Genomic DNA, 57,117 nt, shown 5'->3' with positions numbered 1-57,117 from the left:
AGGCTCGGGCCCAGCTCAACAGCACCAACAACGAACTGTTCCGCCAGGCACGCGAGCTGATCCGCGTGATCATCGAGTCGAATAACCGCCAGATCAAGGAAGGCGCCGTGGCCGCCGACGAACTGCGCAGCAGCGCCATGGCCTGGATGATCGGCGGCATCGTGATGGCCTTCCTGATCGCGATCATCATTGGCGTGCTGATCACCCGCCTGATCACCCGCCCTATCGCACAAGCGGTGCAGAGTGCGCAGCGCATTGCTCGTGGCGACCTGACCCACGCCATCCTCACTGAACGCACCGACGAAGCCGGGCAACTGCTGATGGCGCTGTCGGACATGCAAGGTGGCCTGAAAAGCACCCTGCTGGAAATCGCCAATGCCTCCGACCAGTTGGCCTCCGCCGCCGAAGAACTGAGCGCGGTCACCGAAGAAAGCAGCCGTGGGCTGACCCGCCAGAATGACGAAATCCAGCAAGCCGCCACCGCCGTGAACCAGATGACCGCCGCCGTGGACGAAGTGGCGAGCAACGCCGTGTCCACCTCGCAAGCCTCGCGCAAGGCCACCGACGAAGCTGAAGACGGCCGCCAGCAGGTGGCGCAGGCGGTGTCCGGCATGAGCGCGATGGTGGTCGAGATCAACGATTCGACGCAGTCGGTCGCAGACCTCGCCGGCCAGGTGCGGGAAATCGGCAAGGTGATCGACGTGATCCGCGGCATCGCCGACCAGACCAACCTGCTGGCGCTCAATGCGGCCATCGAAGCGGCCCGCGCAGGCGAGCAAGGCCGTGGTTTTGCGGTGGTGGCCGATGAAGTGCGTGCGTTGGCTCATCGCACCCAAACCTCCACGGTCGACATCGAAAAAATGATTGGGGAAGTGCAGGTGGGCGCCGACGACGCGGTGGCCGCGATGAACAAAAGCCTGACCTGGGCCAACAACACCCAGACCCTGGCGCAAAATGCCGGCGAAGCGCTGCAGCGCATCACCGACAGCGTGGCGCTGATCAATGAGCGCAACCTGGTGATCGCCTCCGCCTCCGAGGAGCAAGCCCAGGTCGCCCGTGAGGTCGACCGCAACCTGCTCAACATCCAGGACCTGTCCACCCAGACCGCCGCTGGCGCCCATCAGACCAACGCCTCCAGCCAGGACCTGTCGCGCCTGGCCACATCGTTCAACGTACTGGTCAGCAAGTTCCAGCTGTAAGTAGCCTGCGTCGGGGCAGCGCTGTATCGTGCAAGGCACACCGGGACTCACCGGGACCTTGCACCCTTTCAGCCTGAACCGACCGATGACCACGCCAACCCTCTGCCCCGCCTGCGGCGCCAGCAACGACTGCGCCCTGGCCGACCCTCGCACCGTCGACCAGGCCTGCTGGTGCTACAGCGTCACCATCGACCCGGCGGTGCTCGAAGCGCTGCCCGATGATCTGCGCAACAAAGCCTGCCTGTGCCCGCGATGTGCCCAGGTGGATGCGCAGCTACGCGGACTTGAGCAGCCGTAATGCGCGTCGATCGTTTCCTCAGCAACCTGCCACGTTTCAATCGCAAGCAAGTGCGTCTGCTGCTGGTTGAACGGCGCGTGACCGTCGACGGCGTTGCAGTCAGCGATCCGCACCATGAAGTGCGCGAATTCAGTCGTGTATGTGTTGATGATGAGGTTCTGCAGGCGGGCAAACCGGCGCGGTATTTCATGCTGCACAAGCCGCAGGGGTGCGTGAGCGCTACAACAGACCCGCAACACCCGACCGTGCTCGACTGGCTCGATGAACCGGACAAGGACGAGCTGCATATCGCCGGGCGCCTGGACTTCAACACCACCGGCCTGATGCTGATCACCAACGACGGCCAGTGGTCACGGCGCCTGACACAACCGCAGACCAAGCTGCCCAAGGTCTACCTTGTCGACACCGAACAGGACATCGGCCCGCAATACGCGCCGACGTTTGCCGCAGGCCTGTACTTTGCGTTCGAAGACCTCACCACCCAACCGGCCGCACTTGAGTTGCTGGGGCCGAGAACGGCGCGGCTGAGCATCGTTGAAGGGCGCTATCACCAGGTGAAGCGTATGTTCGGGCATTTCGATAACAAGGTCATCGGCCTGCATCGCGAGCGGATGGGCCCCTTGGTGCTGGATGCCGCCCTGGCGCCGGGCGAGTACCGGGCGCTGACCGACGACGAAATCCGACAGGTCTGACGACCGTTCGGCCGGTGATGGCAAAAAACCGTTTTATAACCTTGCGAGGTGGCAGGTCTGCTGCTTGAATCCAAATCACCAGCCAAATTATGACTGGCGAGTCGCCTATAACTTCCAAGAAACACCTTGCCCCCGCCCGCGCTTGATCTACGGGCCTTCCAGGCAAAACTGCCCGCCATAACAACACCCGTCGGCCAGCCGTCAGCGGATCGACATGGGCGCTCATTTTCCAGGCGTATGCCTACCTGTCACAAAGCTCGTGCAGAGTTACCTGCGCGCCCTACCCGCTTGCCAGGAGTCTTACGACATGAGGCCAGAAATCGCTGTGTTGGATATACAGGGTCAGTATCGGGTTTACACGGAGTTCTATCGCGCGGACGCTGCTGCAAAGACCATCATCATGGTCAATGGCTCCATGGCCACCACGGCATCCTTCGCTCAAACCGTCAAAAGCCTGCACCCGCAATTCAATGTGGTTTTGTACGATCAGCCCTACGCTGGCCGTTCCAAAATCCATAACCGTCATGAGCAAATGCTGACAAAGGACGTCGAAGGCCAGATCCTCCTGGAACTCATCGACCACTTCGCCGCCGAACACGTGCTGTCATTCTCCTGGGGCGGCGCCGCCACCCTGGTCGCCCTCGCCCACCGCCCGCGCCGTGTGGAGAAGGCAGTGATCAGCTCGTTCTCACCCGTGATCAACGCGCCCATGCGCGACTACCTTGAACGCGGCGTTGACTACCTCGGCAACCTCGACCGCGACCGCGTCGGCCACCTCGTCAACAACACCATCGGCAAACACCTGCCATCGTTGTTCAAGCGCTTCAACTACAAGCACGTGAGCAGCCTGGCCGAGCATGAATACGGGCAGATGCACTTTCACATCAGCCAGGTGCTCAACAGCGACCGGCTGTGCTACCTCAAGGCGGCCAAGCAGATCGACATTCCAGTGCTGTTCCTGAACGGCGAATGGGACGAATACACCAGCGCCCACGACGCCAAGCTGTTCGGCCAACACGTGGCCAACAGCAGCTTCAGCACCATCCAGGCCACCGGGCACTTCCTGGATATGGAGCACAAGGCAGCGTGCCGGGACAGCCGGGACGCGGTCGTCGGGTTCTTGAAATCAGAGCGGCCAGCCAGCCGATTGCGGTACAACCAAGGCCAGACACAGCATGCATTTGCAATCTGAAATGCGACCCTGTGCAGGAGAACGTCAGTGATTGAACGCAGACTTGCTCCTGCACAGGCTCCGTCCATCGGTTTATCCGACGCACGCAACCTGCACATTTTCCAAAGAAAAACTTCAAATCCCGATGAACATCTGGTACAAAGTCAGCCGCTCTGAGCGGGTATAGTTTAATGGTAGAACAGTAGCTTCCCAAGCTTCCGACGAGGGTTCGATTCCCTCTACCCGCTCCACTTAATTGTTGGTCCAACGTCAGGATGGTTTTGACGGGGGATGCATGAAAAAACCGGCCCTGGTGGCCGGTTTTTTTGTGCCTGAAATAAGGTGATTCGATAAGGGTGGCAGCTGCGCGCGGATAAATGCACCGGGTAGCTTTCGGGATACCGGCGCACTCGAGTGATACCGCGCACAGCTGCCGTCGAACGCCGAGGCTGACGATGCCGCCGTTGGAAAACCATAAATAGCTCACACAGCGAGTACAACCCGCGCCGTTCCGATGGGGGTGTAGGCAACGTCGCAAGATGAACAATCACATCACCGCTCGTCTACCATCCCCCTCTCCACCCACCACGCCAACGGCAACGTCAGCAACAAGACTGCCGCCAACACCATCGCCGCCACCGGCACGCCCAGCGCATCCCCAACGCTGCCAAACACCACGGGCGCCAGCGCCCCGCCGCCGATCGTGCCAGTGTAGAACAGCGCAAACGCCTGCTCCCGCCTGCCCGCACCGGCCAGGTCCGGCACGGCGCCGTACAACACCGAAGATGTGCCGTTGAGCACCAGGCCAAGCAGCGGCAACGTCAGCATCAAACCATTCAGCGGCAGGTACACCGCCGCCATGATCAGCAGCGCGGTGGTGGTTTCCGTCAGCCACACGGTCTTCATCATGCCAATGCGTGCTCCGAGATAACCGCAGAGCAATTTGCCGAACGCGCCACCGACAAATAGCAGGCTCAGGGCTAGGCCGACACCCGCCGTACCTGCGCCTTTGGCTTGCAGCAGGAACGGCAGGAACGTGAGAAAGCCCATGCGTACGGCGCTATCGAGGGTGCCGGTGCAGATCAGTGCGCGCAAGCCGCTGGCGGAGCCGATTCCACTGGAGGGTCTGGCCGTTTTCATGGTGGCAGGTGCTCGCGACGGCGTAGGAATCAGCCACCACAACAGTCCCGCCGCCACCAAACCCAATAGCCCCAACAAGGTGGCACTGGCGCGCCAGCTGATGACGGTGAGCAGCAGGCCAACCAAGCCGGGGATCAGGGTTTTGCCGATGTCCCCGGAGAAATTGTACTGAGACAGCGCCTGCTTGATCCCACCCCCCTCCTCATAGGCATCGCTGATCATCGACGACGCCAGCGGGTGCTGCGTACTCGCGCCCAGGCCGCCCAATAGCAAGGCCAGCAGCAACAGCACCAGCCCGGTGGCTTGCCCAACCATCAAGTAAGCGATACCCGCCAGCGCAGTCCCCCCCACCAGCAACGGTGTGCGCCCCCAGCGTTTGGCGGCACGACTCGCCAGCAGTTGGAACACAGCCATCATCCCGGAATAGGCGCCGCGCAGAAGCCCGATCTGCGCGTAGGACATGGCGAACTGCGCCTGCCAGATGGGTAGCAGCACATAGATAACGTCGGTCAAGCCATCGTGTACGGCATGGGCGCTGCACCCGGCGATCAACGAACGACGGCGGGCAGAGCATTGGGAAGCGGGTATAACGACGGTGTCGGTCATGGCGTAGGAATCTGCTCAGGCTCAAGGCGCTTGCAGCCGGTCAAGACAGGCGCGACGTCATGAAACCTCTCGTTTTATGTTGTGAGGTCTTTATAGAATGCCCGGCAGGTCTTGAACCAATACCGAATTCACACCGATCAATACCCGAGGGCCAGGATGCTCGACCTACGCAAGCTGCGATACTTTCTGACGGTCGCCCAAGAATTGCACTTCGGTCGAGCAGCCATTCGCCTGCACCTGGCCCAGCCACCGCTGACCCGGCAGATTTCGGCGCTGGAGGCCGAGTTGGGCTTCAAACTGTTCGATCGCACCAGCCGCACCGTGACACTTACCGCTCAAGGCCGGTCGTTCTTGCCCTATGCGCGGGGTGTGCTGGAACAGGTGGAGCTGGCACAGGTGATCGCCGGCAAACTGGCCGCAGGCACCGCTGGGCAACTGGCATTGGGGTATGTCAGTTCGATTGCCTTGTCGGACCTGTTCAGCCAGGTGATCCATGCCTTTGCCCAACGCTTTCCCGACGTGCAGCTGACCCTGGTGGAATGCGCCTCCGGCAGCCTCGGCGCGCAGGTGGCAGACGGGCGCCTGGACATTGGCTTGAGCCGCCGGTTGCCGCAAAGCAGCGAAGTGCAGGCACTGTCGCTGGGCCAGGAACCCTTGGTGGCCGCGTTGGCCAGCGACAGCCCGTTGGCGCGCCAGGCGCAGGTGAGCTTGGCGCAGCTCAGTGCTTATCCGCTGATCCTGTTTCCGGCGGATCATGGATCGGGACTGAACCAGTCCATCGAACAGCTGTACCGCGAGCATGGGCAGCCCCTGCGCGCGGGGCCGACCGGCCGACAGATCACCTCGATCATTGCCCTGGTGGCGGCAGGGCAAGGCGTGGCGTTGGTGCCGCAATGCGCGCAAAGCTTGATGCACAAGGGCGTGACGTACAGGCCTTTGGTGGAAGTGGATGCGTGTGCACAGTTGTTGGTGCTGACTCGTGATGTAGAAAAAAACCTATCAGTCCAAGCCTTTATGAGGGTGATAGGTGAAGTGGCAGACGCTCGATAGCAAGCAGAATGTTTACGAAGGATGCTTAGAGATCATTGCCGAAGAAGCCGCGGCGGCGGCGCTGACGTTTCTGCAACTAGACCGCCAGCGCCACTTCAGCAAAGTCCGACTGTGGTGACGAGTTGATCTCTAAATGATGTCAGCTCCTCCCCCCTGACACCGAGATCACGCCCATGCTTGAACCCCAGCAACACACGCCAAAGGCCATACGACGCCAGGTGGTTGGCTGGGTACTGGTCTTGCCGCTGCTACTGTCGTTTATGAGGCTGCCGTTTTTCATCGGACCGGTCATCGCGGCAGGATCGATCGTCGCGTCGGCTTATGGCATACGGTTGGCCAGGCAACATGCCAACCGACGCTTGACCGTGTTCGCCTCCATCATCACCGCGTTCAATGTCATTTCACTGTTACTGACGGGAACAGCCTCATTTCTTAAGGCTTTGTATTCCATTTCCTGGATTTACTGGTATCCGCTCTACGCCAACTGGGTGTACTGGAACTTCTAGGCCCAGGAAAATTCAATCGCAAGAAACGTAGTTTCCAACCGGGCGGATACAATTACAGTGGCGCCATGACGTTCGCCCACAGGAGCCCACCCATGCCCTACGAATACAAACTCATGCCCTCCCCGGTCGGCCAGCTCACCCTGGTGGCGCGCGACGGCAAGCTCAGCGCGATCCTGTGGGAAAAAGAGCGCGCCAACCGTGTACGCCTGGGGCAATTGCAGGAGGCCAACAGCAGCCCGGTGCTGTTGGAAACCGAGCGCCAGTTGCAGGAATATTTCGCCGGCACCCGTAGTCAATTCACCCTGGAGCTGGACTTCAGCGGCACCGACTTTCAGAAACAGGTCTGGCAGGCACTCCTGACCATCCCCTTCGGTGAAACCCGCAGCTACAGCCAGATCGCCCGGCAGATCGGCAACCCCAAGGCCGTGCGCGCCGTGGGCGCGGCCAACGGGCGCAACCCGATCTCGATCATCGCACCGTGCCATCGGGTGATTGGCGCCTCGGGTGAACTGACCGGGTTCGCCGGTGGCCTGCAAGCCAAGCAATACCTGCTTGCGCTGGAAGGCACCGGCCAGGCGGAAATGGCGTTCTAGAGCGAATAAAAAAAGGCGGTTGGAAAGGCTCCAACCGCCGTTTTTCAGTTCCGGCCAGACACTCAACCGTCGCCTTGATGGCCTTTACCGTAGGTCGACGCCAGGGCACGGGCCTTTTGCAGACGCTCCTCCAACTTGGGCAACGTCTCATCCACCAGCGCCTTGATTTCCGGCACATCCGACGCCGCACCTTCCTGTTTGAACAGGGCAATGGCGTCTTCGTTTTCCTTGACCTGTTGCGCGGTGTAGGCGGCGTCGAAGGAGTCGCCGTCCTTGAGCTCGGGCATCAAGGTTTCGGCTTTGTCGACGATCTTTTCCCGCGGCGCCACCGGCAGCTCCAGCTTCTTGGCGATGGCCGCCAGATGCTGGTTGGCCAGGGTGCGTTCGTTGATCACCTCGATGGTGTAATCCTTGATTTCCTGGGACGAGGTCTTGGCGTGGGCCATGCGACTGGTTTCGATATCGGCCATCCCTTTGGCCGAGGCCTGCTCGATGAATTCAGCAGGCGACTGGGCGAAAGCATTGCTGGCGCCGAGGCCCAGCAGCATCGCGAAACTGGCGGTGCGTAACCGGATAGCCATGCGGCTCATGATGGGTTCCTCCAGGGCAAAATTAGGCGAGGGGGAATACACCCCGCCCTGAATTCGAATTTTCAGGGCGGCAAAGGTTTAGAAAAAACTTGCCAGTGCGACGAACGGTCGTGATTGCGTCACGCCGGTTTACTGGCAAACAGACCCGGCAGCGCATGGGCCAACGCATTGATGGCAAAGCCGATAAACATCACCCCACAAAGCCTGGTGATGAGGATTTCATGCCGCTGATACACCGTGCGCACCCGCTGGGCGCCGACCACGCCAATCAGGATCGCGTAGGCCAGCACGCCACCGACGAAGCTGAGGAAGATCAGCGCAGGCAACATCGACCACGTCAGCAACTCGGCACGACTGGACAACAACGCCGTAAAGGTTGCAACCGCCACCGGGTACGCCTTGGGATTGGTCAGGCCGAACAGGATGCCGTGCCAGAACGGATGCCGCGCAGCGCCTTGCGGTGCATCGCTGCTGCGGCGCTGGGTGCGGATCGCACGCCAGCCGAGCCAGAACAGATACAGGCCGCTGAGCACGCCCAGCACATCAAATGCACCGCTGCCCACCTCCCGCGCACCAACGATGGCGATCAGCGCCGTGCTGCACCACACCACATCGCCCAACAAGTGCCCGCACAGAAAACCCGCCCCGGCGCGACGGCCACGGGCGGCGCCGATGCCGAATACGGCGAGGACGCCTGGGCCCGGGGTGATACCGTAGATAAAACCTGAAGCGAGGACGGCGAGCAGCAAGGAGGGGGTCATGGGCGCGACTCTGACGGACGGTTAAGGGTGGAAAGATTCTGCATGTTCTACCTCGCAGCGCAATGCTGAACACACTTCTATATCAGTCAATACACCCCGCATCCGCCCCAGCAACCACTGCAACCCCGAATCCCCACCCCGCCGCACATGCCACGCCAGCTCAAACGCGAACGACGGAATATGAAACGGCGGCGCCACGGCCACCAAATGCCGGTGATCGATGTTCAGCAAGCCCCGCGACGACACCGTCAAAATCAGATCCGTGCCCTGGATCAACTGCGGCGCCACGCCCCAGTGCGGCAGGCTGATCGCCACATGCCGGCGCTCACGGATTGCCGTCAATGCGCGCTCGATTTCCGGCGTGCCGCTGCCTCGCATTTCCAGCAACACATGGGGGCGCGAGAGGTAGGTGGGCAGGTCCAGTGTGCCACCCTCCGGCAAGCTGTTGCGGTCCACCAGGCAGGTGTAGTGCTCTTCAAACAGCGGTGTAGTCCGCAGTTCCGCCGGCATGTCAGGAAAGACCCCGGCAGCCAGGTCGAGATCGCCATTAAGCACCCCATCCACCATGCCCTCGCGGCTGGCCTGGATGATTTGCAGGTCAATACCCGGCGCTTCACGGCGCAGCATGCGCACCAAATCAGGTAGGAAAATCGCCGCACTGTAGTCCGACATCGCCAGGCGAAACCGCCGCTTGGCCGACGCCGGATCAAATTGATTGGGCGCCAGCAACGCCTGTACCTGGGCCAAGGCTTCGGCCAGTGGCGCCGCCAACTCCAAGGCGCGCGCGGTGGGTACCAAGCCGCCACCCTGGCGTACCAGCAACGGATCGCCGAGCACATCGCGCAAGCGCGCCAGCGCATGACTGACCGCCGGCTGGCTCAGGTGCAAACGCTCGGCGGCGCGGGTGACGTGTTGCTCGCTGAGCAAGGCGTCGAGGATCACCAGCAGGTTGAGATCGATGCGGCGCAGATCATTCATCAGCTGCATGCTCGGCATAAGAACTTGGAATTTAAATTTGCGCGACGAATACCTTAGAGTCCAGCAAAACCTTTGGGAGATTCATGATGACCACGTTGCATTGGCTGGGTTTATTGGCGCTGGCAGTGATCGCCGGGGCAGTGGTGCCGTTTCAGAGTGCGATCAACGCCAACCTCGGGCGCGGGCTCGGGCACCCGTTGTGGGCCACCCTGGCGTCGCTGCTGGTAAGCATTGTCGTGTTGCTGCCGGTGATTGTGGCGCTGCGCTTGCCCCTGCCGAGCCTGGGTTTTATCAGCAAGGCGCCGTTGTGGATGTGGGCCGGTGGCGCATTTGGCGTGTGTTTTATTTCCCTGGCGTTGATGCTGTTGCCCAAGCTCGGTGCGTCAGGATTTATTGCACTGGCCATGGCCGGGCAGATGCTCGCCTCGTTGCTGCTCGATCACTTTGGCCTGTTTGGGCTGGCGGAGCGCCAACTGACAACGCCCCGGGTGCTGGGGGCGTTGTTGTTGATTGGCGGGGTGGCGTTGATTCAGTTCAGCGCCACGCCAGCCAAGGCCTTGGCCGCAGCGTGATAATTCGTCAACGCTTGTCGGACGTACGCAGCTTTTGTGGCAGCCCCCACAACAACAGCGCAGCGGCGATCAACGCACACACACCAATCACGTAGAGCGCCGGGGTGGTGCTGCCGCTGATGTCCTTGATCCGCCCAACCATCACCGGGCTGACAATACCGCCCAGTTGTCCCAGGGTGTTGATCAAGGCAATCCCGCCCGCCGCACCGGCACCCGCGCCGGCCAGCAGTTTGGGCGGCAAGGTCCAGAAGGTCGGGATGGCAGCGATGATCCCCGCACCCAACAGGCCCAGCGCCACGATCAGGAACGTGGTGTGGTCGTCAAAGATACCGGCACAGAAAAACCCTACCGCGCCCAATGCCACCAACCCACTGACAAACTTGCGGCGTTCACCGGTGGCATCCGACCAGCGTCCTACCAGCACCATGGTGATCGCACCACAGATATAGGGGATGGCGGTCAGCAAGCCGATCACCACCGAGCTTTCGATACCGGTGCTGCGGATCAATTGCGGCGCCCAGAAGTTAAGGCCGTAGGACGCTACCTGGATCAGGAAGTAGATCAGCCCCAGCATCAGGAAACCGGGAATTCGCAGGGCCTGGAGCAGCGAGCCCTTCTTGTGGACCTCATGCACGGCGATGCGGCTGGAGAGCAAGGTTTTTTCTTCGGCGCTGAGCCACGGCGCATCTTCAATACGGTCCTTGAACTGCGTCAGCACCATCCACGCCAAGACCACGCACGGCATACCACCGAGCAGGAACAGCCAGTGCCAGCCGCGCATCTGCAGCACACCGTCCATGTGCTCCAGCACCAGCCCGGAGAACGGCGCCCCCACCAGCCCGGCAAACGCCGAAGCTAGGAACAGCATCGAGGTAATACGCCCACGGAAGTCCTGGGGAAACCACAGCGTCAGGTAATACAGCACGCCCGGCGCAAAGCCTGCCTCCATGGCGCCAATCAGAAAGCGCAGCACGTAGAACTGCCACTCAGCCGTGACAAACACCATAGCCGCCGTCGCCAGCCCCCAGGACACCATGATCCGCGCGATCCACCGACGAGCCCCGACCTTGTAGAGCATCATGTTGCTCGGCACTTCGAAAATCACATAGCCAACCACAAACAGCCCAGCCCCCAAGCCGTATGCGGTGTTGCTCAGGCCAAGGTCGGCCTGCAGCTGGAACTTGGCGAAGCTGATGTTGATACGGTCAAAAAAGGCGAACAGGTAGCAGACCATGATCAATGGCATCAGACGCCAGGCGACCTTGTTGACCACGGCTTTGATCGGATCGACTTCACCTGCCGGGCGCGCGCCGGCCTCTAACGGATTAGTGCTCATGTTTTCTCTCCAGCGGGCTGCTCACGGGCGCCCGATTGTTTTTGTTGTCTGGTGCGGGGTTACAGCGTGGCGATGTACGCCGGTGGTGGATGCAGGTCGCAATTGCGCCCGGCCTTGGCCACCTGGCCGGGCAGTTCGTGCCCCAGCAAGGCCGGCAATTGGCGGGACAGGTGCAGCAGGTGCGGCAAGTCGATCCCGGTGTGAATGCCCACTTCTTCGCACAGGTTGACCAGGTCTTCGGTGCAGATATTGCCCGACGCCCCCGGCGCAAACGGGCAGCCGCCAAGGCCGCCGAGGGCCGCGTCAAACCGCCGGGCCCCAGCCTCGTAGGCCGCCAGCACGTTGCACAACCCCAGGCCGCGGGTGTTGTGGAAATGCAGGGTCAGGTCATTGGCGGGCACACGCTCCAGCACACGCTTGACCAGGCGCTCGACCTGACGCGGGTTGGCCATTCCGGTGGTATCGGCAAGGCTGATGCCCTGAATGCCCAGCTCGCGATAAGCATCGACAATCTGCAGCACGCGATCCTCATCGATCGCTCCTTCGAACGGGCAACCAAAGGTGGTGGCGATACTGGCGTTGAGGCGCACGGGATGGTCGGCGGCAAAGCTGACAATATCGCCGAACGCCGCCAACGACGCCTCGCATCGCATGCGCATATTGGCCAGGTTATGGGTCTGGCTGGCAGACATCACCAGATTCAACTCATCGGCGCGGGACTCGATGGCGCGTTGGGCGCCCTTGAGGTTGGGGATCAACGCCACGTAGATCACACCGGCCTTGCGCTGGATGCCCTGGAACACCTGCTCGCCATCGCGCAATGCGGGAATGGCCTTCGGTGACACGAACGAACCGGCTTCGATCCGCGAAAAACCGGCCAGTGAAAGCTGGTCGATCAGGGCGATCTTGTCGGCGGTCTCGACCCAGGTCGGCTCGATTTGCAGGCCGTCCCGCGGGGAGACTTCCTGCACGATCAGCGGGTCTGAATAGTCGTGAATCATTGCACCACTCCGGACGTTTTCAGGCGTTGAATATCGGCGCCGGTAAGACCCAGGCTGCCAAGAATGTCATCCGTATGTTGGCCCAGGGCCGGACCCGACCAGTTCACCCCGCCAGGCGTTTGCGAGAGCTTGGGCACGATGCCGGGCATCTTCACCGACACGCCGCCGGGCAGCTCGGCGCTGAGCAACATGTCCCGCGCCTGATAGTGCGGATCGCTGACGATGTCCGCCACGGAATAGATGCGTCCGGCCGGCACTTCGGCGGCTTCCAGCGCGCTGAGTACCTGGTCGATGGGCAGGCTGCTGGTCCAGTGGGTGATCGCCGCATCGAGCAGCCCGCTCTTGGCGGCGCGGCCATCGTTATGGGCGAACTCCGGCGCTTCGCCCAGGTCGGCGCGACCGATGGCGCTCATCAGGCGCTTGTAGATCGGGTCGCTGTTGCCGGCAATCACCACGTAGGCGCCATCGGCGGTCAGGTAGGTGTTGGACGGCGCGATGCCGGGCAAGGCGCCGCCGCTGCGTTCACGCACATGGCCGAGCATGTCGTATTCGGGCACCAGGCTTTCCATCAGATTGAACACGCTTTCGGCCAGCGACACATCGACGATCTGCCCATCGCCCTGCCCGGTCTTGACCCGCAACAGCGACATCAGCGCACCGATCACACCGTGCAGGGACGCGAGGGAGTCCCCCAGGCTCACCCCGACCCGCGCCGGAGGCGAGTCCGGGTTGCCGGTGGTGTAGCGGATGCCGCCCATGGCCTCGCCAATGGCACCGAAGCCAGGACGGTCGCGATACGGGCCGGTCTGGCCATAGCCGGAGATGCGCACCAGGGTCAGCTTGGGGTTGAGGGCGTGCAACACGTCCCAGCCCAGGCCGAGTTTTTCCAGGCCACCGGGACGCAGGTTTTCGATCAGCACGTCGGCATCGCCGAGCAGTTGCTTGATCAGGTCCAGGCCTTCGCCGGACTTGAGGTCCAACGCCAGGGACTTCTTGTTGCGCGATTGCAGGTACCACCACAGCGACGTACCTTCATGCAGCTTTCGCCATTTGCGAAGTGGATCGCCCTGGCCAATGGCTTCGATCTTGATCACCTCGGCGCCAAACTCGGCCATCAGCCGGGCGGCGAACGGCGCGGCAATCAGCGTGCCGATCTCGATCACCTTGATACCGCTCAGGGGACCCGTCATGGTGTGGACCTCTTATTCTTGGAATATGGCGCCAAGACTAGAGGGCCAATACAGGAGAAATCCAACCGTCAGTTGGCAAGTAGCGTTCGCGAAAGGCGAACGATCGAAGAATTATCTGTAGGACTCAGACGTATTGCTCAGGTAATCAAAGAGCAAACGACTCACTGGCGACAGTTGCGCCTCATCACGCACCACCAGGATCAGGCTGCGATCCGACCAGGCATCCGTCAGCGGCACAGCATGCAAACCCAGGGCGCGGCCGAACAATTCGTACGCCTTGCGCGGCAGAATGCCGATGCCCATGTTCGCCTGGACCATCCGGCACATCGCATCAAACCCTGGCACATGAATACGCAGGCGCAGCATCTTGCCCGCCTCCCGTGCGGCGGCGTGGGTACGCATATTGATCGAGCTGGCGGCGTGCAGGCCGACATAGTCGCTGTCCAGGGTTTCGGCGAAGGCCAGGCTATCGCGGGCTGCCAAGGCGTGATCCGCGGGCATCAGCACCACCAGTTTGTCGAGGCGATAAATCACGCTGGGCAGGCCTTTGATGTCGGTGTCGCTGGAGCAGATGCCCAGGTCCGCCACGCCATCCAGCACACCCTGGACCACGCCGTTGCTGGGGCGCTCCTCCAGGTCGGTTTTGACCTGAGGGTGCAGTGCGGAAAAATCCCGCAGGTCTTCGGGAAGGAACTCAATGATCGCCGAGAGATTGGCCAGCATCCGCACATAGCCGCGCACACCATGGCTGTGTTCGCCGAGTTCCAGGCCCATTTTCTCGACGTTGAACAGCATCTGCCGTGCATGGTGCAACAGGGTTTCACCGGCGGCCGTCAGGTCCATGCCCTTGGCCCGCCGCACAAACAGGCTGACGCCCAGCACCTGCTCCAACTCCATCAGCCGCTTGCTGGCAGCCGACACCGCAATGGCTTCGCGCGAAGCGGCACGGGTCAGCGTGCCCTCTTCAAACACCGCGACAAACAGTTGCAAGGTGATCAAATCCAGGCGGCGCACCAGGCTCTTGTGCAACATCAGCGGCGCTCGCCGGCCAGTCGATTGATCTCGGCCTGCTCCACCACCGGTTGTGGCGCGCCCTGGCTCGCCGCCTGCAACATCGCCCGGCCAACAGTCTCGGTGCTGACAACCCAACTTGGCTTGACCTGGCGTACAAGCGACAGCAACGGCCCGAGCACGGCATAAAACCCTTGGTACAACGGCGTCTTCGACCGCACCCCGTGCAGCGGCTGGATCACCCCTGGCCGGAACAGATACACCGCCTTGAACGGCAAGCGCAGCAAGGCATTCTCGGTCTTGCCCTTGACCCGCGCCCACATCGACTTACCCGCCTCGGAACTGTCCGTACCGGCGCCGGACACATAGATAAACGTCATCTGCGGATTGAGCCGCGCCAACGTGCTGGCCGCGACCAACGTCAGGTCGTAGGTGAGGTGGGTGTACCGGGGTTCACTCATGCCCGCCGACGAAACGCCGAGGCAGAAGAAGCACGCATCAAAACCTTGCAGCAGGTTTTCCAGGGGTTGGAAATCCAGCATGTCGCTGTGCAACACCTGATGCAGCTTGCCATGTTCCTGGGTCAGGGGCGTGCGGCCAACCGCGACCACTTCCTGCACGTCAGCGGCCAGCAGGCATTCACGCAGAACACCTTGGCCGACCATGCCGGTGGCGCCGAATAACAGAACTCTCATAGGGGGACCTCAGCGGCAAGCCGCAAGCTCAAGCTTCAAGTTGAATGCGATTTCACTTGTAGCTTAACGCTTGCGGCTCGTCACTGCCCCGCTAGAAAGCGCTGCGAAAGATCTCTTCTATCTGCCTTTGATCCGCGCGCCGTGGGTTGGTCAGCCCGCACGCATCCTTCAAGGCGTTGGTGGCGAGCAGCGGGATGTCCTGCAACTTGGCGCCCAGTTCACGCAGGCCAGCGGGGATGTCGACGTCCTGGGACAAACTGCGAATCGCCGCGATGGCCGCCTGGGCGCCCTCTTCCACGGTGATGCCCTTGACGTCGGCGCCCAGGGCGCGGCCCACGTCGCACAAGCGTTTGGCGCTGACGCTGGCGTTGAAGCTCTGCACATGGGGCAGTAGGACAGCGTTGCACACGCCGTGGGGCAAATCGTACAAGCCGCCCAGTTGGTGGGCCATGGCGTGTACAAAGCCCAGCGACGCGTTGTTGAACGCCATGCCGGCGAGGAACTGCGCATACGCCATGTTTTCCCGCGCGGCCTTGTCGCTGCCGTCGCGCACGGCCAGGCGCAGGTTGGCACTGATCAGTTCGATGGCTTTGATCGCGCAAGCGTCAGTGATCGGCGTGGCGGCAGTGGACACGTAGGCTTCGATGGCGTGGGTCAAGGCGTCCATGCCGGTGGCGGCGGTGAGGCCCTTGGGCATGCCGACCATCAATGCCGGGTCGTTGACCGACAGCAGCGGCGTGACGTTGCGGTCGACGATGGCCATTTTCACGTGGCGGGTTTCGTCGGTAATGATGCAGAAACGGGTCATCTCGCTGGCGGTGCCGGCGGTGGTGTTGATGGCCACCAGCGGCAGTTGCGGCTTGCTCGATTGGTCGACCCCCTCGTAGTCGCCGATATGCCCGCCATTGGTGGCGCACAGGGCGATGCCCTTGGCGCAGTCGTGCGGCGAACCGCCGCCCAGGGACACCACAAAATCGCAGGCGCTCGCCTGCAAGAGCGCCAGGCCGTTCTCGACGTTTTCCACGTTGGGGTTGGGTTTGGCGCCGTCGTAGATCACCGAGTCGATGTCCTGCATCGCCAGTTTCTCGGCGATCATGTGGGCCACGCCCGCCTTGGCCAAGCCGGCGTCGGTGACGATCAGCGCCTTGCGAAAGCCGTAGTTGCGAATGGCAGTCATGGCTTCGTCGAGGCAATCAGTGCCCATGATGTTGACGGCGGGAATAAAGAAGGTGCTGCTCATGGCGAATCCTCAGAGGCTTTATGCCTACAGAATCAACCCGTGGCGCGCAGCGCATCTTGATCAGGATCAACGCCCGCTCGTGATAAAGTCACCGCCCAGCCGATTTCGAGTAGACCCGCCGCAATGAAGGATTTCCAGGATATTGACGCCCACCTTGAAGACTGGAGCGCCCTGCGCAGCGCGATCGACTTCAGCGGGATTCTGATCGGCAACGGCGCCAGCCGTACGATTTGGGAAGACTTTGCCTACGACTCGCTGTTCGAAAACGCCCGCACCGTCGAAGAAAAGCCCCTGAGCCAATCCGAGCTCAGCGTGTTCGATGCCCTGCAAACCCGCAGTTTCGAGCAAGCCCTGGGTGCCCTGAAAACCACCAGCCGGGTCAACAAGGCGCTGGCAGTCAGCTCGGCGGCGCCGCGCAATCGCTACTACGCGATCAAGGAAGCGCTGATCAATACCATCCACGCCGTGCATATCCCGTGGCGTCTGGTGCAACCGTCGACATTGGCGACGATCAACCGCGAACTGGCAAGCTACTCCACGGTATTCACGAGCAACTACGACTTGCTCAACTACTGGGCGATCCTGCATGCGCCGGGCATTGACGACCTGTTCGGCAGCGCCGACGCCAGCTTCGACCTGCGCAACACCCGCACCGACGCCACGCGCATCCTCTACCTGCACGGCGGTCTGCACCTGGTGCGCAACCTCGACGGCACCGCACGCAAGCTGCCGACCACCGACAGCACCTTGCTCAGCAGTTTTGCGATCAACAACACGATCAAGACCCTCGACGATGTGCCACTGTTTGTCAGCGAGGGCAAGGTTGAAGAGAAGCTCAAGACCATCCGCAGTTCGGATTACCTGTCGTTCTGCTATGAGCAATTGCTGACCCATGAAGGGGCGTTGTGCATCTTCGGCCACGAATTGGGGGCACAGGACAAACACTTGGTGGATGCGATTCGCCAGGCGGGATTGACCACCTTGGCGATTTCGGTGTCGGGACGCAGTGATGGGTTTATTCGTCAGCAGAAGCGGCGGTATTCGCAGCTGTTCGAGGGAACCGATGTGGAACTGAGGTTCTTTGCCGCGCGTACCCATGCGTTGGGCAATCCTGCGCTGTCCGTGCCCGTCGAACGCTGAGAAAAATGTGGGAGGGGCGTGGCCCCGATGCCGGAGTGTCAGCCACTGCATGCGTTGGCTGAACCAGGGTCATCGAGGGCAAGGCCTCTCCCACTTTTTTAGAGACAAATAGCAATGGTTCTCGATACCATTCGCGACTTTCCTACGTCGCGCTTCGTCAAGAAGGATATTCATGTCTCGCCCCAAGCCCGACCCGCTGTCGGCCGATGCCTTTCGCGGGTTCTATACAGATATTCTGTATTTCCTGCGCAAACGCACGGACAACGCCAGCGACGCTGCGGACATGACCCAGGACGTCTTCACCCAATGGCTGGACTACCGCGACCGCGCCAAGGTCGAGCAGCCGCGGGCGTTTCTGTTCCAGATGGCACGCAACCTGCTGCGTGATCACTGGCGCAAACAGAAGGTGCGCCATACCGTCCACAGCGATCAGGCCGAACGGGATGCCGAGCCGGTCACCGACGAGCACAACGAGCCCATGGCCGCCGTGCAGCGCTTGCAACGCCTGGAACAGTTGAAAGAAGTCCTCGCCGAGCTCTCGCCCCGCCGCCGAGAAGCCCTTATGCTGCACCGCTTCGAAGGCCTGAGCCAGGCGCAGATCGCCGAACGCATGGGGATTTCCACCAGCATGGTGGAAAAACACATCGCCTTCGCCCTGCTGCATTGCAAGCGACGCCTTCAACACGAACCCGGCACGGAGCAGCCAGAATGAACCGCCTGAGCGACACAGACGCAATGGACATCGAAGAGATCGACTCTATCGACGCCCAAGCCGCCAGTTGGTTTACCCGCAACCGCAACGACCCCGACCGTACCGAGCGCAAGGCCTTTGCCGCCTGGCAGGCCGAGCCTGCGCATGCCCGCGCCTATGCCGAGTTCGAGCAACTGTGGGCCGACCTGGCCCAATTGCAGCAACTGAACAAACCCGTGGCGCTGCCCAAGCGCAAAGCGCCGATGTGGCGCCCGGCTCTGGCGGTGGCCGCCGCGTTGGTCTGCGCCGTGCTGGCCAACAGGATCGACACGCCACGCGAGCTTTTTCACACCCAGGTTGCCGCCCACGCCAAGGGCATGCGCACCTTGAACCTGCCCGATGGCAGCACCTTGTATGTAAACGCCAACACCCGCGTGCGCGTGGATTTCAGCGCCTACCAGCGCATTCTTCACCTGGACAAGGGCCAGTTGTACATAGAGGTCGCGCCTGACAAGGAACGCCCACTGTTCGTACAAGCCGGCGCAGCGAATGTACGGGTGGTTGGCACCGGTTTTGACGTGCGCCGCAGCCAGCAGCAACTGGTGGTCAGCGTCGCCCATGGCCAGGTCGCCTTCGCACCCGATGCCAAAAGCCCCGTCGCACTGCTCGGAGCCCAACAACGCGCCACCTTCAACTACGCCAAGGGCACCCTGCAGCAGCAAAGCCTCACCGGCGAAGAAGTCGCCGACTGGCGCAGCGGGCACCTGGCATTTCGCAATCGCGAGCTGGCCAGCCTGATCGACGAACTGGGCCTTTACCGCCCGCAAGCCCCGATGCAAGTCAGCCATGCCGTGGCGCAACTGAAGGTCTCGGGCAACCTCGACGTAAACGATCCGGACGCCCTGCTCAGCGCCCTCCCGGCCCTGCTGCCGGTAAAAACCGTGACCTCGGCCGATGGCATCATCAGGATCGAAGCAAACAAATAATATCTATTTGAGAATATTTTGCATTCGCAGGTGTGGATTTATTTACCTGCCCCGTCTTCCTCCGGTCTGCACTTGATACGCACACCTTTTGGCTAGTTAGCCGCACCGGGGGATTTCATGTTTCGCGCGCCTTGCCACGCTTCGCACCTGTTTCTTCGACCGACCCTCATCGCCAGTTGCCTGGCGTTCAGCCTCAGCGCCCAGGCGGATTCGCTCAAGCTGCAACTGCCCGCCCAGGCGCTGGCCACGTCTCTGAGCCAAGTGGCGCAGCAGGCTAAAATCCAGCTGTTGTTCGATGAAACGCTGCTCAAGAACGTGCAGGCGCCAGCGCTCGACGGCGACTTCACCCCGGAAGTGGCCATTCGTACCCTGCTCAAGAACGGTGAATTTACCCTGATCAGGGTCGGCAGCACCTACGTGGTCAAGCCCGAAGACCCCAAGACCACCAACAGCGGCGCGGTGCAACTGGATGCCCTGAGCGTGATCGGCACCGGCAACAAGGTCGACTCCACCACCGTCGGCCGCTCAACCCTGCGCCAGGCCGACATCGACCGCTACCAGCCCAACAACATCCCATCGCTGTTGCAGACCCTGCCAGGCGTGTTCATGGGCGGCTCGTCCAAGCCGGGCGGGCAGACCATCAACATCCGTGGCTTCGGCGAGGCCGAAGACGTACCGATGTCGGTGGATGGCGCGACCAAGAGCGGTTTTGAGCGCTACCAGCAAGGCACGGTGTTTATCGAGCCCGAGCTGATCAAGAGCGTCGAAGTGGAGAAAGGCCCCTACTCGGCCTTCACCGGCAACGGCGGCTTTGGCGGCTCGATCATCATGGAAACCAAAGACGCCCCCGACCTGCTGGAAGACGGCCGCAACGCCGGCGCCATGCTCAAGTACGGCTACGCCAGCAACGACCACGAGCAGGTCTATAGCTCAGCCGTCTACGGCCGCACCGACGACGGCCGCTTCGATGCGCTCGCCTACCTGACCCAGCGCGACGGCGGCGACATGAAACTGGCCGGCACCCCGCCCGATCCCGACAACAAGTTCCCGATCAACCCCAAGCGCCTGCCCAACAGCGCCCAGGATGTGGACGGCAAGCTGTTCAAGGTCAACGCGCACTTCACCGATGAACACAGCATGGGGTTGTCGTACTCGCGCGCGAGCAGCGAGCGCTGGACGCCGTTCTCGGCCAAAAGCTATCCCACACCGCCGCTGCAATCGGCCATCGACCGCTATGGCTACGAGGGCGCACTAAAGCGCTTCCTGGCCAACCGCACCACCGTCGACACCACCTACTCCGGCAAGTACGTCTACCAGCCGCTGGACAACCCGCTGATCGACTTGAAGCTCAGCTACTCGGTGTCCCGCACCGACCAGACCGACGAGCGCAACGAGGACGCCTCGTTCAGCCTGGCCACCGGCGGGCGCAAGATGGACACGGCCTATGGCGACAAGATCCTGGAGTTGCGCAACACCAGCCTGTTCAACACCGGGCCGCTGGAACACGCGCTGACCACCGGGGTGCAGATCCGCAAGCACAAGCGTGAAACCGAAAGCTGGATGCCGGGCGCCACCTACAACACCGCCAAGTACAACTACGGGCATTTCCAGCCGTACTTCATGCCCCACGGCAAAGTCGACACCCATTCGTTCTACGTGCAGGACGCGGTGACGATCGGCGACGTGACCATCACCCCGTCCCTGCGCTATGACCATGTGCGCAACCGCGGCGAAGCCAACGACGCGCCTTACTACAGCAACCCCGATCCCAGCATCGGCCACGACTACAGCGACAAAACCTACACCGGTTGGTCGCCGCGCCTGGCCGCCTACTGGGCCATCACCCCGGATGTGGCGATGTTCGCCAGCTGGAACAAAACCTGGCGCGCCCCGGTGATCGACGAACAATACGAAGTGCAAGGCCTCGGCAGCCGCACGTCCACCAGCCTCAACCTCAAGCCGGAGCGCATCACGGCGATCACGGCGGGTAACGTCACCAACTTCTCCAACCTCATCGGCCATGGCGACAACCTGCAACTGCGCACCACGCTGTTCCATAACCGCATCGAAGACGAAATCTTCAAGGCCACGGGCATCGGTTGCGCCCGGCAAAACAGCGTGTCCGGCACCATCGACAGCGTCTGCACCAGCGCCGACATGGCGGCCAAGACCAACTACCGCAACGTCGGTGGCATGACCATCAAGGGCTTCGAGCTGGAAGCCTATTACGACTCGACTTACGTGTTCGGCTCGGTGACCTACTCCTGGGCCACCGGCAAACGCGACAACCCCTACACCAACCCGTGGGCCACCAGCACCCACGTGTACGCGCGAGATATTCCACCGGCCAAATGGGTGCTGATGATGGGCAACAAGATCCCGGCGTGGGACGCGCAGGTCGGCTGGACCGCGCAGTTCGTGCGCAAGACCGACCGCCTGCCCAGCGACAAATACTCCAGCGGCTTCAACAGCAGCGTGGGCGACACGTTCTACGACCAATACGCCAACGACGACTACGCCAGCATGGGCCTGTTCGCCAACTGGAAGCCGCAGCAAGCCGGCCTGAAAGGCACCGAGGTCAACTTCACCGTCGATAACCTGCTCAACAACAACTACCGCCCGGCACTCAGCGGCGACCGCGCCTACAGCGAAGGGCGCAACGCGAAGATCAGCGTTACGCGGTTCTTCTAACCGAGCGAGCCGGTCGAGTGGGAGCTGGCTTGCCTGCGATAGCATCACCTCGGTGCAACAGGCATACCGAGGTGCCTGCATCGCGGGCAAGCCCAGCTCCCTACACAAACCCGGTTCCTCCAGCATGCAACTGTACGGATAAATCCGCACCCAGCTGTAGGCCCTTGATCGGCGGGGGTTGTGGCTAGATGGGCTTCCCTTGAAGCCCTATCGATTTCGGTCCCACTCCATGAGCTCGCGCGAAAACACCGGTATGGCCCTTGGCCTGCTGGGCGTCATCATCTTCAGCCTGACCCTGCCCTTCACCCGCATCGTGGTGCAGGAAATCCACCCGTTGCTCAACGGCCTCGGCCGTGCGTTGTTCGCGGCGATCCCGGCGGCAGCCTTGTTGCTGTGGCGCCGTGAACAGTGGCCGAGCTGGCGCCAGGTGCGCGGGCTGTGCCTGGTGATTGCCGGGGTGATCCTGGGCTTTCCGGTGCTGTCGGCGTGGGCCATGCAAACCCTGCCGGCGTCCCACGGCGCGCTGGTCAACGGCCTGCAACCGCTGTGTGTGGCGCTGTATGCGGCGTGGCTGTCCCACGAGCGGCCGTCAAAAGCCTTCTGGGCCTGCGCGGCGCTGGGCAGTGGGCTGGTGTTGAGTTATGCCTTGATCACCGGCGCGGGCAGTATCCAGGCGGGCGACTTGCTGATGCTCGGCGCCATCGCCGTGGGCGGCCTCGGGTATGCCGAAGGTGGCCGCCTGGCCAAGGAGATGGGCGGCTGGCAGGTGATCTGCTGGGCGCTGGTGCTGTCGACGCCGCTGTTGATCGGCCCGGTGTGGTACTTGGCGGCGCAGCATCAAGGCGCGGTGTCGATGCGTACGTGGTGGGCGTTTGGGTATGTGTCGCTGTTCTCGCAGTTCCTGGGGTTCTTCGCCTGGTACGCCGGGTTGGCCATGGGCGGCATTGCGCGGGTCAGCCAGATCCAGCTGTTGCAGATCTTCTTCACCATCGCGTTTTCGGCATTGTTCTTTGGCGAACACATTGAGCCGATTACCTGGGTGTTTGCCTGTGGGGTGATTGTGACGGTGATGCTGGGGCGCAAGACTTCGGTGCAGCCTGCGCCTGCTCTCAAGCCAGACACGGTCTAAATGTGGGAGCGGGCTTGCTCGCGAATGCGGTGTGTCAGTCACACATTTTTCAACTGATCCACCGCGTTCGCGAGCAAGCCCGCTCCCACACAAGCCCACTCCCACAGGGGATAGCTGTTCAGTTCAGGTAGCCATCCGCACGCAGCAGGGTTTCCAGGCAGTGTTCGGTGATGTGGTAGAACGCCTTCAGCTCCTGGATTTTTTCCAGCAACTGCGCGTTATCCAGCGGCTGCTCACGCTTGACCGCCAGAATCATCTTGTTTTTGTTGGTGTGATCCAACGAGATGAATTCAAACACCTTGGTTTCATATCCGCACGCTTCGAGGAACAACGCACGCAAGCTGTCGGTCACCATCTCGGCCTGCTGTCCCAGGTGCAAGCCGTATTGCAGCATCGGCTTCAACAGCGCCGGGCTCTGGATCTGCAGGCGGATCTGCTTGTGGCAGCACGGCGAGCACATGATGATCGACGCGCCGGAACGGATACCGGTGTGGATCGCATAGTCGGTGGCGATGTCGCAGGCGTGCAGGGCGATCATCACGTCCAGTTCGCTCGGCGCCACGCTGCGCACATCGCCACATTTGAACACCAGCCCCGGATGTTCCAGGCGCGCGGCGGCGCTGTTGCACAACGTCACCATGTCTTCGCGCAACTCGACGCCCGTCACCTCGCCCTCGGCCTTGAGGGTGTTGCGCAGGTAATCGTGGATGGCGAAGGTCAGGTAACCCTTGCCCGAGCCGAAATCGGCGACGCGCACCGGGCGGTCCAGTTTGAGCGGTGAGCTGGTCAGCGCATGGCTGAACACTTCGATGAACTTGTTGATCTGCTTCCACTTGCGCGACATCGACGGGATCAGCGCCTGCTTGGCGTCGGTCACGCCCAGGTCAGCGAGGAATGGCCGGCTGAGGTCGAGGAAGCGATTCTTCTCACGGTTGTGCTCGGCGCTCGGCGCCTCGCGCAGTTGCTGCGGTTTGCTTTTGAACAGCGAGCTTTTGTTCTTCTTGCTGTATTCCAGCTGGGCTTCGTCGGTCAACGACAATAAGTGCGCGTTCTTGAACTGCGCCGGCAGCAGCGCGGCAATCGTCGCCACGCCCTCGGCCACGGGGAAGTTCTTGGTGATGTCGCGGGTTTTATAGCGATAGACGAAGGACAGGCACGCCTGCTCCTTGACCGTCACCGCCTTGATGATCAGGCGCTGCAACTCGGCTTCGTCACCGACGTACTTGGCCAGCACCAGCTTGATAAAGGCGTTCTGCGCGAGGCTTGTGCCGAGCAGTTCGATGAACTGGGCGTGGTGGTCGCTGACAGGTTGAGCGGTGACAGACATGAACAAAAACGCCTCGGGCTGGGAATGCCGGGCATTTTAGGGGGGACGGGGCTTCAGGGCACGGGGTTATTTGACTAACGGTAATTGTATTGCCGACACAACACCCAATGTGGGAGCGGGCTTGCTCGCGAATGCGGTGGATCAGACAATGAATCTGTTGACTGACACACCGCATTCGCGAGCAAGCCCGCTCCCACATTTTTAGTTGAGTACGATCAGGCGATTGGGCAATTCATTGCGGGTTTGCGTCACCGGCACATGCACCTTCAACAACTCGCCACACGCTTCGATGCAGTCGATAAACCCCGCCAGCGTCTGCCCCTGCTTCACCTGTTGGGTAAACGCCTGCACGATGGCATCCCAACTGCTGTCATCCAGGCGCTTGGAAATCCCGTCATCTACCAGGATCTCCACATACCGCTCCGCCTCGCTGACAAAAATCAGCACGCCGGTGCTACCCAGGGTGTGGTGCAGGTTCTGCTCCAGGAACTGTCGGCGGGCCAGGTTGGATGCGCGCCAATGGCGCACCGAACGCGGGATCAAGCGCGTGGTGACCTTGGGCAAGCGGAACACCAGGCACAACACGATGAATGTCGCCCACTGCGCCAGCAGCAAGGTGTACATGGTCATGTAGCCCGACAGGTAATGCACCACGCCGGGCACCACCAGCGCGATCAGACTGGCCCACAACAGCGGGATATAGGCGTAATCGTCGGCGCGGGCCGCCAGTACCGTCACCAGCTCCGCGTCGGTGGTTTTCTCCACGCGGGCGATGGCTTCGGCGACTTGGCGCTGCTCGTGTTCAGTCAGTAATGCCATGGTTATCGTTGCTCTCTCATTATTATCATCACCAGCCGCCCGAAGCCCCACCGCCGCCGAAACCACCACCGCCGCCACGGAAACCGCCGCCGCCACCGCCGCCACCACCACGGCCGCTGCTGCTGAGAATCGCCAGCAGGATCGCGCCCACCGGCAGACCCAGGCGATTGCACAACCACAACACGCCGATCAGCAGGATAAACAAGCCAATGGAAAACCCGGGATTATCCTTGGCAAAGTTGGCATCCGCCACATGCGCCGGCACGGCCAGCGGTTCGCCGCCCACCACCTGCAGCATCGCCGCCACGCCGTCGCTGATGCCCTGGCTGAAGTTACCAGCCTTGAACTTCGGTGCGATCACCTGGTTGATGATCACCCACGCTTGCGCATCGGTGAGCACACCTTCCAGGCCGTAGCCGACTTCGATGCGCAATTTGCGCTCATCGCGGGCGACGATCAGCAGTGCGCCGTTGTCCTTGCCCTTCTGGCCGATGCCCCAGTGGCGGCCCAATTGGTAACCGAAGTCTTCAATGGGCACGCCTTGCAGGTCGGGCACGGTGACCACCACGATCTGGTCGCCCGAGGTCTGCTCCAGCGCCTGCAATTGCTGGGTCAGCCGCTCGCGCGTGGGCGCGTCGAGCATCTGGGCGTTATCGACCACCCGCCCGGTCAGCGCCGGGAATGTCAGCGCCGCCTGGGCCACGCCCACGCAAGCCAACAGCCACAGCGCCAGGCCTATCCTTAGTAAACGCATCGACACCTCAGTGCAGCTTTACTTGAACTTCACTTGCGGCGCTTTATCGGCGTCGGCGCTGGTGGCTTCAAACGAGGCGCGGATCGGCAAGTCGCTGTACATCACGCTGTGCCACAGCCGGCCCGGGAAAGTGCGGATCTCGGTGTTGTAGGCCTGCACCGCCTGGATAAAGTCGCGGCGCGCCACGGCGATGCGGTTTTCGGTGCCTTCAAGCTGGGATTGCAAGGCCAGGAAGTTCTGGTTGGCCTTGAGGTCCGGATAGCGCTCGGACACCACCATCAGACGGCTGAGGGCGCCGCTCAAACCGTCCTGGGCTTGCTGGAACTGCTTGAGTTTTTCCGGGTTGTCGAGGGTGCTGGCATCCACCTGGATCGAGGTGGCCTTGGCCCGTGCTTCGATCACCGCGGTAAGGGTGTCCTGCTCATGGGCGGCGTAGCCCTTGACCACTTCCACCAGGTTGGGGATCAGGTCGGCACGCCGTTGGTACTGGTTCTGCACCTGGCCCCAGGCGGCTTTGGCCTGTTCGTCCAGTGTCGGAATATTGTTGATGCCGCAACCGCTGAGCACGCTGCTGATCAATAACAATGCCGCGGCTTTCAAGCCCCAGCGGTAACCCTGTGCTGCTTGCATGGTGTTTCTCCTGGCGAACTTTGATGGAATTTGGCAACCGTGAGGCATAATCCGCTACCACGACTGGATTGCATCGAATCAATCAGCTAAAAAGATGCCCACCGCAAACAAGAGTTCCGAAGTGTGCGGCATTTGTCGGTATAACACTCGAACAACAACGTACGCTCCCCACATTTTGGCAGAACAGCGCATTTTCGCTGTGCAGTGAGCCGAAAAAGGATATTCATGAAAAAGCTGTGTTTGCTCGGCCTTGTTGCCACTCTGGCCAGTCACCCCGTATGGGCAGAAACAAAGCCTGCTGCGCTTAAGGACAAGGACGCCTTCGTCAGCGACCTGCTCAAGCAGATGACCCTCGATGAGAAGATCGGCCAATTGCGCCTGATCAGCATCGGCCCCGAAATGCCCCGCGAGCTGATCCGCAAGGAAATCGCCGCCGGTCGCATCGGTGGCACCTTCAACTCGATCACCCGCCCGGAAAACCGTCCGATGCAGGACGCGGCGATGCGCAGCCGCCTGAAGATCCCGATGTTCTTCGCCTATGACGTGATCCACGGCCACCGCACTATCTTCCCGATCAGCCTGGCACTGGCCTCCAGCTGGGACATGGACGCGATCCACCGCTCCGGGCGCATCGCCGCCCAGGAAGCCGCCGCCGACAGCCTCGACATTACCTTCGCGCCGATGGTCGACATCTCCCGCGACCCACGCTGGGGCCGTACCTCCGAAGGTTTCGGCGAAGACACCTACCTGGTTTCGCGGATTGCCGAAGTGATGGTCAAGGCGTTCCAGGGCACCAGCCCCGCGAATGCCGACAGCCTCATGGCCAGCGTCAAGCACTTCGCCCTGTACGGCGCGGTGGAAGGCGGGCGCGACTACAACGTGGTCGACATGAGCCCGGTCAAGATGTACCAGGACTACCTGCCGCCGTACCACGCGGCGATCAAGGCCGGTTCCGGCGGCGTGATGGTGGCGCTGAACTCGATCAACGGCGTGCCCGCCACCGCCAACACCTGGCTGATGAACGACCTGCTGCGCAAGGACTGGGGCTTCAAGGGCCTGGCCGTGAGCGACCACGGCGCGATCTTCGAACTGATCAAGCACGGCGTGGCCAAGGACGGGCGTGAAGCCGCCAAGCTGGCAATCAAGGCCGGTATCGACATGAGCATGAACGACTCGCTGTACGGCAAGGAATTGCCAGGGCTGCTCAAGTCCGGCGAGATCGAACAGAGCGACATCGACAACGCCGTGCGCGAAGTACTCGGCGCCAAGTACGACATGGGCCTGTTCAAGGACCCGTACCTGCGCATCGGCAAGGCCGAGGATGACCCGGCCGACACCTATGCCGACAGCCGCCTGCACCGCGCCGAGGCGCGTGATATTGCCCGGCGCAGCCTGGTCTTGCTGAAAAACCAGAACAACACCCTGCCACTGAAAAAATCCGCGACCATCGCCCTGGTCGGCCCGCTGGCCAAGGCCCCGATCGACATGATGGGCAGTTGGGCCGCCGCCGGGCGCCCGGCGCAATCGGTGACCCTGCTGGACGGTCTGAACGCGGTGATCGGCGAAAAAGGCAAAGTGATCTATGCCCGCGGCGCCAACATCACCAACGACAAGGCCGTGGTCGACTACCTCAACTTCCTCAACTTCGATGCCCCGGAAGTGGTGGACGACAAACGCGCACCGCAAGTGTTGATCGACGAAGCGGTGAAAGCCGCCAAGAGTGCCGATGTGATCGTGGCAGCGGTGGGTGAGTCCCGTGGCATGTCCCACGAATCCTCCAGCCGCACCGACCTGAACATCCCGCAGAGCCAGCGCGACCTGATCAAGGCGCTGAAAGCCACCGGCAAGCCGCTGGTACTGGTGCTGATGAACGGCCGTCCGTTGTCGATTCTCGAAGAGAACCAGCAGGCCGACGCGATCCTGGAAACCTGGTTCGCCGGCACCGAGGGTGGCAACGCCATCGCCGACGTGCTGTTTGGTGACTACAACCCATCGGGCAAGCTGCCGATTACGTTCCCACGTTCGGTGGGGCAGATTCCGACCTACTACAACCACCTGACCATCGGCCGGCCGTTCACGCCGGGCAAGCCGGGCAACTACACCTCGCAATACTTCGATGACACCACCGGGCCCTTGTTCCCGTTTGGGTATGGCCTGAGCTACACCACGTTCAGCCTGTCGGACATGGCGTTGTCGTCCACCACCCTGAACAAGACCGGCAAGCTCGACGCCAGCGTCACCGTGAAGAACACCGGCAAGGTCGACGGCGAAACCGTGGTGCAGCTGTATATCCAGGACGTGGCCGGTTCGATGATCCGCCCGATCAAGGAGCTGAAGAACTTCCAGAAGGTGCTGCTCAAGGCTGGCGAAGAACGCACGCTGCACTTCAGCATTACCGAGGACGACTTGAAGTTCTACAACACCCAGCTCAAGTTCGCGGCGGAACCGGGTGAGTTCAATGTGCAGATCGGGTTGGACTCCCAGGATGTGCAGCAGCAGACGTTCGAACTGCTCTAAAACCGTACGCGGTCAAAAAAAAATGTGGGAGCGGCGGTGCGACGATTCGACTTGCTCGCGAAGGCGTCGTGTCAGCCACTGAAGAGTTGGCTGATCCACTGCATTCGCGAGCACCGCCGCTCCCACATTTTTCTCTCAGCGGTCTGGTTAACCGCGTCGGTTGAGCACGTTGACCACCAACCGATCAATCCACCCCCACACCCGCTGCTTCACTCGCCGCCACAACGGCCGCGACTTCCATGCCTCCAGGCTGACCGCCAGGCTCTGGGCAAAATCCCGCTCGAAACTGCCCGCCACCGCTTGCGTCAACTCTGGGTCCAACGCTTCCAGGTTGGCATCGAGGTTGAAGCGCAGGTTCCAGTGATCGAAGTTGCACGAGCCGACACTGACCCAATCGTCCACCAGCACCATCTTCAAGTGCAAAAAGCATGGCTGGTATTCAAAGATCTGCACCCCCGAGCGCAGCAGGCGCGGGTAATACCGGTGCCCGGCATAGCGCACGGACGGATGGTCGGTGCGCGGGCCGGTCAGCAGCAAGCGCACATCCACCCCGCGCCCTGCCGCCCGGCGCAATGCGCGGCGCACGCCCCAGGTCGGCAGGAAGTACGGGGTCGCCAGCCAGATACGTTGCTGGCCGCCGTTCAAGGCGCGGATCAGCGATTGCAGAATATCCCGATGCTGGCGGGCGTCGGCGTATGCAACACGTCCCAGCCCCGGCCCGGTGGCGGGCATTCTGGGCAAGCGCGGCAAGCCGAAACGGGTCGCGGGTTTCCATTCGCGGCGGGCGGCGTTGGCGTGCCATTGGCGGTCGAACAGCGCCTGCCAGTCCTGCACCAGCGGGCCGCTGATCTGCACCATCACTTCGTGCCAGTCGGCCGTGTCGTGGCCCGGGTTCCAGAATTCATCGGTAACACCGGTGCCGCCGACGAAGGCGCAGCCCTGGTCGACCAGCAACAGTTTGCGGTGGTCGCGGTACAGGTTGCGCATCCAGCGCCGCCAGTTCAGGCGATTGTAGAAACGCAGTTCCACACCGGCATCGGTCAGGCGTTTGCGCAGCCCGAGGGTAAACGCCAGGCTGCCGTAGTCATCAAACAGGCAGCGCACCCGCACACCCCGTTCAGCGGCAAGCACCAACGCCTGCACCATGGCCTCGGCACAGGCGCCGGCTTCCACCAGGTACAACTCCAGTTCAACCTGCCGCTCGGCACGGGCAATCTCCACCAGCATCTGCGGGAAGAAATTCGGCCCGTCGATCAACAACTCGAAGCGGTTGGCGCTGCGCCACGGGAACACTGCGCCGCCCACGGTCAGCGCGCCGTAAAGATCAGCACCGCACCCACCGGCACCGACAAGCTGATCGACGCCAAACCGGCCGCCTTGCGCAACGCTGCCACGCCGGGCATCAAATCGAAGTCCTCGGCATGCATCACCACCGGCTCCAGGGTCACGACCTGGAAGCGCCGGTCATCCAGGCGCGTGGCGAGCAGTTCGGCGTTGTAGGTCTGGGTCTTGCCGTGCAAGGTGACGCGCAGCGGCAAGCGCAGTTCCAATTGCGCGCCGGGGGCCAGGTCATTGATGGGTTGCAGGTTGATCTGCGCGTTGATCAGCGCGTCGGGAAAGGTCTTGATTTCGAACAGGTCATTGCGCATACGCTCATCGCGCAACGGAATGCCGCTGTTGATCGACTCCAGTTCCACTTCGACCTGCGCCGCGCCGTTGCCGTCGACTTTGCCATGCAACACCAGAAAGCGCTGCACTTCGGCGATGTCAGTGTTTTTGCTGGTGACGAAGGACAGGCGTGAGGATTCGTTATCCAGATACCAGTCGGCATGGGCAGGCACGGCAGCGGCGGCCAACAGAGCGAAGGCCAGGGGTTTGATCAGCATTAAAGACTCGTAGGGAGAAAAACCTGCACGAACCTTAAGCGCAATGTCCCAAGCGGCGCAAATCCAATCTGGGCACGGGTTTGAGTGGAGTGGCGCTTGTGTGGGAGCGGGCTTGCTCGCGAAAGCGGTGGGTCAGTCAACTATTCAGTGGCTGACATGACGCTTTCGCGAGCAAGCCCGCTCCCACAAGGGATATGAGGCGTATCAGGGATTGAGGCGGCAGCCCTGGCGGTCGCCAAGCCAGCGCGCCGTGTGGGTACGCCCCATCCCGCTGGCGGTAACTTCGCTGCGCTCGGGGTTATCGCTCAACGCACTGGTGGGCACGTATTGCTTCACGTAACCACGGCAATACTCGGCGGGGTTGTTCGCCACATAACGGCACGAACAATATTCCTTGGCGGTATAAGCCGCGATGATGTCGGGAAAGGCTTGCAGGTTGACGCGCTCGTGCCAGGCCCAGCCCAAAAGGGCGAGCAACAGCACGATCAGCAGGCTTGTAAACGGCCGACCACGGATCATGGCTGCACCGCCGCGAGCACGCGCTTGAGCAGTTCGTTGTGGCGGTAACTGCCGTCGCGATCATCGCCGTAGCGCACGATCACCAAGTGTTCGTCGGGCATCACATACAGCGCCTGTCCCCAATGGCCCAGGGCGGCGAAGGTATCGGCGGGCGCATCCGGCCACGGCCTTTGGGCGCCTTGATTGAGCCACCAGTGCCCGCCCGGCACGGCTTCATCCTGGCCGGCCTGGTAGTGGGCAAACGCCTGGCGATTGAAGGCAATCCATTCCTTGGGCAGCAACTGCTGCTCGCCCCAGCGACCGCCCCGCGCCATCAACAGGCCGACGCGCGCGAGGTCGCGGGCAGTGAGGTAGGCGTAGGACGAGGCGACAAAGGTTTCATCGGCATCGGTTTCCCACGTCGCGTTGTGAATGCCCAACGGCTTGAACAGCGCATCCCACGGGTAACTCATGTAAGCCTTGTGGCCAAGCATGCCCTTGAGGGCGGCGGACAGGATGTTGCTGTCGCCGCTGGAATAACGGAACACCTGGCCCGGCGCGTGGGCGGCGTCGGTGTCGGCGGCGAACTCGGCCATATCGCGATGTCCACGGGTGTAGAGCATCGCCACCACCGAGGATTTCAGCGGGGCGTATTCGTAGTCCTCCTGCCAGTCCAGACCCGAGGCCCAGTGCAACAGGTCGGCCATCGTCACCGTGGGGTGCTGCTTCATCGGCGGATAAAACCGCGCAGCCGGGTCAGTCAGTTTGAAGCGGTTTTCACCGTAGGCCACGCCCAACACCGTCGCCATCAGGCTTTTACTGACAGACCAAGTGAGGTGCGCAGTGCTGGCCGTGGTCGGCGCGGCGTAGCGTTCGTAGATGACCACGCCATCACGGACCACCAGCAGCGCATCGGTGCGAATGCCTTGGCGGGTGGCATCGTCGCGCGGGGGAAATGCGTAGGCGTTCAGGGCATCGAGCGCGGGGCCTTCGATTTGCGAGCCCCTGGCCCACTCCTTGGCAGGCCAGGTTTCGGCGTGGGCGGTAACGGTGACTGACAGCAGGGCAACACACAACAGGCCTCTGACCATGGACGCGGACTCAAGGGGGGCATTCAAGCCCGCGAGGCTAGCGCAGGGCAATGACAGATTTGCGACAGGGCAGCCTGTCATCCAAGCGTCACCATAACTTCATGGAGATGACACCGGGCCTCCATAGCCTGAGTTTGGACAACAAAGTCGACCGGCCGAAATCGTGGCCGGCACTCGGAGACTCGCCATGACTCAGATCGCCCGCATCAGCGACACCGGCAATGAACGCCGTCTGCAAGCCGAACGCCTGGTTGGCGCGCAGGCATTGCAGGAAGCCCAGGCCTTGCGGTTCAACGTGTTCAGCGGCGAATTCAACGCCAAGCTGAAAGGCGCGGAACTGGGTCTGGACATGGATGACTATGATGTTCACTGCAGCCACATCGGCGTGCGGGACTTGAACAGCGGTCGTTTGGTGGCCACCACCCGCTTGCTCGACCACGCGGCCGCCAGCACCCTGGGTCGGTTCTACAGCGAAGAAGAATTCAGCTTGCATGGCTTGCTCCACCTGCAAGGCCCGATCCTGGAAATCGGCCGCACCTGCGTCGACCCGGCTTACCGCAACGGCGGCACCATCGCCGTATTGTGGGGCGAGTTGGCCGAAGTGCTGAACCAGGGCGGCTACAGCTACCTGATGGGCTGCGCGAGCATCCCGATGCACGACGGCGGCATCCAGGCCCACGCGATCATGCAGCGCCTGCGCGAACGCTACCTGTGCAACGAACACCTGCGTGCCGAACCGAAAAAACCGCTGCCGGCGCTGGACCTACCGTCCAACGTCATCGCGGAGATGCCGCCGCTGCTCAAGGCTTACATGCGCCTGGGTGCGAAGATCTGTGGCGAGCCGTGCTGGGACGAGGATTTCCAGGTGGCCGACGTGTTCATCCTGCTCAAGCGCGATAACTTGTGCCCGCGCTACGCCCGCCACTTCAAGGCGGCCATGTGATGAGCCGCCTGCGGGTGTACGGGCGCATTGCCCGCGTGCTGGTGGTGGTGGCGCTGGGCTTGAGCATGGCCAGTGTGTTTGGCCTGTTCGAGCGTTTGGGTATCGCCAATTCGATGCCGCGGCGCCAGCGTTGGTCGCGGTTTTTCATGGCGCGGCTGACCAACGCCCTGCCCTTTCGCGTAACGGTACACGGTGAGCTGCCGACCCAGCCGATGCTGTGGGTGAGCAATCACGTGTCGTGGACCGACATTCCATTGCTGGGCGCCGTGGCGCCGATGTCGTTCCTGTCCAAGGCCGAAGTGCGCACCTGGCCGGTGGCCGGTTGGTTGGCGGCGAAGGCCGGCAGCTTGTTCATTCGCCGTGGTTCGGGCGACAGCCAGTTGATCCGCAAGCAGATGACCCGCCATCTGGAGCAACAGCACCCGCTGCTGATGTTCCCCGAAGGCACCACCACCGACGGGCGCAGCCTGCGCACCTTTCACGGGCGCTTGCTGGCCAGTGCGATTGATGCGGATGTGGCGCTACAACCTGTCGCGATCCGCTATCTGCGCGAGGGTCAGGTGGACGCATTGGCGCCGTTTATTGGCGATGATGATTTGCTCTCGCACCTGATGCGCTTGTTTGCCAATGATCAGGGCGATGTAGAAATTCATCTGCTCAAGCCGATTGCGTGCGCCGGGCAGGAGCGTGCGGCGCTGGCGTATCAGGCGCAGCAGGCGGTGCAGAAGGCGTTGTTCGGGCCGGTGCCGGAGGCGGAACAAGTGGATGCTCGGCCTGCATTCGCCGCTTAAAGCGGGCGCGGTCAAAAAAATGTGGGAGCGGGCTTGCTCGCGAAAGCGGTGGATCAGTCAGCACATCGGTAACTGACAGACCGCTTTCGCGAGCAAGCCCGCTCCCACATTTAGACCTCATTAATCAGGTGGTTTTGTGCAAAGGCTTGCAGTTCGGGATAGAACAGACGGAAATCCTGGCTCAACGGCTCATACAACTCACCCAACTCCTGCATCGCAAATCCCAGCTCCTGCGGCTGCGTCAACCGCCGCGAAATCCCCCGCAGCACCTGCTCCATCACTGCAAACTCACGATACGAACCCAACCAGTCATCGGCCGCCATATACGGCGCAATCTGCGCCAGCCGCCCCGGCAGTTGTGGCTCGGCCGCCAGCACGCGGTATACCTGCGAGGTGAAGCGCTCCAGCGGCTGGTCGGCATACAGCGCCCAATCCCGCGCCAAGCAGTGGTCGAAAAACACATCGAGGACGATCCCGGCATAACGCCGGCGGGTCAGGCTGAAGCGCGACAACGCCTGCCCCACCAACGGATGACTGTCGGTAAAGCGGTCGATGGAACGATGCAGCTGGATCGCCGCCTCGATTGACGGGCTGAACTGGCCTTGCAGGCGGCCTTTGACGAAATCGCCATAGAGGCTGCCCAGCAGTTGCGCAGGAAGTTGGCCGCCCAGGTGCAGATGTGCGAGATAATTCATGGCGCGCAGTTTAGCACTGCCGCCAACGTATCGTTATAACCCGATATACCGATTTAGCCTGTCCTCAGAGCAAAATCATATTGGTATATCGGGATATAACGATTTAAGGTTCGCCTCATCGCGATATAACGCTTCAAGACACCGAGCACCTGCCATGTCCATCGACCTCGACGAAATAATAAAAGCCCTGGCGCACCCAGTACGGCGAGACATCCTCAACTGGCTGAAAGACCCGAAAGTGCAATTCCCCGAGCAACTGCACAACCACGAATACGGCATTTGCGCCGGGCAGATCGACCAACGCTGCGGCTTGTCCCAGTCGACCGTGTCGGCCCACCTGGCGACCTTGCAACGCGCGGGTTTGATCAGCAGCCAGAAGGCCGGGCAGTGGCACTTTTTCAAACGCAACGAGGACACCATCCAGGCGTTCCTCGATGCGCTCACTACAGAACTCAGCGCACCGCTGTAAAGGAACCCCAATGCCCCTCTCGCTACTCATACTGGCCCTGAGCGCCTTCGCCATCGGCACCACCGAGTTCGTCATCATGGGCCTGTTGCCCGATGTGGCGGCGGACCTCGGTGTGTCGATCCCCGGCGCCGGTTGGCTGGTCACCGGCTACGCCCTGGGCGTGGCCATTGGCGCGCCGTTCATGGCACTGGCCACCGCCAAGCTGCCGCGCAAGGCCGCCCTGGTAGCGTTGATGGGCATCTTTATTGTCGGCAACCTGCTCTGCGCCCTGGCAAGCGACTACAACGTGCTGATGTTTGCCCGTGTGGTCACCGCGCTGTGCCACGGCGCGTTCTTCGGGATCGGTTCGGTGGTGGCCGCCAACCTGGTGCCGGCCAACAAGCGCGCATCGGCCGTGGCATTGATGTTCACCGGCTTGACCCTGGCCAACGTGCTGGGCGTACCGTTGGGTACGGCGTTGGGCCAGGCCGCCGGCTGGCGTTCGACGTTCTGGGCGGTGACCGTGATTGGTGTGGTCGCGCTGATCGGCCTGATCCGCTTCCTGCCGGCCAAGCGTGACGAAGAAAAACTCGACATGCGTGCCGAACTGGCGGCCCTTAAAGGTGCTGGTATCTGGTTGTCGCTGACCATGACTGCGCTGTTCTCCGCGTCGATGTTCACCCTCTTCACCTACGTCGCGCCGCTGTTGGGCGACGTCACCGGCATCTCGCCCCAAGGCGTGACCTGGACCCTGCTGTTGATCGGCCTGGGCCTGACCCTGGGCAACATCGTCGGCGGCAAGCTGGCGGACAAGCGCCTGGCCGCGACCCTGATCGGCGTGTTCATCAGCATGGCGGTGGTGTCCACCGCGCTGAGCTGGACCAGCATCGCCGTGATCCCGACGGAAATCACCTTGTTCCTGTGGGCCACCGCCGCGTTCGCCGCCGTGCCTGCGTTGCAGATCAACGTCGTGACCTTCGGCAAAGCCGCGCCGAACCTGGTGTCCACCTTGAACATCGGTGCCTTCAACATCGGCAACGCCCTTGGCGCTTGGGTCGGCGGCAGCGTGATTGCCCACGGTTTCGGCCTCACCAGCGTGCCATTGGCCGCCGGTGCCCTGGCGATCCTGGCGCTGCTGGTGACCCTGATTACTTTCCGTCAGAACGGCGATGCCGACCTGGCCCCTGTGACCAACTGATCAACTTCAAAGAGAAGGTGTTTTCCCATGACGACTATTTTCGATCCGATCAAACTGGGCGACCTGGAACTGTCCAACCGCATCATCATGGCGCCGCTGACCCGCTGCCGTGCCGATGAAGGTCGCGTGCCCAACGCGCTGATGGCCGAGTACTACGTGCAACGTGCTTCCGCCGGGCTGATCCTCAGCGAAGCCACCTCCGTGACGCCGCTGGGCGTGGGTTACCCGGACACCCCGGGCATCTGGTCCAACGACCAGGTACGTGGCTGGGCCAACGTCACCAAGGCCGTGCACGCCGCGGGCGGCAAGATCTTCCTGCAACTGTGGCATGTGGGGCGCATCTCCCACCCGTCGTACCTGAACGGCGAAACCCCGGTGGCCCCGAGCGCAATCCAGCCTAAAGGCCACGTCAGCCTGGTGCGCCCACTGGCCGACTACCCGACCCCACGTGCCCTGGAAACCGCGGAAATCGCCGACATCGTCGACGCCTACCGTACCGGCGCCGAGAACGCCAAGGCCGCCGGCTTCGACGGCGTGGAAATCCATGGTGCCAACGGCTACCTGCTCGACCAGTTCCTGCAAAGCAGCACCAACCAGCGCACCGACAACTACGGCGGCTCCCTGGAAAACCGTGCACGCCTGCTGCTGGAAGTGACCGACGCCGCCATTGAGGTCTGGGGCGCAGGACGTGTGGGTGTGCATTTGGCACCACGTGCCGATTCCCACGACATGGGTGACGACAATCTGGCAGAGACCTTCACCTACGTCGCCAGCGAACTGGGCAAGCGTGGCATTGCGTTCATCTGCTCCCGTGAAAAAGAAGGCGCGGACAGCCTCGGCCCACAACTGAAGAAAGCGTTCGGCGGCACCTATATCGCCAACGAACGCTTCACCAAGGACAGCGCCAACGCCTGGCTGGCCTCGGGCAAGGCGGATGCGGTGGCCTTTGGTGTGCCGTTCATTGCCAACCCGGACCTGCCGGCGCGCTTGAAGGCTGATGCGCCGCTGAACGAAGCGAATCCGCAAACCTTCTATGGCAAAGGCCCGGTCGGCTACATCGACTACCCGACCCTCGCGCTGTGATGTAACAAGCTGAAACGAAAAAGCCCCGGCTCGCAGGAACCGGGGCTTTTTCATGGGGGCCAGGAAACATTCCTTCACACCCCTGCAACAAAATCCCTACAAAATACTTAGCCGGCTACCTATCAACCCCCGGCCAGCGCGTATATAAAGTCACCCCACAAATACGGCACAAGGACGATTGACCATCCTTAGGCTTTACTGTTGACACAACCGGATGCAATTACGCATTTTGTCTCAATTGCGCAGGTTGGGGCTCAAGCGCAGCATGTCGAGCCCTATATCAACCCAGCGCTCAGCGTCCTGATGCAGTTGGAAGCTGTCGGGGACCAGCAACCATTGGCCGATCAACCCGTTGATATAGGCATGAATGCACACTGCACCACGGGTGGTGTCGAGGTTTTCCGGCAGTTGACCACGATGCACTGCATTGCGCAGGGTCAAGCCGATACGCAGATTGCACTCCAGGCTGTGAGTCTGGCGTTGACGGCGCATGTCACACATTTCATCGGTGAATTCGCACTTATGGAACAAGATCTCATTGATGCGCCGGGTTTTCGGGTCAAGGGCCACCTGATGGTACAAGTGAATCAACAGCTTGCGCATGCAGCCCAGCGGGTCGAGTTCATCCTCGCTTTCACTGGCCCGGGCCAGTTCGTCCAGGGGTTCGTGCAGGGTGTCGAGCAACGCCTGGAGCAAATCGGATTTGTTACTGAAATGCCAATAGATGGCACCCCGCGTCACGCCGGCCAGCGCAGCGATATCCGCCAGGGTGGTGCGTGCCACACCGCGCTCATAAAAGGCCTGCTCGGCGGCTTGGAGAATCTGGCTGCGCGTTTCCTGAGCTTCCTCTTTGGTGCGACGAACCATGGCAGTAAAACCTCAATCAGGACACTTGAGACTATCGTTAACGCAGAATTAATAGCCGTTGACGATCATCTGAATATTTGTGGGACGGCACCATCGTGGGTGCCGAACGTAATGAAATCGAGGCTTTGGGCACTGCTTTGTCAACATTACGCGAAGCCTGTCAAGAGTTTACAAACAACCGTGAACGTAAGTATATTGCGTAGCAAGCTACTTATCTACTCACAGCTTGTTTTTCACCCTTCCACATTTCTTGTGCGCATCCTGCGCGCCTGACCCGAGGATCTTCATGCAACTTAAGCCAGCTGTTACCGCTCTGGTCACTGCCGTCGCCCTGGCATCGCTGCTCAGCGGATGTAAAAAGGAAGAAGCGGCTCCGCCCGCCCAAACCCCTCAGGTCGGCGTGGTCACCATTCAACCGCAAGCCTATACCCTGACGTCCGAGCTGCCAGGCCGCACCACCGCCTACCGCATTGCGGAAGTTCGCCCACAGGTCAACGGCATCATTCTCAAGCGCCTGTTCAAGGAAGGCGGCGACGTGAAGGAAGGGCAACAGCTCTACCAGATCGACCCGTCGGTGTATGACGCCACCCTGAAAAGCGCGCAGGCCAGCCTGACCCAGACCAAGTCCATCTCCGATCGCTACAAGCAGTTGGTCGATGAGCAGGCCGTCAGCCGCCAGGAATACGACACCGCCGTCGCCAACCGCATGACCGCGGAAGCCAACGTGCAAACCGCCCAGATCAACGTGCGTTACACCAAAGTATTCGCGCCGATCTCCGGGCGTATCGGCCGTTCTTCGGTGACCGAAGGCGCGCTGGTCAGCAATGGCCAGACCGATGCCATGGCGGTGATCCAGCAACTGGACCCGATCTACGTCGACGTCACCCAGTCCTCGGCTGAAATGCTGAAACTGCGCCGCGACCTGGAAAGCGGCCAACTGGAAAAAGCCGGTGCCAATGCCGCCAAGGTCAAGCTGACCCTGGAAGACGGTAGCGCGTACGGCCAGGACGGCAAGCTGGAATTCTCCGAAGTGTCGGTTGACCAGACCACCGGTTCGGTAACCCTGCGCGCCGTGTTCCCCAACCCTGACCACACCCTGCTGCCCGGCATGTTCGTTCATGCCCAGTTGCAAGCCGGTGTGAACAGCAAGGCCATCCTGGCGCCACAGCAAGGCGTGACCCGCGACATCAAGGGCATCCCGACGGCATTGGTGGTGAACAAGGACAACAAGGTCGAGCAACGCACCCTGGTTGCCAACCGCACGTCCGGCGCCTACTGGCTGGTGGAAAAAGGCCTCGACGCCGGTGACCGCGTGATCACCGAAGGCCTGCAATTCATCAAGCCGGGCATCGAAGTCAAGGTCAAGGACGCCGACAACGCCAAGCCTGCCGGTTCAGCTCCCGCTCCTGCCGCCGCTGCTGGCCAGGGGGAGTAACCCATGTCGAAATTTTTTATCGACCGTCCCATTTTCGCCTGGGTAATTGCCCTGGTGATCATGCTGGTCGGGGCACTGTCGATCCTGAAGTTGCCCATCAACCAATACCCGGCCATCGCGCCAACCGCCATCGACATCCAGGTGACCTACCCAGGCGCGTCCGCACAAACCGTGCAGGACACCGTGGTGCAGGTCATCGAGCAACAGCTCAACGGTATCGACAACCTGCGTTATGTCGCCTCGGACAGTAACTCCGACGGCAGCATGACCATCACCGCGACGTTCAACCAGGGTACCAACCCGGACATCGCCCAGGTTCAGGTGCAGAACAAGCTGAACCTGGCGACCCCACTGCTGCCGCAAGAAGTGCAGCAGCAGGGTATCCGCGTGACCAAGTCGGTGAAGAACTTCCTGATGGTGATCGGTCTGGTGTCGGAAGACGGCAGCATGACCAAGGACGACCTGTCCAACTACATCGTGTCCAACATCCAGGACCCGATTTCCCGGACGGCGGGTGTCGGTGACTTCCAGGTCTTCGGTTCGCAGTACGCCATGCGTATCTGGCTCGACCCGGCCAAGCTGAACAACTACCAGCTGACCCCGGTAGACGTCAGCAGCGCCATCGCCGCGCAGAACGTACAGGTGGCCACCGGCCAACTGGGCGGCCTGCCTGCCCTGCCCGGCACCCAGCTGAACGCAACCATCATCGGCAAGACCCGCCTGCAAACCGCCGAAGAGTTCGGCAAGATCCTGATGAAGGTCAATGCCGATGGCTCGCAGGTTCGTCTGCGTGACGTTGCGCGTATCGAACTGGGCGGCCAGAACTACAGCATCAGTGCACAGTTCAACGGCAAGCCGGCGTCCGGTATGGCGATCAAGCTCGCCTCGGGTGCCAACGCCCTGGACACCGCCAAGGCCATCCGCGCCACGGTTGCGTCCCTGGAACCGTTCTTCCCGCCAGGCATGAAGGCGGTGGTGCCGTATGACACCACCCCGGTTGTGACCGAATCGATCTCCGGTGTCGTTCACACCCTGGTCGAAGCGATCGTGCTGGTGTTCCTGGTGATGTTCCTGTTCCTGCAGAACTTCCGCGCCACCATCATCACCACCATGACCGTACCGGTGGTATTGCTGGGTACGTTCGGCATCCTCGCGGCGTTCGGCTTCACCATCAACACCCTGACCATGTTCGGCATGATCCTGGCCATCGGCTTGCTGGTGGACGACGCCATCGTCGTAGTGGAGAACGTCGAGCGGGTGATGGCCGAGGAACACCTGTCGCCCAAAGAAGCGACGGTCAAGTCCATGAGCCAGATCCAGGGCGCCCTGGTGGGTATTGCCCTGGTACTCTCGGCGGTACTGCTGCCGATGGCGTTCTTCGGCGGCTCCACAGGTGTGATCTACAAACAGTTCTCCATCACTATCGTTTCGGCGATGGCGTTGTCGGTACTGGTTGCCCTGATCTTCACCCCGGCCTTGTGCGCCACCATGCTCAAGCCGATCGACCCGGAAAAGCACGGCCAACCCAAGCGTGGTTTCTTCGGCTGGTTCAACCGCACCTTCGACCGTGGCGTACTGAGCTACGAGCGCGGCGTGGGCAACATGATCAAGCACAAATTCCCGGCGTTTTTCGTGTACCTGGTCATCGTCCTCGGCATGGTCTGGTTGTTCACCCGCATTCCAAGCGCATTCCTCCCGGAAGAAGACCAGGGCGTGATTTTCGCCCAGGTGCAGACCCCGGTCGGCTCGTCGGCTGAACGCACGCAGAAAGTCATCGACGACATGCGCGCCTTCCTGCTGCACGACAAGGAAGGCGAGCCAGGCGAAGGCAAAGCCGTCAAATCGGTATTTACCGTAAACGGCTTCAACTTCGCCGGCCGTGGCCAGAGCTCGGGCCTCGCGTTCGTGATGCTCAAGCCGTGGGATGAGCGTGATGCTTCGACGTCGGTGTTCGAAGTGGCCAAGCGTGCCCAGGGCTACTTCTTCGGCGCCTTCAAAGACGCCATGGTGTTCGCCATCGTGCCGCCTTCGGTACTCGAATTGGGTAACGCCACCGGTTTCGACGTGTTCCTGCAAGACCAGGGCGGCGTTGGCCACGAAAAGCTGATGGAAGCGCGCAACCAGTTCCTTGGCATGGCAGCGCAGAGCAAGATCCTTGCTGGCGTGCGTCCCAACGGCGTGAACGATGAGCCGCAGTACGAGCTGACCGTTGACGACGAGAAGGCCAGTGCCCAGGGCATCACGCTGTCGAGCATCAACCAGACCCTGGCGATTGCCCTGGGTGGCAGCTACGTCAACGACTTCATCGACCGTGGTCGGGTGAAGAAGGTGTACGTGCAGGGCGAGGCCGCTGGCCGGATGTCGCCTGAAGACCTGGACAAATGGTTCGTGCGCAGTGACTCCGGGAAGATGGTGCCGATGTCGGCCATTTCCTCGGGCAAGTGGATCTACGGTTCGCCGAAACTCTCGCGCTACAACGGTGTAGCGGCGATGGAAATCCTCGGGACCCCGGCACCGGGCTACAGCACCGGCGATGCCATGGCTGAAGTCGAGCGCATCGCCAAGCAATTGCCGGCGGGTGTCGGCTACGCGTGGACCGGTCTGTCGTACGAAGAGCGTCTGTCCGGCTCCCAGGCGCCAGCGCTGTACGCACTGTCGCTGCTGGTGGTGTTCCTGTGCCTCGCGGCACTGTACGAAAGCTGGTCGATCCCGATTGCGGTGGTGCTGGTCGTACCGCTGGGTGTGGTCGGGGCATTGATCGCCACGAGCATGCGTGGGTTGTCCAACGACGTGTTCTTCCAAGTGGGCTTGTTGGTGACGGTGGGCCTGGCGGCGAAAAACGCCATCCTGATCGTCGAGTTCGCCAAGGAGTTGCACGAGCAAGGCAAAGGCATTGTCGAGGCGGCCATCGAGGCGTCCCGCATGCGTCTGCGGCCGATCATCATGACCTCCATGGCGTTCATCCTTGGCGTATTGCCGCTGGCGATCTCCTCGGGCGCCGGCTCGGGCAGCCAGCACGCGATTGGTACAGGCGTGATCGGCGGCATGATCACCGCGACTGTTCTGGCGATCTTCTGGGTACCGCTGTTCTTCGCAACCGTGTCCGCCGCGGGCGAGCGTAAAAAGACTGAACCTACTGACATCCATAAAGAGGCTGGCCAATGAGCAAGTCGCTCCTTTCCTTAGCTGTCACGGCATTCGTGCTCAGTGGCTGCTCGCTGATACCTGACTATCAGCGCCCCGAAGCGCCGGTAGCCGCACAGTTCCCGCAGGGGCCGGCGTATTCGTCGGCCCAGGCGCCGAGCCAGGCCGCTGCCGAACAGGGCTGGAAGCAGTTTTTCCATGACCCTGCCCTGCAACAGCTGATCCAGGTTGCCCTGGAGAACAACCGCGACCTGCGTGTCGCGGCCCTGAACATCGACGCCTACGCCGCGCAGTACCGCATCCAGCGTGCCGACCTGTTCCCGGCCGTCTCGGCCACGGGCAGCGGCAGCCGCCAGCGCGTACCGGCACGTGCCTCGCAAACCGGCGAGTCGAGCATCAACAGCTCGTACTCGGCCACCCTCGGGATCAGCGCCTACGAGCTGGACCTGTTCGGCCGTGTGCGCAGCCTGAGCGAAGAAGCCCTGCAGAAGTACTTCGCCACCGAAGAAGCCCGCCGCAGCACGCAGATCAGCCTGGTCGCCAACGTGGCCACGGCCTACGTGACCTGGCAGGCCGATAAAGAGCTGCTCAAGCTGACCCAGGACACCCTCGGTGCCTACGAGCAGAGCTTCAAGCTGACCTCGCGCAGCAACGAAGTCGGTGTGGCCTCGGCCCTCGACCTCAGCCAGGCGCGCACCTCGGTGGAAAACGCCCGGGTTGCCCTGGCGCGTTACACCCGCCAGGTGGCCCAGGACGAAAACAGCCTGACCCTGCTGCTGGGCACGGGCCTGCCGGCGAATCTGGTCAGCAAGCCGCTGTCGGATGACCTGCTCAGCGACGTACCGGCTGGCTTGCCGTCGGACCTGCTGCAACGGCGTCCCGACATCCTGCAAGCCGAGTACAACCTCAAGGCTGCCAACGCCAACATCGGCGCGGCCCGTGCGGCGTTCTTCCCGAGCATCAGCCTGACGGCCAACGCCGGCACCCTGAGCCCGGACTTGGGCGGCCTGTTCAAGGGCGGCTCGGGCACCTGGTCGTTCGCCCCGCAGATCAACATCCCGATCTTCAACGCTGGCAGCCTGCGCGCAAGCCTGGACTACGCGAAGATCCAGAAAGAGATCAACGTGGCGACCTACGAGAAGGCGATCCAGACCGGCTTCCAGGAAGTCTCCGACGGCCTCGCCGCACGTGAGACCTACAAGCAGCAACTGGAGGCCCAGCGTGGTTTCGTCGCCGCCAACCAGGACTACTACCGCCTGGCCGAGCGTCGCTACCGCATTGGTGTCGACAGCAACCTGACCTTCCTCGACGCCCAGCGCCAACTGTTCAGTGCCCAGCAATCGCTGATCACCGACCGCCTGGCGCAGCTCACCAGCGAGGTCAACCTGTACAAGGCCCTCGGCGGTGGCTGGAATGCGCAGACTGCGAAAAACGAGGCGTTGAAAGAAGAAGCACCGGCGCTGAAGCTGTTCTGATCGCACCGCTGTGAACAAACCGCTTCCCTCACCGGAAGCGGTTTTTTTATGCCCTGAATGTGGCGCATCTAGGCGCTGGCTTGTGGAGCCTCGCTTTTGTGGGAGCTGGCTTGCCTGCGATAGCATCGCCGCGGTGCAACTGACACACCGAGGTGCCTGCATCGCAGGCAAGCCAGCGCCCACATTGGTCTAGCGGCGCTTGGTCAAACCCCATCAGCCCCCCCTAAACCCGCCGCCTTGCATTTCGCTTAACCTTTCAGGATAAAATTAGTCACAGATTCTTACAGACCACAGAGGGAGCTTGTCGTAATGATCGTAGGAATCGACCTGGGGACCACCAACAGTCTCGCCGCTGTCTGGCGCGGTGATGCCGCCGAAATGGTGCCCAACGCCCTTGGCGAGTTGCTGACCCCAAGCGTGGTCGGCCTGGATGACCAAGGCCGCATCCTGGTAGGCCAGGCCGCCAAGGAACGCCTGCACACCCACCCGCACCTGACGACCTCGCTGTTCAAGCGCTACATGGGCAGCGCCACCGAAGTGCGCCTGGGCGACCGTTCGTTCCGTCCCGAAGAACTCTCGGCACTGGTGCTCAAAAGCCTCAAGGAAGACATCGAACGCACCTACGGCCACACCGTCACCGACGCCGTGATCAGCGTGCCCGCGTATTTCAGCGACGGCCAGCGCAAAGCCACGCGCATCGCCGGTGAACTGGCCGGGCTCAACGTCGACAAACTGATCAACGAACCGACTGCCGCGGCCCTCGCCTACGGCCTGCACCAGCGCGACAAGGAAACCTCGTTCCTGGTCTTCGACCTCGGCGGCGGCACCTTCGATGTGTCGATCATCGAGCTGTTCGACGGGGTCATGGAAGTGCGCGCCAGCGCCGGCGACAACTTCCTCGGCGGCGAAGACTTCGACACCCTGCTGCTCGAACACTTCGTCGACAGCCAGCGCAACGCCGCCGACTTCCCGCCCACCAGCAGCGTGTTGCACGCCCTGCGCCGCGAAGCCGAGCGCGTGCGCAAAGCCCTGGGCCAGGACGACAGCGCCGAGTTCGCCCTGCGCGTCGACGGCCGCCAATGGGTCAAAACCATCACCCAGCAGGAGCTCGCCAAGCTCTACACGCCGCTGCTCGAACGCCTGCGGGCGCCAATCGAACGGGCCCTGCGCGATGCGCGGATCCGCGTCGGCGACCTCGATGAAATCCTGCTGGTGGGCGGCACCACGCGCATGCCGCTGGTGCGTAAACTCGCCGCCGGTTTGTTCGGGCGCTTCCCCTCCATCAGCCTCGACCCGGACCAGGTGGTCGCCCACGGCGCCGCGATCCAGGCGGCACTCAAAGCACGTTCGGCGGCGCTGGAAGAAGTGGTGCTGACCGACGTCTGCCCCTACACCCTCGGCATCGAAACCTCGCACCAATACGGTGGCCATATCGAAAGCGGCCACTACCTGCCGCTGATCGAACGCAACAGCAGCGTGCCGGTGAGCCGGGTCAAGACCGTCGTGACCCTGCACGACAACCAGAGCCAGGTGCTGCTGAAGATCTACCAGGGCGAAAGCCGGCTGGTCAAAGACAACATCGAACTGGGCCAACTGGACATTGCCGTGCCCAAGCGCAAAGCCGGTGAAGTGTCCCTGGACGTGCGCTTCACCTACGACAACAACGGCCTGCTCGAAGCCCAGGTGAAGATCCCGCTGACCGGCGAGCAGCACTCGCTGGTGATCGAGAACAACCCTGGCGTGTTGAGCCCGGACGAGATCCAGCAACGCCTGCAAGCCTTGGCGCTGCTCAAGGTCCACCCGCGCGACCAGCAGGTCAACACCGTACTCAGCGCCCGCCTCGAACGCCTTTACCAGGAAAACCTCGGCGAGCTGCGCGAACAACTCGGCCATTGGGCCGCGCAGTTCCAGCAGGTGCTCGACACCCAGGACGAACGCCGCATCCGCGAGGCCCGCAGCGAACTGACCCGTCAACTTGAGCAGCTCGACAACGGGTTCTGGCGCTAAGGGAACAACCACATGGATTGTTGGACCGTACTGCAACTGCCGCAAGAGAGCGACGAACGCAGCATCAAACGCACCTACGCGCGGCTCCTCAAAAACTGCCGCCCGGACGATGACGCCGAAGGCTTCCAGCGCCTGCGCGAAGCCTACGAAGAAGCCCTGGCCTACGCACGCTGGCGGGCAGACTGGGAAGAAGAGGCCGAGACCGTACCGGCCGCCGTGGCCGAATCGGCCTACGGCAACCTCAACGACCTCGCCGAACTGATGGACGTCAACGCCCGCCCTCCTGCCCCGCTTGCAACGCCCCGGCCCGACCCGGCCCAGGCGCTGATCAACGGCCTCACCCTGCACAACCTGGACGAACGCTGGGCCCAGGCCCAACAACAGGGCTGCACCGAGGCGTTCCAGGCCGGCCTGTTGCGCCACTGCTTCGAAAGCCCAGGCGAGCGCGCCGCGATTACCCGTTGGGCGGTGCAGCATCTTGAATGGCTGACACCCTGGCAACAGGTGGCCATGACCCCGTGGCAGCACGACGCGCTGAGCGGCGAGTTGTTGCAGGAGTACCGGCGCACCTTGCAGGAGCTGCTGGAGCAGAAGGCCGAACGCGAGTTCATCACCCAACTCACGCAAATGACCAGCCAACCCTGGCTGCGGGTGTTCGACCTGCAACAACAGTGGCAACGCATCGTCCTGCACCTGCTGCATGACACCACCTGGAGCGTGCCGCTGTTCGAGCGCGTGTGCCAGGCGTTCGGCTGGGACGACCAGGCCGGCGTGTTCCCGGAACCGGCCTGGATGTGGCGCGAACTGGTCACGCGCTGTGAACAGGAGAGCTTTTTCGAACACTTGCAGGCCAAGGCCGAGGACCGCACCTGGAAATCCGCCGATGCCATGGCGGCGCGCCTGCTGCTGACGCCGATGTCCAAGACCCAGCAAAACTGGATGACGGCGCAGTTCAGCGACAACGACTGGCACGCCTGCCAACAGCTGGCCCAAACCCTCAACTGGCGTTACCCGCAGTTGTTGGAACGCCTGCCCCAGGCCGACGTGTTTTTCTGGCGTAAATTCCTGCCACGCCCGGTGTCCCATCGCAGCTGGATAAGGGTGTGGGGCGGTTTGGCCCTGGCCGCGGCACTGGCCGTCGCGCCCGAGACCAAATCGGAGATGATCACCGAAGCGGTGATGGTGGTGCTGCTGACGCTCATTCCAGCGTTCATCGCTATCCGTTCCACACAGCTATGGGCCGCCCTGACCTCTCGCTTGATCATCCCCGACCTGTGGCTGACAGAGCGCCTGCTGCCCGAACGGTTCAACCCGCATCAGCAGTGGCTGGTATTGCGCCACGGCATCCCGCAATTGGGCATGTTGTGGATGTTTGGCCTGCTGCTGGGGGTGATGGGCATGCTGGGCTACCTGGGAATGATCCTGATCCACCTGCTTCACCGCAGGCGCATCGGCCAACCCAGCGAGAACTTCGAGCAGCTTTACCCATGGATCAGCGGCCTGCACTGGGCCCACTGGAGTCCGTTGCAGGTGGCATTCCTGGCGGTGATGGTGCCCGCTACGCTGCTGTGCCAGCGCTATTTGCCCGAGATCCCCTGGACCAGCCTGATGCACGTGCTCTAGGCGCATAAACGCCGGGCGCCACTGCCCGGCAACTTGCGTGCGATCACCGCCCACAACCCGCCTCCCCCCGATTGAACCGCCTGCACACCGCCCCGCACCATGGCCCGCACCTGCACACCTCCAATAACAATAGGTTCAACGCCATGAGCACGTTCCACCCTCGCCAGCTGTTGCTGGCTGCCGCCGTCACCAGCCTTGCCTTGCCCGTCGTCGCCGAAGAGCACGGCTTCCTGGAAGACGCCAGCGCCAACCTCAACCTGCGCAATTTCTTCTTCAACCGCAATTACACCAACCCGACCAAGACCCAGGGCGGCGCGCAGGAGTGGACGCAGAGTTTCATCCTCGACGCCAAGTCCGGCTTCACCCAGGGCACGGTGGGTTTCGGGGTGGATGTGCTGGGCATGTATTCGTTGAAGCTCGATGGTGGGCGCGGCACCGGCGGCACCCAGTTGTTGCCACTGGACCACGATGGCCGCCCGGCGGACGAGTTCGGGCGTCTGGGCGTGGCGTTCAAGGCGCGGATCTCGAAGACCGAGCTGAAGGTCGGCGAATGGATGCCGGTACTGCCGATCCTGCGCGCAGACGATGGCCGCTCCCTGCCGCAAACCTTGCGCGGCGGGCAGATCACCTCCAAGGAAATCGACGGCCTGACCCTGTATGGCGGCCAGTTCCGCGCCAACAGCCCGCGTGACGACAGCAGCATGAACGACATGTCGATGGTCGGTAAAACCGCCTTCACGTCCGACCGTTTCAACTTCCAGGGCGGTGAATATGCGTTCAACGACAAGCGCACCCAGGTCGGCCTCTGGAACGCCCAGCTCAAGGACATCTACCGCCAGCAATACGTCAACCTGATTCACAGCCAACCCCTGGGCGACTGGACCCTGGGCGCCAACCTTGGCTTCTTCTACGGCAAGGACGACGGCAGCGCCCGCGCCGGCAGCCTCGACAACAAGACCTGGTCCGGCCTGTTCTCGGCCAAATACGGCGGCAACACCTTCTACGTCGGCCTGCAGAAACTCACCGGCAACAACGCCTGGATGCGCGTCAACGGCACCAGCGGCGGCACCCTGGCCAACGACAGCTACAACTCCAGCTACGACAACGCCCAGGAAAAATCCTGGCAAGTGCGCCACGACTACAACTTCGCCGCCCTCGGCGTGCCGGGCCTGACCCTGATGAACCGCTACATCAGTGGCAGCAACGTGCACACCGGCACCATCACTGACGGCAAGGAGTGGGGCCGCGAAACCGAAGTGGGCTATACCGTGCAAAGCGGTGTGGCCAAAAACCTCAATGTGCGCCTGCGCAACTCCAGCATGCGCCGCGACTACAGCAACAACGAGTTCGATGAAAACCGGTTGATCGTCAGTTACCCGATCAGTCTGCTGTAAACCGTCATCGACCTTGCTGTATGGTGCGCGCCTGCCGCTGCTGAGCTGAATCAGCAGCGGCTTTTTATTCGAGCCCGTGCACACCATGAAATCCTTTGCTTTAGCGTGCGCCCTGCTAGCCCTGGCCCTGAGCCTCAGCGGCTGCATCGGCGCACCCATTGCCCTCACGCCGCAGACCGAGCAACGCCTGCAGAGCATGGCGCCGATCCGCTTCCTGCTGACCTTCGATGACGGCCCCAGCGCCTCGGGCTACAACAACCCGAGCCGTACGGTGATCAACGACCTGGCGCACAACCCGGTGTTGCCGGGGATCAAGGCGGTGTTCTTCCTGCAGACCGAATCCTCACGCTCCGGCGGCAGCTCCCGCGGGCGCAAGACCATGGAGCGCGAGTACGCCGGCGGGCATGTCCTGGCCTTCCACACGGCCACGATGTTTCATACCAACCATCGCTGGCTGAACGATACCGAACTGGAAAGCACCCTGACCCAAGGCGCGGCCGACATCGCTTCGATCACAGGCCGCCCGCCCCTGCTGGTACGTCCACCGTTCTGGAACTACGACCGCCGCACCTTCGCCGCCTATCAGCGTCATGGCATGCACGTGCTGCTGACCGACTTGAGTGCCAACGACGGCAAGATCTGGGGTTTCAACGGCAGCCCGCGGCGCCGCGCGAATTTGTATCGCCAACTGTCGGTGGTGCGCGAGCGCATCGCCCTGGGTGAATTGCCGACGGTGGACGGGGTGATTCCAGTGGTGGTGACGTTTCATGACATCAACCGCTATACCGCGCGGCATATGCAGGAGTACTTGCAGATCTTGCTGGACAGCGCACGGATCAACGGCGTGAGGACTGCCGCTGAGCCCTTCTACACCGATACGGCCCAGCTCGAACGCGCCGCGCTGGCCCGCACGGTGAAGGATGTGAGCGAACCGGTGCACCTGCCGGGCGTGTGGAATTGGGTGTGGGACGCAGACTCACACTGAGCGAGAGAAACGGACTACACAGGCACTGGAACCTTTCACTTACAGCAAGCCACTCAGCAACTGAATGAGTCCCTGATAAGCGAAGGAAACCACCGCCAATGGTCATACGTCCGACGACTATTTCTTATCCATCCCTCATCAAACATCAGGCCCCCACACAACTGTCTGAACAAACACCTGAAAACAAACCTGCCACGACCATAGTGGTCGATGGAAACAAGAAAACCTACGTTGATCCGGATTACATAAAAGAAAAAAACAAACTTTATGCCGAACAAAACAAACCGCTTATTCCTGCTCACTATGCAGGTAAATCTACACTCACAACCGACCAGCGCCCCTTCAGCACGACGCGCATCGAATACAACCCCTTACACCGCGACAACGATGTAGAAATCACCAGAGAGCGCACCGTTCGTTACTCTACCAATAAAGCATTATCACCCTCACTGACGAATGACGCCCTAGTTATAAAAACGGGTGACCAAGCAGACACTGTGCATATTGGCAAAGGAAAGAATGGCGCCCTCACGGCAAAAATAAACGAGCAGACTTATACCATCCAACCCAGTGAAGAACTCGGTTCCGGCCAAAAACTAGTCATTCAAACGCAGGGCGGCAATGACACCGTCACCATCGATGATGAGGTTGAGTCCGAGGTGATTGTCGAAGGTGGAGATGGGGATGACGTTATAAATGCGGGCGGCGGCCGCAGTCGCATCTTCGGTGGCGCAGGAAATGACACCATTCGCCTGGGCCGAGGCACAGGTTATGCCGAAGGCAACGACGGCAATGACAACATCTACGGTGGGCGCGGCAAAAGCGTCTTGTACGGCAACAACGGAAATGATCACCTCTTCGGGTACACAGGGCCTGATGCAAACCCGACTTACATCGACGGTGGTGCAGGAAACGATCTGCTCGTCGGAGGCAGCGCGCACTCGGTGATGAACGGTGGTTTGGGTAACGATACATTGCTAGGCAAAGGCCGCAGCACATTCTATTCGGGCAATGGCAATGACTGCGTGATCTCCAATAACAAGGAGGACTTGATTTATGCAAAACCCACCGACCAGATACGCAAACAAAACGACACTCGCTTTATACCTGTCACTTATGAACACGTCGGTAAAACGGGCATTACCGTTGAAGGATCCGACGCGTTCAAACAGCGGGTCGAGGATGATTTGGAAATGTTGAGAAGTTCTCCTTCCGGACAGCAAATGCTTAAAGAGTTCGATGCATCCACATCACGCGTCGGAGCGCCATTGAAGATAACGGAAACACAATCCGAAGATAACAGCTTCTACATGGGCCGCAATTCCAACTTTGATCAGCAAGTCAACGATGGAAAAATACCCCATTCAGCAGAAGACCCAAATCTGGCGGTCATAAAAGACGGTATTCGCGGCAACCCGCTTACCCATGGAGAGCTGCAATACAATCGCTCGTATGTTGATAACGGCACGCATAAAAATCATCCCGCCAGCTACTTGTACCACGAGATGTCGCATGCCTATAACGGCAGAAATGGCACAGTGCTACCAGGCAAGACCCAACGCGAGTCAAATGTTGAACGCCAAGCCGTTGGCTTACCCACCAATGCCGCCCCGTTTGACTTTGACAATGATCCAGCAACCCCGCCCACCGATACCAACCCCGACCCCTTTAATGAAAACGCCCTGCGTAAAGAAATGGGCGAGGCATTGCGCACCCGATACAGAGAGTGACACGGCCCTGAGGAAAAGCAGACGGAAGCTGGCACGGCGCAGCGGGCCTGAAGATCAACCCCGCGACTCGACCCCAAGCTCATCCCACACCGACTCCGCCAGGTGGAACGTCGCATTCGCCGCCGGTATCCCGCAGTAGATCGCGCTCTGCATCAGCACTTCCTTGATCTCGGCACGGCTCACGCCATTGCTGGCGGCGGCGCGCAGGTGCAGCTTCAACTCGTCATTGCGGTTCATGCCGATCAGCATCGCAATGGTGATCAGGCTGCGGGTGTGCCGAGGCAGGCCCGGACGGGTCCAGATGTCACCCCAGGCGTGGCGGGTGATCATGTCCTGGAACTCGCTGTTGAACTCGGTCAAGGCATTGAGGCTGCGATCGACATGGGCGTCGCCCAGCACTTCGCGGCGCACTTGCAGGCCGTCGGCGTAACGTTGTTTCTCGTCCACAAAAGACTCCTCAGTGGGCCAGCAAAAATTCGACAACCCGGTCGCTGAACGCTGCGCCGGCCTGGACATTGGACAGGTGCGCCGCATAGAACTCGGCGTATTCGGCACCCTGCACATGGTTCTGGATAAAGTGGCTGCCCTCTGGTGGCGTAACAGCGTCGTCGGTACCGGCAATCACCAGGGTCGGGGCCTTGATCAACGCCAGTTGCTCGCGAAAATCCGCATCGCGCACGGCGGCGCAGTTGGCGGCATAACCTTCGGGGGATGTGGCGGCCAGCATGTCGGTGATCTGCTTGGCCTGGTGCGGGTTGGCCGCCGCAAAGTCGGCAGTGAACCAGCGCGCAATCGACGCATCACGCAGGGCGACCATTGCCGCCGTGCCGTCGCGCAGGACCATCTCGATACGCGGGTTCCAGATCTGCGGCGTGCCGATCTTGGCAGCGGTGTTGCACAGCACCAGGCGATGCAGGCGCTCCCCCGCATGGATGCCCAGCCACTGGCCAATCAAGCCGCCCATGGACAAGCCACAGAAATGCGCGCGTTGGATATCCAGCGCATCCAACAGCGCGATCACGTCGCGGCCCAGTTGCTCGATGCTATAGGGCCCTGGCGTGACCAGGGATTTGCCATGGCCACGGGTATCAAAGCGCAGCACACGAAAATGCTCGGTGAACGCCGGGATCTGGATGTCCCACATGTGCAGGTCAGTCCCCAGGGAGTTGGACAACACCAAGACCGGCGCGCCCACGGGGCCGTCCAGTTGGTAATGCAGTTCGCCATCGGCGAGTTGTACAAAGGCCACGGTGGTCTCCTCAAGAGAAATGTTCGGTTACGGCGCGGCTGACCCACGTGTGGGCCAGCCCCAGGTAATGGGCAGGGTCGAGCAGGCGGTCGAGTTCGGCCGCTGACAGTTCAGCGGTGACCTGGGGTTCGTCCGCCAGCACCGCACGCAAGTGCCGCCCTTCGGCGACCGCGCGTTTGCAGCAGTGCTCCAGCAGATGGTGTGCGGTCTCACGGCCCAGGCGCTGGGCGAGCACGATGCTCACGGCTTCGGCCAACACCAGGCCTTGGGTCAGATCGAGGTTTTGCGTCATGCGCTCAGAATCGACCTCCAAACCTTCACTCACCAGCAACGCCTGTTGCAGCGCGCCGGACACCAGCCGGCAGATCTCCGGCAGGGTTTCCCATTCGGCATGCCACAGGCCCAGGCTGCGCTCGTGTTCCTGAGGCATGGCGCTGAACATCGTCGCCACCAGCCCGGGCACACGGGTGGCGGCGCTGATCAGCACGGCAGCGCCCACCGGGTTGCGTTTGTGCGGCATGGTGGACGAGCCACCTTTGCCCGGCGCGGAGGGCTCGAACACCTCGGCCGCTTCGGTCTGCATCAACAGGCTGATGTCGCGCCCCAGTTTGCCCAGGCTGCCGGCGATCAGGCCCAGCACGCTGGCAAACTCCACCAGGCGATCGCGCTGGGTGTGCCAGGGTTGTTCGGGCAGGCTCAGTTGCAACTCATCGGCCAGGGCTTGTGCCACCGGCAGTGCCTGCTCGCCAAGCGCCGCCAACGTGCCGGAGGCGCCACCAAATTGCAGCACCAGCAAACGCGGTTTCAATTCGGCCAGGCGTTGCCGGCTACGGGTCACCGCCCCCAGCCAACCGGCGATTTTCATCCCCAGCGTGACCGGCGTCGCATGCTGCAACCAGGTGCGCCCGGCCAGTGGCACGTCGGCATAGCGCTGGGCCTGGGCGGCCAGAATATCGCCCAGGCGCGCCAGGTCCGTTTCGATCAGCGTCAGCGCCTGGCGCAGTTGCAGCACCAGGCCGCTGTCCATCACATCCTGGCTGGTGGCGCCCAGGTGTACATAACGCTCGGCACCGGCGTCTTCACTGGCGATCAACTTACCCAGGGCCTTCACCAGCGGAATCGCCGAGTTGCCCGCCGTGGCAATCGCCACGCCGAGGGCATCGACGTCGTACAGCGAGGCCAGGCACGCCTGGGCAATCGGCGCAACGGCGGCCTGCGGGATCAACCCGACCTTCGCCTCGGCCCGGGCCAACGCAGCCTCGAAATCCAGCATGCCCTGCAAGCGTCCTCTGTCGCAGAACACCTCGGCCATGCTGCTCGCCGTGAAGTAAGCGTCGAACAGTTGATTGCTCGTGCGCAATGTCATAACCCGTCCCTTACAGATCGTGGTGCAGATACGCCGCCTGTTTCGGCAAGCGCAAGCTGAACAGGAAAGCGATTGCCATCATCGCTGTAACGTACCAATAAAAGCTGTTTTCCATACCGATGGATTTGAGGCTCAGCGCGACGAATTCCGCCGAGCCGCCAAAGATCGCATTGGCCACCGCATACGCCAGGCCTACGCCCAACGCACGCACCTGGGGCGGGAACATTTCCGCTTTGACCAGACCGCTGATGGAGGTGTAGAAGCTGACGATCGCCAGCGCCAGGGTGATCAGCACAAAGGCCAGGAACGGGCTGCTGACGGTTTTCAGGGTGAGCAGGATCGGCACGGTGAACAAGGTGCCAAGGCCGGCAAACCAGAGCATCGAGTTACGGCGGCCGATCCTGTCTGCCAGCATGCCAAACACCGGCTGCATGCACATATACAGGAACAGCGCGCCGGTCATGATGTAGCTCGACGTCTTGGCGTGCATGCCGACCGTGTTCACCAGGTACTTCTGCATGTAGGTGGTGAAGGTATAGAAAATCAGCGAGCCGCCAGCGGTGTAGCCCAGCACCGTGATAAACGCCGCCTTATGGTCGCGAAACAAGGCGGCAATGCTGCCGGCGTCCTTGTCTTCGCGCATTTCCTTGCTGGTGGTTTCTTTCAAGGTGCGGCGCAGCAACAGGGAAATCACCGCCGCGACGGCACCGATCACAAACGGAATCCGCCAGCCCCAGGCACGCAACTCTTCCTCAGTGAGGATCTGTTGCAGGATCACCACCACCAGCACCGCCAGCAGTTGGCCGCCGATCAGGGTCACGTATTGGAAGGAGGCAAAGAACCCGCGCTGGCCCTTGAGCGCGACTTCACTCATGTAGGTCGCGGTGGTGCCGTACTCGCCGCCCACGGACAAACCCTGGAACAGCCGCGCGATCAGCAGCAGGATCGGCGCCCACACGCCGATGTCGTTGTAGGTGGGCAAAAACGCGATGACCAGGGAGCCGGCGCACATCATCAGCACCGAGATCATCATCGAGTTCTTGCGCCCGTGTTTGTCGGCCACGCGACCGAACAGCCAGCCGCCGATGGGGCGCATCAGGAAGCCGGCAGCAAACACGCCAGCGGTGTTGACCAGTTGCACCGTGGGGTTGTCCGAAGGGAAGAAGGCCGGGGCAAAGTAGATGGCGCAGAAGGCGTAGACGTAGAAGTCGAACCATTCGACGAGGTTGCCGGAGGAGGCACCGACAATCGCAAAAATCCGTTTGCTGCGTTCTTCTCCGGTGTAGTGACTGGTGGTTGTTGTCATGATTTTTCACTCAGTGGGAACGGTTATAGCCTAGACATACTTTGCAACAAGCTCGTTCCACAACAAGACCTTTAGAGGTGGGGTGGCCGAACTGGCCCTATCGCAGGCAAGCCAGCTCCCACCTTTGACGGTGTTCACACATCAAGATGTGGGAGCTGGCTTGCCTGCGATGAGGCCCTCAAGACCACTTCAATAATCGAAGAACACCGTCTCCTTGTCGGTCCCCTGCAAAATCACATTCCACTGATGCACACCCTCCGCATCCTGCTTGGCAATCAAAGTCTCACGCCGCTCAGCAGGTACACACGCCAACAACGGGTCATCCCCATTCATTGGCTCGCCCTCAAAGTAGATCCGCGTAAGCAAGTGCTTCACCAGGCCCCGCGCAAACACCAGCACCACCAGGTGCGGCGCCTGGGTCGTGCCCTTGAGCCCCGGCACTGCGCCCGGTTTGATGGTGGTAAAGCGAAACCGCCCTTCCCCATCCACGGGTACGCGGCCGAAGCCTTCGAAGTTCGGGTCGACGGCCTTGTCCTGCTCGTCTTCCGGGTGGTCGTACTTGCCGGCGGCGTTGGCCTGCCAGACTTCCA

52 protein-coding genes and 1 tRNA gene (2 of these 53 cut by a window edge) are annotated in these 57,117 nt (G+C 61.7%); 28 read left to right on the top strand and 25 right to left on the bottom strand.

Features of this window, described 5'->3' with window-relative positions:
- From OPU96_RS14460 to OPU96_RS14440, 5 genes are all read left to right on the top strand, one after another.
- Nucleotides 1-1,199: the 3' portion of a methyl-accepting chemotaxis protein gene (locus tag OPU96_RS14460; protein WP_498559276.1), read on the top strand. The gene continues 424 nt to the left of window position 1, outside the view; only the last 1,199 of its 1,623 coding nucleotides appear in the window; its start codon lies off the left edge, out of view; it ends in the stop codon at nt 1,197-1,199.
- 85 nt (nt 1,200-1,284) lie between these two features.
- Nucleotides 1,285-1,497 carry a cysteine-rich CWC family protein gene (locus OPU96_RS14455; RefSeq protein ID WP_498559275.1) on the top strand — a complete coding sequence of 71 codons (213 nt, stop codon included), beginning with the start codon at nt 1,285-1,287 and terminating at the stop codon, nt 1,495-1,497.
- Nucleotides 1,497-2,189, top strand: a complete 693-nt coding sequence (locus tag OPU96_RS14450) for a 16S rRNA pseudouridine(516) synthase (protein ID WP_226455262.1) — start codon at nt 1,497-1,499, stop codon at nt 2,187-2,189. Before OPU96_RS14455 ends, OPU96_RS14450 begins: the two co-directional genes overlap by 1 nt.
- A 307-nt stretch (nt 2,190-2,496) precedes the next feature.
- A complete protein-coding gene (locus tag OPU96_RS14445; protein WP_498559274.1) occupies nt 2,497-3,381 on the top strand; it encodes an alpha/beta fold hydrolase in 885 nt (294 codons plus the stop codon).
- A 156-nt stretch (nt 3,382-3,537) separates the two neighbouring features.
- A tRNA-Gly gene (locus OPU96_RS14440) sits at nt 3,538-3,611 on the top strand.
- A gap of 301 nt (nt 3,612-3,912) precedes the next feature.
- Here the strand turns inward: OPU96_RS14440 and OPU96_RS14435 are convergent.
- Nucleotides 3,913-5,106, bottom strand: a complete 1,194-nt coding sequence (locus tag OPU96_RS14435; protein WP_498559273.1) for an MFS transporter — start codon at nt 5,104-5,106, stop codon at nt 3,913-3,915.
- Nucleotides 5,107-5,262: 156 nt separating this feature from the next.
- Between OPU96_RS14435 and OPU96_RS14430 the strand changes: the two genes are divergently transcribed.
- From OPU96_RS14430 to OPU96_RS14420, 3 genes are all read left to right on the top strand, one after another.
- Nucleotides 5,263-6,156, top strand: coding sequence for a LysR family transcriptional regulator (locus OPU96_RS14430; RefSeq protein ID WP_498559272.1), 894 nt, complete (start codon nt 5,263-5,265; stop codon nt 6,154-6,156).
- A gap of 173 nt (nt 6,157-6,329) precedes the next feature.
- Nucleotides 6,330-6,662, top strand: a complete 333-nt coding sequence (locus OPU96_RS14425) for a hypothetical protein (RefSeq protein ID WP_226455257.1) — start codon at nt 6,330-6,332, stop codon at nt 6,660-6,662.
- 92 nt (nt 6,663-6,754) lie between these two features.
- On the top strand, nt 6,755-7,255 hold the full coding sequence (locus OPU96_RS14420; RefSeq protein ID WP_192299239.1) for a methylated-DNA--[protein]-cysteine S-methyltransferase: 501 nt from the start codon (nt 6,755-6,757) through the stop codon (nt 7,253-7,255).
- Between the two features lie 62 nt (nt 7,256-7,317).
- Here OPU96_RS14420 and OPU96_RS14415 read toward each other — a convergent pair whose 3' ends face one another.
- The 3 genes from OPU96_RS14415 to OPU96_RS14405 form a co-directional block, all read right to left on the bottom strand.
- The gene (locus tag OPU96_RS14415) at nt 7,318-7,845 is read right to left on the bottom strand and encodes a DUF4142 domain-containing protein (protein WP_305392231.1); all 528 of its coding nucleotides are present in this window, start codon (nt 7,843-7,845) and stop codon (nt 7,318-7,320) included.
- A 119-nt stretch (nt 7,846-7,964) separates the two neighbouring features.
- Nucleotides 7,965-8,606: a LysE family translocator gene (locus OPU96_RS14410; RefSeq protein WP_226455256.1), complete on the bottom strand. Its 642-nt coding sequence runs from the start codon at nt 8,604-8,606 to the stop codon at nt 7,965-7,967.
- Between the two features lie 21 nt (nt 8,607-8,627).
- Entirely contained in the window at nt 8,628-9,593 is a 966-nt protein-coding gene (locus OPU96_RS14405) for a LysR family transcriptional regulator (protein ID WP_442962209.1), read from the bottom strand.
- Nucleotides 9,594-9,670: 77 nt separating this feature from the next.
- On the opposite strand from OPU96_RS14405, the gene OPU96_RS14400 reads away from it, so the two are divergent.
- The gene (locus tag OPU96_RS14400) at nt 9,671-10,156 is read left to right on the top strand and encodes a DMT family transporter (protein ID WP_192299243.1); all 486 of its coding nucleotides are present in this window, start codon (nt 9,671-9,673) and stop codon (nt 10,154-10,156) included.
- A 7-nt stretch (nt 10,157-10,163) separates the two neighbouring features.
- Here OPU96_RS14400 and OPU96_RS14395 read toward each other — a convergent pair whose 3' ends face one another.
- The 6 genes from OPU96_RS14395 to yiaY form a co-directional block, all read right to left on the bottom strand.
- Nucleotides 10,164-11,492, bottom strand: coding sequence for an MFS transporter (locus OPU96_RS14395; RefSeq protein WP_226455254.1), 1,329 nt, complete (start codon nt 11,490-11,492; stop codon nt 10,164-10,166).
- A gap of 59 nt (nt 11,493-11,551) precedes the next feature.
- A complete protein-coding gene (locus OPU96_RS14390) occupies nt 11,552-12,493 on the bottom strand; it encodes a hydroxymethylglutaryl-CoA lyase (protein WP_226455253.1) in 942 nt (313 codons plus the stop codon).
- Nucleotides 12,490-13,683, bottom strand: a complete 1,194-nt coding sequence (locus tag OPU96_RS14385) for a CaiB/BaiF CoA transferase family protein (protein WP_226455252.1) — start codon at nt 13,681-13,683, stop codon at nt 12,490-12,492. Before OPU96_RS14385 ends, OPU96_RS14390 begins: the two co-directional genes overlap by 4 nt.
- 111 nt (nt 13,684-13,794) lie before the next feature.
- A complete protein-coding gene (locus OPU96_RS14380) occupies nt 13,795-14,715 on the bottom strand; it encodes a LysR family transcriptional regulator (RefSeq protein WP_226455251.1) in 921 nt (306 codons plus the stop codon).
- Nucleotides 14,715-15,389: an NAD(P)H-binding protein gene (locus OPU96_RS14375; protein WP_226455250.1), complete on the bottom strand. Its 675-nt coding sequence runs from the start codon at nt 15,387-15,389 to the stop codon at nt 14,715-14,717. The genes OPU96_RS14380 and OPU96_RS14375 overlap by 1 nt, the downstream gene beginning before the upstream one ends.
- Nucleotides 15,390-15,480: 91 nt before the next feature.
- Nucleotides 15,481-16,629 (bottom strand): L-threonine dehydrogenase, encoded by a 1,149-nt coding sequence (yiaY, locus tag OPU96_RS14370; protein WP_192299249.1) that lies wholly within the window; start codon nt 16,627-16,629, stop codon nt 15,481-15,483.
- A gap of 123 nt (nt 16,630-16,752) precedes the next feature.
- Between yiaY and OPU96_RS14365 the strand changes: the two genes are divergently transcribed.
- From OPU96_RS14365 to OPU96_RS14345, 5 genes are all read left to right on the top strand, one after another.
- Nucleotides 16,753-17,769 carry a DUF4917 family protein gene (locus OPU96_RS14365; protein WP_498559271.1) on the top strand — a complete coding sequence of 339 codons (1,017 nt, stop codon included), beginning with the start codon at nt 16,753-16,755 and terminating at the stop codon, nt 17,767-17,769.
- Between the two features lie 172 nt (nt 17,770-17,941).
- Nucleotides 17,942-18,481 carry an RNA polymerase sigma factor gene (locus OPU96_RS14360; protein ID WP_305392229.1) on the top strand — a complete coding sequence of 180 codons (540 nt, stop codon included), beginning with the start codon at nt 17,942-17,944 and terminating at the stop codon, nt 18,479-18,481.
- Complete coding sequence (locus OPU96_RS14355) at nt 18,478-19,446, top strand: FecR family protein (RefSeq protein ID WP_498559270.1); 969 nt, start codon at nt 18,478-18,480, stop codon at nt 19,444-19,446. The genes OPU96_RS14360 and OPU96_RS14355 overlap by 4 nt, the downstream gene beginning before the upstream one ends.
- A 117-nt stretch (nt 19,447-19,563) precedes the next feature.
- Complete coding sequence (locus OPU96_RS14350; protein ID WP_498559269.1) at nt 19,564-22,137, top strand: TonB-dependent receptor; 2,574 nt, start codon at nt 19,564-19,566, stop codon at nt 22,135-22,137.
- 229 nt (nt 22,138-22,366) lie between these two features.
- Nucleotides 22,367-23,266: a DMT family transporter gene (locus OPU96_RS14345; RefSeq protein WP_305392226.1), complete on the top strand. Its 900-nt coding sequence runs from the start codon at nt 22,367-22,369 to the stop codon at nt 23,264-23,266.
- Between the two features lie 118 nt (nt 23,267-23,384).
- Here OPU96_RS14345 and OPU96_RS14340 read toward each other — a convergent pair whose 3' ends face one another.
- The 4 genes from OPU96_RS14340 to OPU96_RS14325 all read right to left on the bottom strand — a co-directional run bounded on the left by OPU96_RS14340 (nt 23,385) and on the right by OPU96_RS14325 (nt 26,796).
- Nucleotides 23,385-24,593, bottom strand: a complete 1,209-nt coding sequence (locus OPU96_RS14340; RefSeq protein ID WP_226455245.1) for a class I SAM-dependent methyltransferase — start codon at nt 24,591-24,593, stop codon at nt 23,385-23,387.
- A gap of 201 nt (nt 24,594-24,794) precedes the next feature.
- The gene (locus OPU96_RS14335) at nt 24,795-25,412 is read right to left on the bottom strand and encodes a TPM domain-containing protein (protein ID WP_226455244.1); all 618 of its coding nucleotides are present in this window, start codon (nt 25,410-25,412) and stop codon (nt 24,795-24,797) included.
- Nucleotides 25,413-25,440: 28 nt separating this feature from the next.
- Complete coding sequence (locus OPU96_RS14330) at nt 25,441-26,166, bottom strand: TPM domain-containing protein (RefSeq protein WP_305392225.1); 726 nt, start codon at nt 26,164-26,166, stop codon at nt 25,441-25,443.
- A gap of 18 nt (nt 26,167-26,184) precedes the next feature.
- On the bottom strand, nt 26,185-26,796 hold the full coding sequence (locus tag OPU96_RS14325) for a LemA family protein (RefSeq protein ID WP_192299258.1): 612 nt from the start codon (nt 26,794-26,796) through the stop codon (nt 26,185-26,187).
- Nucleotides 26,797-27,021: 225 nt separating this feature from the next.
- Here OPU96_RS14325 and bglX point away from each other — a divergent pair, with 225 nt between their 5' ends.
- Nucleotides 27,022-29,313, top strand: coding sequence for a beta-glucosidase BglX (bglX, locus tag OPU96_RS14320; RefSeq protein ID WP_226455242.1), 2,292 nt, complete (start codon nt 27,022-27,024; stop codon nt 29,311-29,313).
- A 147-nt stretch (nt 29,314-29,460) separates the two neighbouring features.
- On the opposite strand, the gene OPU96_RS14315 is transcribed toward bglX, so the two are convergent.
- The 4 genes from OPU96_RS14315 to OPU96_RS14300 all read right to left on the bottom strand — a co-directional run bounded on the left by OPU96_RS14315 (nt 29,461) and on the right by OPU96_RS14300 (nt 32,788).
- The gene (locus tag OPU96_RS14315; RefSeq protein WP_226455241.1) at nt 29,461-30,618 is read right to left on the bottom strand and encodes a phospholipase D-like domain-containing protein; all 1,158 of its coding nucleotides are present in this window, start codon (nt 30,616-30,618) and stop codon (nt 29,461-29,463) included.
- 2 nt (nt 30,619-30,620) lie between these two features.
- Entirely contained in the window at nt 30,621-31,199 is a 579-nt protein-coding gene (locus tag OPU96_RS14310) for a YceI family protein (RefSeq protein WP_226455240.1), read from the bottom strand.
- A gap of 204 nt (nt 31,200-31,403) precedes the next feature.
- The gene (locus tag OPU96_RS14305) at nt 31,404-31,718 is read right to left on the bottom strand and encodes an amidase (protein WP_305392222.1); all 315 of its coding nucleotides are present in this window, start codon (nt 31,716-31,718) and stop codon (nt 31,404-31,406) included.
- On the bottom strand, nt 31,715-32,788 hold the full coding sequence (locus OPU96_RS14300) for a serine hydrolase domain-containing protein (protein WP_498559268.1): 1,074 nt from the start codon (nt 32,786-32,788) through the stop codon (nt 31,715-31,717). The genes OPU96_RS14305 and OPU96_RS14300 overlap by 4 nt, the downstream gene beginning before the upstream one ends.
- A gap of 187 nt (nt 32,789-32,975) precedes the next feature.
- Here OPU96_RS14300 and olsB point away from each other — a divergent pair, with 187 nt between their 5' ends.
- Nucleotides 32,976-33,731 carry an L-ornithine N(alpha)-acyltransferase gene (gene olsB / locus OPU96_RS14295; RefSeq protein WP_105525131.1) on the top strand — a complete coding sequence of 252 codons (756 nt, stop codon included), beginning with the start codon at nt 32,976-32,978 and terminating at the stop codon, nt 33,729-33,731.
- Nucleotides 33,731-34,522, top strand: coding sequence for a lysophospholipid acyltransferase family protein (locus tag OPU96_RS14290; protein ID WP_498559267.1), 792 nt, complete (start codon nt 33,731-33,733; stop codon nt 34,520-34,522). Before olsB ends, OPU96_RS14290 begins: the two co-directional genes overlap by 1 nt.
- Before the next feature lie 110 nt (nt 34,523-34,632).
- Here the strand turns inward: OPU96_RS14290 and OPU96_RS14285 are convergent, their stop codons facing one another.
- Nucleotides 34,633-35,217, bottom strand: a complete 585-nt coding sequence (locus OPU96_RS14285; RefSeq protein WP_226455236.1) for an acyl carrier protein phosphodiesterase — start codon at nt 35,215-35,217, stop codon at nt 34,633-34,635.
- 154 nt (nt 35,218-35,371) lie between these two features.
- Here OPU96_RS14285 and OPU96_RS14280 point away from each other — a divergent pair, with 154 nt between their 5' ends.
- Genes OPU96_RS14280 through OPU96_RS14270 form a run of 3 tightly spaced genes read left to right on the top strand, consistent with a single transcriptional unit; the run spans nt 35,372 to nt 37,946 of the window.
- Nucleotides 35,372-35,686, top strand: coding sequence for an ArsR/SmtB family transcription factor (locus tag OPU96_RS14280; RefSeq protein WP_192299266.1), 315 nt, complete (start codon nt 35,372-35,374; stop codon nt 35,684-35,686).
- 10 nt (nt 35,687-35,696) lie between these two features.
- Nucleotides 35,697-36,863 (top strand): MFS transporter, encoded by a 1,167-nt coding sequence (locus tag OPU96_RS14275; RefSeq protein WP_463984403.1) that lies wholly within the window; start codon nt 35,697-35,699, stop codon nt 36,861-36,863.
- Nucleotides 36,864-36,890: 27 nt separating this feature from the next.
- Nucleotides 36,891-37,946 carry an alkene reductase gene (locus tag OPU96_RS14270; RefSeq protein WP_192299268.1) on the top strand — a complete coding sequence of 352 codons (1,056 nt, stop codon included), beginning with the start codon at nt 36,891-36,893 and terminating at the stop codon, nt 37,944-37,946.
- 234 nt (nt 37,947-38,180) lie between these two features.
- Here OPU96_RS14270 and OPU96_RS14265 read toward each other — a convergent pair whose 3' ends face one another.
- Complete coding sequence (locus OPU96_RS14265; protein ID WP_192299269.1) at nt 38,181-38,813, bottom strand: TetR family transcriptional regulator; 633 nt, start codon at nt 38,811-38,813, stop codon at nt 38,181-38,183.
- A gap of 286 nt (nt 38,814-39,099) precedes the next feature.
- On the opposite strand from OPU96_RS14265, the gene OPU96_RS14260 reads away from it, so the two are divergent.
- From OPU96_RS14260 to OPU96_RS14225, 8 genes are all read left to right on the top strand, one after another.
- Entirely contained in the window at nt 39,100-40,248 is a 1,149-nt protein-coding gene (locus tag OPU96_RS14260) for an efflux RND transporter periplasmic adaptor subunit (RefSeq protein ID WP_192299270.1), read from the top strand.
- A 3-nt stretch (nt 40,249-40,251) separates the two neighbouring features.
- Nucleotides 40,252-43,413 (top strand): efflux RND transporter permease subunit, encoded by a 3,162-nt coding sequence (locus OPU96_RS14255; protein WP_305392218.1) that lies wholly within the window; start codon nt 40,252-40,254, stop codon nt 43,411-43,413.
- Nucleotides 43,410-44,867, top strand: coding sequence for an AdeC/AdeK/OprM family multidrug efflux complex outer membrane factor (adeC, locus tag OPU96_RS14250; protein ID WP_463984402.1), 1,458 nt, complete (start codon nt 43,410-43,412; stop codon nt 44,865-44,867). The genes OPU96_RS14255 and adeC overlap by 4 nt, the downstream gene beginning before the upstream one ends.
- A 309-nt stretch (nt 44,868-45,176) precedes the next feature.
- Nucleotides 45,177-46,874, top strand: coding sequence for a molecular chaperone HscC (locus tag OPU96_RS14245; protein ID WP_192299273.1), 1,698 nt, complete (start codon nt 45,177-45,179; stop codon nt 46,872-46,874).
- Between the two features lie 12 nt (nt 46,875-46,886).
- Nucleotides 46,887-48,497, top strand: a complete 1,611-nt coding sequence (locus OPU96_RS14240) for a J domain-containing protein (RefSeq protein WP_498559266.1) — start codon at nt 46,887-46,889, stop codon at nt 48,495-48,497.
- A gap of 143 nt (nt 48,498-48,640) precedes the next feature.
- Nucleotides 48,641-49,891, top strand: coding sequence for an OprD family porin (locus OPU96_RS14235; RefSeq protein WP_226455231.1), 1,251 nt, complete (start codon nt 48,641-48,643; stop codon nt 49,889-49,891).
- Nucleotides 49,892-49,976: 85 nt separating this feature from the next.
- Nucleotides 49,977-50,876 carry a polysaccharide deacetylase family protein gene (locus OPU96_RS14230; RefSeq protein WP_498559265.1) on the top strand — a complete coding sequence of 300 codons (900 nt, stop codon included), beginning with the start codon at nt 49,977-49,979 and terminating at the stop codon, nt 50,874-50,876.
- A 98-nt stretch (nt 50,877-50,974) separates the two neighbouring features.
- Nucleotides 50,975-52,606 carry a M91 family zinc metallopeptidase gene (locus OPU96_RS14225; RefSeq protein WP_498559264.1) on the top strand — a complete coding sequence of 544 codons (1,632 nt, stop codon included), beginning with the start codon at nt 50,975-50,977 and terminating at the stop codon, nt 52,604-52,606.
- 54 nt (nt 52,607-52,660) lie between these two features.
- Here OPU96_RS14225 and pcaC read toward each other — a convergent pair whose 3' ends face one another.
- The 5 genes from pcaC to pcaG form a co-directional block, all read right to left on the bottom strand.
- Nucleotides 52,661-53,053 (bottom strand): 4-carboxymuconolactone decarboxylase, encoded by a 393-nt coding sequence (pcaC, locus tag OPU96_RS14220; protein WP_192299278.1) that lies wholly within the window; start codon nt 53,051-53,053, stop codon nt 52,661-52,663.
- 10 nt (nt 53,054-53,063) lie between these two features.
- Nucleotides 53,064-53,855 (bottom strand): 3-oxoadipate enol-lactonase, encoded by a 792-nt coding sequence (pcaD, locus tag OPU96_RS14215; RefSeq protein ID WP_498559263.1) that lies wholly within the window; start codon nt 53,853-53,855, stop codon nt 53,064-53,066.
- 10 nt (nt 53,856-53,865) lie between these two features.
- Nucleotides 53,866-55,221, bottom strand: coding sequence for a 3-carboxy-cis,cis-muconate cycloisomerase (locus OPU96_RS14210; RefSeq protein WP_305392213.1), 1,356 nt, complete (start codon nt 55,219-55,221; stop codon nt 53,866-53,868).
- Between the two features lie 10 nt (nt 55,222-55,231).
- Complete coding sequence (locus tag OPU96_RS14205) at nt 55,232-56,527, bottom strand: MFS family transporter (RefSeq protein WP_226455226.1); 1,296 nt, start codon at nt 56,525-56,527, stop codon at nt 55,232-55,234.
- Nucleotides 56,528-56,716: 189 nt separating this feature from the next.
- Nucleotides 56,717-57,117, bottom strand: the 3' portion of a protein-coding gene (pcaG, locus tag OPU96_RS14200; RefSeq protein ID WP_192299282.1) for a protocatechuate 3,4-dioxygenase subunit alpha. It continues 166 nt past the right edge of the window; 401 of the gene's 567 nt are visible here — the last part of the coding sequence; its start codon lies off the right edge, out of view — the gene reads right to left on this strand; its stop codon occupies nt 56,717-56,719.

The organism is Pseudomonas sp. RP-B7 (assembly GCF_059803535.1).
This window is presented reverse-complemented; position numbering and strand designations above follow the sequence as displayed.

Excerpts from the sequence above, each read along its gene's own strand:
- OPU96_RS14455 (WP_498559275.1), top strand. The coding sequence starts at position 1,285 with ATGACCACGCCAACCCTCTGCCCCGCCTGCGGCGCCAGCAACGACTGC.
- OPU96_RS14450 (WP_226455262.1), top strand. The coding sequence starts at position 1,497 with ATGCGCGTCGATCGTTTCCTCAGCAACCTGCCACGTTTCAATCGCAAG.
- OPU96_RS14445 (WP_498559274.1), top strand. The coding sequence starts at position 2,497 with ATGAGGCCAGAAATCGCTGTGTTGGATATACAGGGTCAGTATCGGGTT.
- OPU96_RS14435 (WP_498559273.1), bottom strand. The coding sequence starts at position 5,106 with ATGACCGACACCGTCGTTATACCCGCTTCCCAATGCTCTGCCCGCCGT.
- OPU96_RS14430 (WP_498559272.1), top strand. The coding sequence starts at position 5,263 with ATGCTCGACCTACGCAAGCTGCGATACTTTCTGACGGTCGCCCAAGAA.
- OPU96_RS14425 (WP_226455257.1), top strand. The coding sequence starts at position 6,330 with ATGCTTGAACCCCAGCAACACACGCCAAAGGCCATACGACGCCAGGTG.
- OPU96_RS14420 (WP_192299239.1), top strand. The coding sequence starts at position 6,755 with ATGCCCTACGAATACAAACTCATGCCCTCCCCGGTCGGCCAGCTCACC.
- OPU96_RS14415 (WP_305392231.1), bottom strand. The coding sequence starts at position 7,845 with ATGAGCCGCATGGCTATCCGGTTACGCACCGCCAGTTTCGCGATGCTG.
- OPU96_RS14410 (WP_226455256.1), bottom strand. The coding sequence starts at position 8,606 with ATGACCCCCTCCTTGCTGCTCGCCGTCCTCGCTTCAGGTTTTATCTAC.
- OPU96_RS14405 (WP_442962209.1), bottom strand. The coding sequence starts at position 9,593 with ATGCAGCTGATGAATGATCTGCGCCGCATCGATCTCAACCTGCTGGTG.
- OPU96_RS14400 (WP_192299243.1), top strand. The coding sequence starts at position 9,671 with ATGACCACGTTGCATTGGCTGGGTTTATTGGCGCTGGCAGTGATCGCC.
- OPU96_RS14395 (WP_226455254.1), bottom strand. The coding sequence starts at position 11,492 with ATGAGCACTAATCCGTTAGAGGCCGGCGCGCGCCCGGCAGGTGAAGTC.
- OPU96_RS14390 (WP_226455253.1), bottom strand. The coding sequence starts at position 12,493 with ATGATTCACGACTATTCAGACCCGCTGATCGTGCAGGAAGTCTCCCCG.
- OPU96_RS14385 (WP_226455252.1), bottom strand. The coding sequence starts at position 13,683 with ATGACGGGTCCCCTGAGCGGTATCAAGGTGATCGAGATCGGCACGCTG.
- OPU96_RS14380 (WP_226455251.1), bottom strand. The coding sequence starts at position 14,715 with ATGTTGCACAAGAGCCTGGTGCGCCGCCTGGATTTGATCACCTTGCAA.
- OPU96_RS14375 (WP_226455250.1), bottom strand. The coding sequence starts at position 15,389 with ATGAGAGTTCTGTTATTCGGCGCCACCGGCATGGTCGGCCAAGGTGTT.
- yiaY (WP_192299249.1), bottom strand. The coding sequence starts at position 16,629 with ATGAGCAGCACCTTCTTTATTCCCGCCGTCAACATCATGGGCACTGAT.
- OPU96_RS14365 (WP_498559271.1), top strand. The coding sequence starts at position 16,753 with ATGAAGGATTTCCAGGATATTGACGCCCACCTTGAAGACTGGAGCGCC.
- OPU96_RS14360 (WP_305392229.1), top strand. The coding sequence starts at position 17,942 with ATGTCTCGCCCCAAGCCCGACCCGCTGTCGGCCGATGCCTTTCGCGGG.
- OPU96_RS14355 (WP_498559270.1), top strand. The coding sequence starts at position 18,478 with ATGAACCGCCTGAGCGACACAGACGCAATGGACATCGAAGAGATCGAC.
- OPU96_RS14350 (WP_498559269.1), top strand. The coding sequence starts at position 19,564 with ATGTTTCGCGCGCCTTGCCACGCTTCGCACCTGTTTCTTCGACCGACC.
- OPU96_RS14345 (WP_305392226.1), top strand. The coding sequence starts at position 22,367 with ATGAGCTCGCGCGAAAACACCGGTATGGCCCTTGGCCTGCTGGGCGTC.
- OPU96_RS14340 (WP_226455245.1), bottom strand. The coding sequence starts at position 24,593 with ATGTCTGTCACCGCTCAACCTGTCAGCGACCACCACGCCCAGTTCATC.
- OPU96_RS14335 (WP_226455244.1), bottom strand. The coding sequence starts at position 25,412 with ATGGCATTACTGACTGAACACGAGCAGCGCCAAGTCGCCGAAGCCATC.
- OPU96_RS14330 (WP_305392225.1), bottom strand. The coding sequence starts at position 26,166 with ATGCGTTTACTAAGGATAGGCCTGGCGCTGTGGCTGTTGGCTTGCGTG.
- OPU96_RS14325 (WP_192299258.1), bottom strand. The coding sequence starts at position 26,796 with ATGCAAGCAGCACAGGGTTACCGCTGGGGCTTGAAAGCCGCGGCATTG.
- bglX (WP_226455242.1), top strand. The coding sequence starts at position 27,022 with ATGAAAAAGCTGTGTTTGCTCGGCCTTGTTGCCACTCTGGCCAGTCAC.
- OPU96_RS14310 (WP_226455240.1), bottom strand. The coding sequence starts at position 31,199 with ATGCTGATCAAACCCCTGGCCTTCGCTCTGTTGGCCGCCGCTGCCGTG.
- OPU96_RS14305 (WP_305392222.1), bottom strand. The coding sequence starts at position 31,718 with ATGATCCGTGGTCGGCCGTTTACAAGCCTGCTGATCGTGCTGTTGCTC.
- OPU96_RS14300 (WP_498559268.1), bottom strand. The coding sequence starts at position 32,788 with ATGGTCAGAGGCCTGTTGTGTGTTGCCCTGCTGTCAGTCACCGTTACC.
- olsB (WP_105525131.1), top strand. The coding sequence starts at position 32,976 with ATGACTCAGATCGCCCGCATCAGCGACACCGGCAATGAACGCCGTCTG.
- OPU96_RS14290 (WP_498559267.1), top strand. The coding sequence starts at position 33,731 with ATGAGCCGCCTGCGGGTGTACGGGCGCATTGCCCGCGTGCTGGTGGTG.
- OPU96_RS14285 (WP_226455236.1), bottom strand. The coding sequence starts at position 35,217 with ATGAATTATCTCGCACATCTGCACCTGGGCGGCCAACTTCCTGCGCAA.
- OPU96_RS14280 (WP_192299266.1), top strand. The coding sequence starts at position 35,372 with ATGTCCATCGACCTCGACGAAATAATAAAAGCCCTGGCGCACCCAGTA.
- OPU96_RS14275 (WP_463984403.1), top strand. The coding sequence starts at position 35,697 with ATGCCCCTCTCGCTACTCATACTGGCCCTGAGCGCCTTCGCCATCGGC.
- OPU96_RS14270 (WP_192299268.1), top strand. The coding sequence starts at position 36,891 with ATGACGACTATTTTCGATCCGATCAAACTGGGCGACCTGGAACTGTCC.
- OPU96_RS14265 (WP_192299269.1), bottom strand. The coding sequence starts at position 38,813 with ATGGTTCGTCGCACCAAAGAGGAAGCTCAGGAAACGCGCAGCCAGATT.
- OPU96_RS14260 (WP_192299270.1), top strand. The coding sequence starts at position 39,100 with ATGCAACTTAAGCCAGCTGTTACCGCTCTGGTCACTGCCGTCGCCCTG.
- OPU96_RS14255 (WP_305392218.1), top strand. The coding sequence starts at position 40,252 with ATGTCGAAATTTTTTATCGACCGTCCCATTTTCGCCTGGGTAATTGCC.
- adeC (WP_463984402.1), top strand. The coding sequence starts at position 43,410 with ATGAGCAAGTCGCTCCTTTCCTTAGCTGTCACGGCATTCGTGCTCAGT.
- OPU96_RS14245 (WP_192299273.1), top strand. The coding sequence starts at position 45,177 with ATGATCGTAGGAATCGACCTGGGGACCACCAACAGTCTCGCCGCTGTC.
- OPU96_RS14240 (WP_498559266.1), top strand. The coding sequence starts at position 46,887 with ATGGATTGTTGGACCGTACTGCAACTGCCGCAAGAGAGCGACGAACGC.
- OPU96_RS14235 (WP_226455231.1), top strand. The coding sequence starts at position 48,641 with ATGAGCACGTTCCACCCTCGCCAGCTGTTGCTGGCTGCCGCCGTCACC.
- OPU96_RS14230 (WP_498559265.1), top strand. The coding sequence starts at position 49,977 with ATGAAATCCTTTGCTTTAGCGTGCGCCCTGCTAGCCCTGGCCCTGAGC.
- OPU96_RS14225 (WP_498559264.1), top strand. The coding sequence starts at position 50,975 with ATGGTCATACGTCCGACGACTATTTCTTATCCATCCCTCATCAAACAT.
- OPU96_RS14210 (WP_305392213.1), bottom strand. The coding sequence starts at position 55,221 with ATGACATTGCGCACGAGCAATCAACTGTTCGACGCTTACTTCACGGCG.
- OPU96_RS14205 (WP_226455226.1), bottom strand. The coding sequence starts at position 56,527 with ATGACAACAACCACCAGTCACTACACCGGAGAAGAACGCAGCAAACGG.